The sequence below is a fragment of the Roseivivax jejudonensis genome (assembly GCF_900172265.1).
GTDB classification, from domain to species: domain Bacteria; phylum Pseudomonadota; class Alphaproteobacteria; order Rhodobacterales; family Rhodobacteraceae; genus Roseivivax; species Roseivivax jejudonensis.
Genome location: NZ_FWFK01000004.1, coordinates 495,630 through 550,586 on the forward strand (window position 1 = coordinate 495,630; position 54,957 = coordinate 550,586).

Consider the following 54,957-nt stretch of genomic DNA (forward strand, 5'->3'; position numbering starts at 1 on the left):
GGTCGGCATCGCGCGCCACATCGACGTTGATGCCGGAATTGCCCTGGTAACCCGGACGACGCGGCGCTGCAAAGGCGATACGGCTCGGCGCCTTGGAGAACCCGAGATCGAGGAGCTTGGCGACCTGCGCGTTGCGCGAGGCCGTGGAGTTGCCGCCGAACACGGTCGCGATCACGCGCTCGCCGCCGCGCTCTGCCGAGGCGACGAGGTTGAAGCCGGCCGCGCGGGTGTAGCCGGTCTTGATGCCGTCCGCCCCGGAGTAGCTCTGCAGCATTCGGCGGTTGGTGTGCGATACCGTCCGAACGCCCGCATCTGCGGTGATGCGGCTGAAGAGGTTGTAGTACTCCGGATAGTCGTAGAGCACGTGCCGCCCGAGGATCGTCATGTCGCGCGCGGTCGACAGGTGACCGCTCTCGGTGAGGCCGTGCGCGTTCTTGAAGGTCGTGCGGGTCATGCCCATCGCCTTCGCCGTGCGGTTCATCCGCCGGGCAAAGGCCGCTTCGGACCCCGAAATCGCCTCGCCGATCGCGGTCGCCGCGTCGTTGGCCGACTTAACCGCCGCGGCGCGGACGAGGTAGCGCAGCTTGATTTTCTGGCCCGACCGAAGCCCGAGCTTCGACGGCGGCTCCGACGCCGCGTTCCGCGAGATCGTCACGAGCGTGTCCATCGACAGCTCGCCATGCTCCACCGCCTCGAAGGCGATGTAGAGCGTCATCATCTTGGTCAGAGACGCGGGATGAAGCCGCGTGTCCGCATTTTCGCTGTAGTAGACCGTGCCCGACCGCGCATCCATCACCATGCCCGCATACGGCGCCGCCATGGCGCTGAGGGGGATCACGACGAAGAACCAGAATGCGGTGAGAACGAATAGACCGGTATGGCCCGGCCGCCTGCGCCGTCCCGTCACTGTTTCCGCCTTTGTCTGCCTCGAGGCTTCCGATGTTTCGGTAAGCCGTTGCTCGTTGCCGCACACCCATCGGGTGCTTCTTGTTGTTGAGGAACGTTAGCACGAGAAGGACGGGCCGCAAAGCGCTCAATTAAATCAATTTTTCGGAATGCGGCCGAACAGCCTCACCAGATATGGGTGCTGGTCTGCCTTCCTCCCACTAGGAGCGCGATTGTGGCGAGATTGTGTCCTCATGACAGCCCGTCGCGCCGCGTTCGTCGGTGTCGCTCGGGCGCCTCTTTCAAACGGGTCAGACGGCGCGGATCAATCGGACCGGCGGCCTCCGGTGAGATCGCGCGCCCGCGAGAGCGAGTCGCATGGGGCACGCGGATCGCGCCCGAAGGCCGGACAACGTGCCTCGGAATGTCCTCGCAGAGTGCGCGCAGACGCGCCTTGCGTCGCTGAACGCAGCGTCCCGGTGCTGTGCCGGTGCATCTGCCATCGATCTGGCGCGCCTCCGCCCTTTTCTCGCTGGCAGGCTCGATTATATACTGCGCTCAGACCCGCCACGCACAACGGATCTCTTCCGGCCACATGACCCAGTTCCGCACCAGCGCGATTGAGCCCCGCGATCCCGCCCTCGCGCCTGTTGGCATGAGCGGATCGGACGACGGCCCCGGTCGCGGGAGCGACAGCGATGCCGGCGTCGTCGTCGACACGAAACCGAAGACCAAGCGCCCGCCGCTCTACAAGGTTCTGCTACTGAACGATGACTACACGCCGATGGAGTTCGTCGTTCATGTGCTCGAACGCTTCTTCGGCATGAGCCACGCGCAGGCCTTCGAGATCATGCTGACCGTTCACAAGAAAGGCGTCGCCGTCGTCGGCGTGTTCAGCCACGAGATCGCGGAGACGAAGGTCGGTCAGGTGATGGATTTTGCCCGCCGGCATCAGCACCCCCTGCAATGCACGATGGAGAAGGAGTGACGCGCCGCGCGTCACCCTGCCAGCGGCACCCGGACCACGTCCGATGACGGCCTCCCGCCTGTCCCACGCGATCGAAACCGGGGCGCTCGCGCTCCCGGACGAGGGACGCGTCGCGGTGTTCGGACCGCCGGGCGATATTGACCTGTCTGCCCTCCCGCGCGAGCGTTGGCACCTGATCCAGCCGTTCGCTCCCGATCACGCCGCGCTGGCCGCCCGCGGATTCGAGTGCGCGACTGTCCCCGCGACGGGCTATGCGGCGTCGCTCGTCGTGCTGCCCCGCGCCCGGGACCGCGGCGAGGCGTGGATCGCCGCAGCCGAGGAGGCGACACAGGGCCCCGTGATCGTCGAGGGCGCCAAGACCGACGGGATCGACGCCCTCATCAAGGCCGCGCGAAAGCGCGTCGCGATCGAGGGCCAGGTCGCCAAGGCGCATGGCAAGCTTTTCTGGTTCACCGCCGGCGACGCCTTTGCCGATTGGCGCCGGATCCCCACGGCGAACGCCGAGGGCTTCCTGACCGCGCCGGGCACCTTCTCCGCCGACGGTGTGGATCCGGCCTCTGCCGCGTTGGCGGAGATGTTGCCGGGCCGGCTCGGCCCGGTCGTCGCCGATCTGGGCGCGGGATGGGGCTATCTCGCGACCGAGATCCTCGGCCGTGCCGGAGTCGAACGCGTCCACCTCCTCGAGGCCGATCGCGACGCGCTCGATTGCGCTGAGGCGAATGTCGACGACCCGCGCGCCGCGTTTCACTGGGCCGACGCGCGCGGCTGGGCCGCGCCCGAACCGATCGACACGGTCGTGAGCAACCCGCCCTTCCATATCGGACGCGCCCCGGACCCGGCGCTCGGGCGGGCCTTCATCGCGGCGGCCGCCCGAATGCTCACGCCGCAGGGCGCGCTGTGGCTGGTCGCCAATCGCCACCTGCCTTACGAGACCGCGCTTGAAGACGCCTTTCGCGATGTGGCAGAGGCCGGCGGCGATCGGCGTTTCAAGATTCTCCATGCCGCGCGGCCCCGGTCGTCGCATTCGACGCGCGCGCGCGCCTGACAGGACACCCCATGAGTTTCTCCATCGACGGCAAGACTGCCATCGTGACCGGCGCCGCCAACGGCGTGGGCCTCTCCATCGGCCGGCATTTCGCCAGCAAGGGCGCGAACGTGATGTTCGCGGACATGGACGAGGACCGGCTGATCAAGGAAGTGGGCCGCCCCGAAGATGACGAGGCGCGCGTGCGCACCTTTGCCGGCGACCTGCGCGAACGTCTCACGCAGGCGAACCTGCTGTCGGCGACGCTCGATGCCTTCGACAGGGTCGACATCCTCGTCAACGCCAGCCGGCAGATGATGCCGTCCGAACCGCTCGACATCGACGACGATTCTGTGGGCGCGCTGCTCGACCAGAACCTGATGACCTCGCTGCGTCTGAGCCAGGTCGTGGCAAAACGAATGATCAAGCAGGCCGAGGGACAGGAGATCTCGCAGGCCGGCGCGATCGTGAACCTGTCGTCGATTGCGGCCCGCCGCACGCACCCGTCGCTCCTGGGCTATTCGGTGTCGTGCGCGGCGCTCGACCAGATGACGCGCTCGCTCGCCGTCGCGCTGGCGCCGCATCGCATTCGGGTAAACGCGCTCGCCTTCGGGTCGGTAATGTCCTCGAGCCTCAAGGACACGCTCAAGGAACACCGCGAGTATCGCGGCGACATCGAGGAGCACACGCCGCTCGGTCGCATCGCCTCTCCGGACGAACTGGTAGAGGCGGCGCAATTTCTCAGTTCGGATTCGGCCCGGTTCATCACCGGGCAGATCATGACGATCGATGGCGGCCGCACGCTTCTCGATCCGGTCGCCGCGCCGGCCCACTGATCGCCCGCTTGCGGGCGTTCGCGCCCCCGGCCTAGGAAGGGCGCGGGACAGGAGAGATGCCGATGACCGAAGAGATGACCGAGCAGAAGGCACGCGCGGCCGAATGGTTCCGGACGCTGCGCGACCGGATCGTGGTGGCGTTCGAAGCGGTCGAGGACAGCCACGCGACCGGCCCCGGCGCGGCAGCCGCGCCCGGCCGGTTCGAGGTGACCGAAACGTCGCGCCGGGCCGACGACGGATCCGATGCCGGTGGTGGCCTGATGAGCGTGATGCGCGGCGGCCGCGTGTTCGAGAAGGTCGGCGTCAACGTCTCCGAGGTCTACGGCACGCTAGGCGCGCGCGCGCAGGCGGCCATGGCCGCGCGCAAGGGCATTCCGGGCATGGCCGAGGATCCGCGGTTCTGGGCGTCGGGCATCAGTCTCGTCGCGCACATGCAGAACCCCCACGTGCCAGCGGTGCACATGAACACGCGCATGTTCTGGACGCCGCATGCATGGTGGTTCGGGGGCGGATCGGACCTCAACCCCTGCCTCGAATACGACGAGGACACGGCCCACTTCCACGCCACGCAGAAGGCGCATCTCGACCCTCACGGGGCAGAGCACTATCCGCGCCTGAAAGACTGGGCCGACGAGTATTTCTTCATTCCGCATCGCGGACGGGCGCGCGGCGTCGGCGGCATCTTCATGGATGACCACAACACCGGCGACTGGAACGCGGATTTCGCGCTGACCCGCGATATCGGCGAAGCTTTCCTGCCGGCCTACCTGCCAATCGTCGAGAAGCGGCGCCTGACCGACTGGACGGAGGAGGACCGCGAGGCGCAGCTCGTGCACCGAGGACTCTACGCGGAATACAACCTCGTCTACGACCGCGGCACGAAGTTCGGGCTCGAGACCGGCCACGACGCGAACGCGGTGCTGATGTCGCTGCCGCCGCTGGCCAAGTGGATCTGATCCGGCGCTAGAGCCCGAAGCTGCCCCAGGGAATGAACCGGACCGGGTCGCCCGACCGCACATCGAGCGCGCCGTCTGGCAGCTCCACGAGGCCCTCGGCCCAGGACAATCCCGAGATGCGACCGGATCCTTCGGAGTGGAACACCTCGGCGTGGCCATCGCGCATGCGCGCACGCAGGTATTCGCGGCGCCCCGGTTTCTTGCGCTTCTCGAATCCGGCGGGCACCTCGAAGCCCTGCGGCGCATGCCACGCCTCGCCCGCGAGCAGGCCGAGCGCCGGACGCGCAAAGACGAGAGTGCAGACCAGCGCCGCGACCGGGTTCCCGGGCAAGCCGAACACGGGCACGCCGTTCCACAGGCCAAGGGCGAGCGGGCGCCCCGGTTTCAGCGCGATCCGCCACGAGGCCATCGCCCCGGCCTCCTGCAACAGCGCCGAGACATGATCTTCGTCCCCGGCCGACGCGCCGCCCGAGGTCAGCAGCGCATCGGCCTCCGCGCCGGCCCGGTCGAACCGCGCGCGAAGCATCGCACGATCGTCCGGGCAGCGCCCGAGGTCGAGCACGTCGAAACCCCACCGCTCGAGTATCGCCGCGAGCATCGGGCGGTTGGCGTCGTGAATCTGCCCCGCCGCGATGCGCGCGCCGGGCTCGACGATCTCGTCGCCAGTAGACAGGATCGCCACACGGAGCGTGCGCCGGACCGCCAACGTGCCATGCCCGACCGCCGCCGCGAGCGCGAGATCCGGTGGCGTGAGCCGCCGTCCGGCGCGCAGCGCCACGTCGCCCTCGCCCACGTCCTCGCCGGCGCGGCGGGTATTCGCCCCGGGACGCACCGGCCCGCGAAAGGCAATGACCCCGGCATCGGCGCGCGTGTCCTCATCCAGCACGACGGTGTCGACCCCCGGGGGCAGCGCCGCGCCGGTCAGCACCCGGATCCCGTGGCCTTCCGGCACGGCCCCGCCATGCGGGCGTCCCGCCGCGGCGCGGCCCGTGACCAGCGGCAGTCGGTTCTCGGCGCCCTGTCCCGCCGCGGCCGCAAAGCCATATCCGTCGACCGCGGTATTGGGTTCGGGCGGGTTCGGTCGCATCGCCACGACATCGCGCCCGAGGATGCGGCCCGCGGCACCCGCCAGCGCGACCTCTTCGACCGGCACGACGACGGCCAGCCGGTCCCGCAGCAGGCCGAGCGCCTCGTCGACCGGCGTCCAGTCGACGCCCGCGGGCAGCGCGAAGCAATCGTCGCGCAGGGGCGGTGGCGCAAGATTGGGGATCGCGGCGGCCGCGGCTCGCAGCGCATCCTCGTGCCCGCGCCCGAGGATCCAGCCCTCTTCGGGGTCGCCCTCGGCCAGCATCGCGGCCAGACGGTCGGGCGGCAGTCGCGCCAGCGCTTCGGCCAGAACCCGCACCTGCACGCTGTCGCGGACCTCGTCCGGGTCCTGCCGGGCGGCGACGGCATCGGCGATGAGCGACGGAAAAACCTCGGCGAGCACGATGCCGGTGTCGCCGGCCTCGAACGGCGCGACGGAGAGATCCGCGCCGAACCGCTCGCGCAACCGGTGAAGCACCGGCAGGCCGAGCAGCGCCTGCGAGCCGACCGACCCTGTCGTGTAGAGCTTCCAGCAGGGCTGCGCGCGCGGCAGATCCGCTTCGGTGCGGCGCCGTTCGGGGAGGCCGTGATCCCGTCGTTCCGTGCCGCGCGCGGGCAGGTCCGCCGACGCTTCGCCGGGAGGGCAGCCCCAGAACGGCCCAACGCCCGGAAAGCGCCGGTTGAGCCGCCGCGCCACGTCCCAGCGATTGTTGGCGTTGTCCGGTCCGTCCGTCACCTCGGCTGCCAGGGCAGCCCACAGCGCCAGCGGATCCGGGCGACCGGTGACCGCCGCGGCGAAACCGGCCGGATAGCCGAACGGAAAATCGAAGCCCGCCAGAACCCGCCGCCCCGCCGCTCGCTCGGCCGCGACCGTTTCGGCCAGCCAAGCCTCCGCCGCGGCGCGGGTGCGCAGATACGTCGTGTCGGCTGCGGCGCCGTCGCGGACGGTGCCGATCCAGATCGCGTCCGCCGTGGGCCGCGCCGGCGACGGCGCCGACCGGGCGGACCAGTCGACCACGATCACGGTGTCGAACCCGCTCACAGCCCGACCTCGCGCAGCACGAAGTCCGCCAGCGCCGCGGTGTCATCGAGGTCAAAGAGCGGGCGATCGAGCGACAGCGTCGCGGCGCTGTCGCTGGCGACAGCGCGAATCGTGGCATCCTCGGGCGCGATGAGTGGCTGGCCGGTTTCCGCGCGGTGCGCCTCGATCTTCGGGTGACGGTCGCGCTTGTAGCCCTCGACCAGCACCAGATCGACCGGTGCGAGCTGCGCCAGGAGATCGTCGAGCGTCGGTTCCGGAGCGCCCCGCAGCTCGGTCATGAGCGCGGTGCGGTTGCGCGACGCGAGCAGAACCTGCCGCGCGCCGGCGTCGCGGTGCCGGTAGCTGTCGCGCCCCTTCTGATCGACGTCGAAGCTGTGATGCGCGTGCTTGACGGTGCTCACAGAATGGCCGCGCGCGGTAATCTCGGCGACGAGACGCTCCATCAGTCCGGTCTTGCCCGAATTCTTCCAGCCGGTCACGCCGTAGAGCCTCACAGCATCGCCTCCGCGCGCAACAGGTCCTCGGGCGTGTTGACGTTGAAGAAGGGCTCGCCCGGCCCGTCGAACAGCGCGGTCCGACCGTTTTTGGCGTCGGTCCAGACCACCACCTTGCGCGTGCCAGACGCCAGCGCGGCGCGCAGGTCGTCGCGCAGGGCAACCGGCCAGAGGCCGAACGTCGGATGGCGCACCTCACCGCGCTCGGGGTCCGGCGTCGCGGCCAGCGCCAACGGATGCTCCATTCCCGCCGCCGCGGCGGTCAGCCGGGCCACGAGATCGCGCGGGAAGAACGGCGTGTCGGCCGCGACCGTGATGACGGTCGCGTCGCCACGCGCCGCCGCCCAATCGAGCGCGGCGAGGACCCCGGCCAGCGGTCCCGGCCAGTCCGAAACGCTGTCGGGCAGGACCGGCAACGCGTACGTCACGAAGCGCGACGGGTCGCCGTTCGCGTTCAGCGCCAGCCCCGACACCTGCGGACCGAGGCGTTCGATCACTTGCGCGAGGATGGTGTCGCCGCCGAGCGGCAGCAGCCCCTTGTCACCGCCCCCCATGCGCGTCGCGCGACCGCCGGCGAGGATGACACCCGGCGGGCGCTTCATGGCTTTCTCCGATCGTGCTTGTAGGCCGAGGGCATCAGTGCCGCCATCGGGCGGACGGCGAAGTCCTCGTCGCTCGGCACCGCGACCTCGGCCGAGGGCGCATAATCCAGCATCAGTTCCCGGCACGGTCCGCACGGCGGGATCACCTGCCCGCGCCGGTTCACCGCGGCGACGAAGGTGACCCGGTCATCGGGGTTGGCGGCCAGCGCCATGCCGATCGCCACCGGTTCGGCGCAGACGCTGGCGCGCGGCAAGGTGCTGTCGAGGTTCATGCCGACAAAACGCGCGCCGGATGCGGTGAGCACCACGCAGGCGACGGTATGCCATTCGCCGCGCTGGTTCTCGGCGATGAAGCGCCGCGCCTCGGCGACCGCCGCCGCGTACGTGGGATCGAGGCGGAGCGGCGCGGTCATGCGCGAGCCCCGACCTGCGTGGCCGGTTCGCATCCGAACCGGACAGCGACGGCAATGAACGCGCTCACGCCTTCGCCCCCTTGCGACGGCTCTTGCGGTCTTCCTCGGGCACCGCGGCGGGATCGGCGTCGCGCACGAGGCGCTCTTCGCCCGCCAGGCAGACGAAGCGTTGCCCGCGCAGCCGGCCGATCAGGGTCAGCCCGACCTCTCGCGCGATCTCGACGCCCCAGGCCGTGAACCCCGAGCGCGAGGCCAGCGCGGGGATGCCCATGAGCGCGCACTTGATGACCATCTCGGAGGTGAGCCGTCCGGTCGTGTAGAGGATCTTGTCCTCTGCCGGCACTCCCTCAAGTGCCATCCAGCCGGCAATCTTGTCGACGGCGTTGTGGCGTCCGACATCCTCCATGTAGACGAGCGGCTGGTCGGCCTTGCACAGGACCGTGCCGTGAATCGCCCCGGCCTCGAGGTAGAGCGACGGGGTCGTGTTGATCCGAGACGCCAGCGCGTAGAGCCACGAGGTCCGAAGCTCTGCCGCCGGCAGCGTGACGCCCTCCAGCCCCTCCATCATGTCGCCGAACACGGTGCCGACGGCGCAGCCGGAGGTGCGGGTCTTCTTCTTGACCTTCTCCTCGTAGGTGGTGGCCGAGGCGGTCCGGACCACGACCGTCTCCAGCTCTTCGTCGTAGGACAGGCCGGTGATCTCCTCGCCGTCGCGCAGCATGCCCTGATTGCGCAGGAAGCCGACGGCCAGATATCCCGGGTAATCGCCGATGGTCATCGCCGTCACGATCTCCTGCCCGTTGAGGAAGATCGTCAGCGGACGCTCCTCGACCACGCGGGTCTCGACCGTGGCCCCGCTCTGATCGGTGCCGGTGACGGCCCGCGTCAGGCGCGGCAGCGCTGGATCGGGGGCGATGAGGTAGGGGGCGGGTTCTGGCCGGCCGGTCAATTGCATCTCCATTGCGCGCGGACTACGGAGGATAGCGCAGCATGCGAGGGGTAGCCATGGCGACGCGCCGGGTAAAGTCACCTTACGGGCGAGGCGTGGTCGACGGCCTCCCCTTCATCTTCGTTGTCGCCCCGTTCGCGCTCCTGTTCGGTGTGGTCGCGACCGAGGCCGGGCTGTCAATCTTCGAGGCGCTGGCGTTCTCGGTCGCCGTCATCGCAGGGGCCGCCCAGTTCACGGCGCTCGCGCTCATGACCGAGCATGCACCGGTGATCGTCGTACTCGCCTCGGCGCTCGCGGTGAATCTCCGCATGGCGATGTATTCGGCGGCGATGACGCCGCATCTCGGCCATCTGCCGGTGTGGAAGCGGTCGCTGGTGGCGTATTTCCTCGTCGACCAGACCTACGCGCTCGGCACGCTCGAGTTCGAGGCGCGGCCGAGCCAGAGCGCCGCCGACAAGTTCGCCTATTTCCTCGGAACGCTGACCCCGATCTGCATTCCGTGGTACATCTTCACCTTCGTCGGCGCTTGGGCGGGCGCGGCGATCCCGACGAATCTCGGCCTCGACTTCGCCGTGCCGGTGGCGTTCCTGGCGATGATCGGGCCGATGCTCCGGACGCCCGCGCACATGTCGGCAGCGTTCACCGGTGCGGCCGTATCTCTCGCGATGGCCTGGCTGCCCTACAACCTCGGCCTCATCGCCGGCGGGATCGCAGGCATGGTCGTCGGCGCGCAGGTCGAACTGGTGACGGAGCGGCGCGCCGCGCGGCGCGGGGAGGCCGGGGCATGATCGAGACGGCAACGCTCTGGACGGTCATCGTCCTCCTCGGCATCGGCAGCTTCGCGCTGCGCTTCGTCTTCCTCGGTTTCGTTGGGGACCGCCCGTTGCCGCCGTGGCTCCTGCGCCATCTGCGCTATACCGCGGCGGCGATCCTGCCGGCGCTGGTGGCGCCGCTGGTCATTTGGCCACGTGCAACCGACGGGGAGACCGATCCGGTCCGTCTGGCGACGGCGATCACCACGCTCGCGGTCGCTTACGGCACGCGCAACGTGCTCGCCGCGATGGGATCGGGCGCGGCGGTGCTGATCGCCGGGATCTTCTTCTTCAACTGAGGCATTGCGGCGGCTCAGCTGCCGCCGCTGGATCCGTCCTCGAAATACGCGTCGACGGCCACGCTCTTGTCGTCGCTGTCGGTCTCGTAGCGGGTGCGGGTGCTGACGCCCGGCAGAGCGCCGAACTGCTTGGACAGGCGGCTTGGAAAGAAGGTTGGCCGGATCGTCTCGAACCCCGGCAGCCCCGCCATCACGCTGGCCACGGCATTGGTGCAGAAGCCTTGCCCCACGGTGCCGCGGTCTATCGCCCTGCGCAGCATCGCCTCGGCCACCTCAGACGGGATTTCGCGACGCTGCACGATGACGTGGTAAGTCTCGCGCGCGTGCGCGGCCTCGTAGAGCTCCGCCAGGTCCGGGGTCATGCCGTAGATCACGTCGCCCCGCTCGATCATCTGCGGATGCGACACCGACCCTGCCGGATCGAACACGACGCGCTGCGACGCGTTGATCATGATGGAACTGTGCGCCCCACTGCCGGAGCGGTTGGATACCATCGTAAAGAGCGTGACCGCGGGCGGTCCGTCATGCACGTAGGCCGCACGCGCGACCGCCTCGGGCGGCGCGTCAGGGGCACCGCCCGGCGGCGCGCAGCCGGCCAGCGCGGACGCCGCGATGAAGGTCAGCGCGGCGGCGCCGCGCGCGAAGCAACGCATGACCCGGCCGCGATCAGGAGGCGAAGAGCGCGAGGAAGATGACGATCGCCAAGATCACGACCACCGAGCGCACGGTGAACGTCACGAAGCCGTCGAACGTCTTTTTCTGGGTCTCGATATCCATTTCGCCGTGCTTGTGCTCAGCCATCTCCGAAGTCCTTCCCGAAACTGTCCGCGGCGGATTAGCGGATTTGCCGGGCGCTGTCACGCGTCAGACGGGCGCCGATTGCCGCACGTCGTTCACGTTGCGCGGAAACGCCACGCGCCGTCATCGTCGAGCGTCCGGACCGCGCGCCCGGTATGCCAAAGGTGCAGGCAGTGCGCCACCGCCTCGACCAGCGCGAGACCGTATTCGCCGCCCCCGATGCGCCGCTTGAACAGCGGCGCGAAGCACTCGCCGGCTGTCTTGGGCTCTGCCAGGTGCGCCTCCAGCCGGGCCAGCGCGCCATGGTGATTGTCGACCAGCTGCCGCATCCGCATTGGCAGCCCGGTGAAGGGCAGCTTGTGCCCGCCGAGGACGAGGTGGCGGGCCTCGGCCAGCGCGCCGAGTCGCTCGCACGCCTCCAGCCAGTCGGCCACCGGATCGGCCTCCGGCTCGGTCGCGTAGACGCCGATATTTGAACTGATGGAGGGCAGCATCTGGTCGCCCGCCAACACGAGGTCGTCATCGCGGCTCCAGAACGTCGCGTGCTCGGGGGCGTGACCGTTGCCGATATGGACATCCCAGTCGCGGCCACCGATCCGCATCGTGTCGCCTTGCCGGATCCGGGTGAATCCAAGCGGCATCGGATGCACGATGTCGGCGAAGTTGAAGGGCCGCTCGTTCGCACGCTCCGCCAGTATGTCCGCGTCCATCCCGCAGCGGAGCCAGAAGGTCAGCGTCTCTTCGGGCGGGCGGTCCTGTTCGTCGAGGGTCAGCATCCGCGCAAAGAGCCAGGCCGTCCGCGTGGTCACGAGCTCCGCGCCGCGCTCCTGGAACCAGCCGGCATTGCCAACGTGATCCGGATGGTGGTGCGTGACGACGACCCGCGTCACCGGCCGGCCGGCCAACGGGCCGGCCAGCAGCCTTTCCCAGATCGCTGTGCCTCGTTTCGAGTGGAATCCGGTGTCGATCAGCGTCCAGCCGTCACCATCATCGAGCGCGTAGACGTTCACGTGGTCGAGCTTCATCGGCAGCGGCAGCCGCATCCAGAGCACGCCGTCGGCGATCTCGGCCGCCGCGCCCTCCTCTGGCGGCTCGCTCCACGGATACCGGATGCCGTCGCCCGCGCCGTCCATCATCGCTCACCGCCTCCGATCGTGGTCGCCCCCGTCGTGCAACGGCCGGGGGCGGACCGCAAGCCGGTCACGCGGCGAGGTCGTCGGGCGTCAGCGCGTAGAGATCCTCGGCCCCGGCACGCGCGTGGGCCAGCAGCCCCTCGTGCTCGGGCAGGATCCGGGCGATGTAGAACCGGGCCAGGCGCTCGCGTGCGCCACCCGGTTCGGCCATGGCAGCGCGCAGGTGGTAATACCCGCCGAGCACCCTGGCGAATCCGCGCAGGAATGGCGCCGAGCCCGCAAAGCGGGCATTCAGATCGCCCTGTGCCACCAGCCACTCGACCGTTTCGCGCAGCGTTTCGGCCGCGTCCCAGACCGGCGCTGCAAGATCCGGCATCGACTCGCGCGCCGTTTCTGCAAATGCCTCGATCTCGTCGAGCAGCGCGAAGGCGGCCTCGCCCCCGTCGGCCATCTTGCGCGCGACGAGGTCCATCGCCTGGATGCCGTTGGTGCCCTCGTAGATCGCGGTGACCCGCACGTCGCGCAGATACTGCGCCGCGCCGGTCTCTTCGACGAAGCCCATGCCGCCGTGCACCTGGATCCCAAGATCGGCGACGGCGATGCCGGTGTCGGTGCCGAACGCCTTGGCGATCGGGGTCAGGAGCGCTGCGCGCGCCTGCCACTCGGCCGTGCCGGAGGCGGTGCTCCGGTCGATCGCCACCGCACAGGCAAGCGTGATGGCCCGCGCCGCGAACGTCTCGGCTTTCATCGTGGCCAGCATCCGGCGCACGTCGGCATGATCGACGATGGACCCGGTGCCGTTCTCGACCAGCGATTTGCCCTGCTTGCGGTCCATCGCGTAGGCCAGCGCATGCTGGTAGGCACCCTCTGCGACGCCTACGCCCTGCACGCCGACGCCGAGACGCGCATTGTTCATCATGGTGAACATGGCCTTCATGCCGCCATGCTCCGGCCCGACGAGCCATCCCTTGGCCTCGTCGAACTCGAGCACCGCCGTGGGCGAGCCGTGCAGGCCCATCTTGTGCTCGAGGCTCACGGTGCGGACGCCGTTCGCGGGGCCGACGCCGCCATCTTCGGTCGGCACGTATTTCGGCACCATGAACAGGCTTATGCCCTTCGTGCCGGGCGCCGCGTCGGGCAGCCGCGCGAGCACGAGGTGGCACACGTTCTCGGCGAGGTCGTGGTCACCCCACGAGATGTAGATCTTCTGTCCCGAGATCCGGTAGGTTCCGTCTTCGTCCGCTTCGGCTTTCGAACGCAGCGCGCCCACGTCCGAGCCGGCCTGCGGCTCGGTCAGGTTCATCGTCCCGGTCCACTCGCCCGAGATCAGCTTGGGCAGGTAAAGCGCCCGCATCTCGTCGGAGGCGTGATGCTCCAGCGCCTCGATCTGTCCTTGGGTCAGCAACGGGCAGAGCTGCAGCGCGAGGTTCGCCGACGACAGCATGTCGTTCACCGCGGTCGTCATCGCGACCGGCAGGCCCATGCCGCCGTGCTCGGGGTCGGCGGACACCGCCACCCAGCCGCCTTCGGCGATCGCGCCGTAGGCGGTGTCGAAGCCCGGCGAGGTGCGCACGACCCCGTTCTCGAGACGCGCCGGCGATGTGTCGCCGTTGCGCAGCGTCGGCGCGACGACCTCTTCGCAGACGCGGCCGGCCTCGACCAGCACCGCCTCCACGGTTTCGGGCGTCGCCTCGGCGAAACGCTCCTCGGCCGCGACAGAAGCCAGATCGACGACGTGGTCGAAGATGAAACGGAACTCGTTGACAGGGGCGCGATAGGGCATCGTCTCCTCCTTTGGCTCTGAGGCAGGGTCGAGGCACGAGGCACGCACGGCGCCGCGTCGCCCGACATTCAAAAAATGGCAGGCACGCGCAAAGGCATCAACGAAAACGCGGCGTCACAGCCTCCTGCGACCCGGCGGCACAAGGCCGCGGGCGCTCAGGGACGCGGGCCCTCGCGCGCGAACCGCTCGACCAGGTCCTGCATCTCCGCCATCTCCGGAAAGCGGGCGAAGCTGGCGACCGCATCCACGTGAGCGAACGGCAGCTTTTCGTCGGTCTGGGTCTCGACGAACGGCGCGGCCCAGGCCGGATCGTCGAGCATGGTGGCCCGCAGGTTCACCATCCCCGGCAGCATCTCGATGCGCGTGAACATCCAGCTCATGCAGTCCGGGCAGAAGAAATGCGCGATCCCCTCGCCACGCGTGCCGCCGCGCACGGGATCCGCGCCCTGGTGGTCGAATCCGTCGTCGGGCACCGCGACCGAAAGCGAGAACGCACCACCGGTCATCGCCTGGCAGCCCCGGCAATGGCAGGCCATCGTGACCAGCGGCGGCTTCGATACCGTGACCGCGACCGCGCCGCAGCGACAGCGTCCGGTCAGCGGGAGCTTCCAATCGGTGGCCGGATCGGTCATGCCAAGGCTCTCCTGTGTCGGGCAAACCGCGTTGCCGGTGACCTAGCACGAAACCGCGCCGGAGCGCAGCCCATGAGCCAGACCGAAGAGCTCTCCACATCGCCCGAGGACATCGACCGTGCGGCCGCCCACTTGCGCGCCGGGCGGCTCGTCGCGTTTCCGACCGAAACGGTCTACGGCCTAGGCGCCGATGCGCGGGACGACCGGGCAGTTGCGGGCATCTTCGAGGCGAAGGCACGCCCCGCCTTCAACCCGCTGATCGTGCATGTGGCCGACCGGGCTGCCGCCGCGGCGCTGGTCGAATGGTCCGACGCGGCCGAGGCGCTCGCCGGCGCATTCTGGCCGGGGCCGCTGACGCTTGTGCTTCCGCTCCGCCGCGATGCGGGCATCTCGAAGCTCGCCACGGCGGGCCTCGACACGCTGGCGGTGCGGATGCCGGCGCACCCGGTGGCGCGCACATTGCTGGCGGCCTTCGGCGGGCCGGTTGCCGCGCCGTCGGCGAACCGATCCGGCCGGATCAGCCCGACGCGGGCGGCGCACGTGATGCGGGATCTCGAGGGACGGATCGCGGCGGTCGTGGCCGGCGGGCCGTCGGAGGTCGGGCTCGAGTCCACGATTCTCGGGCTGTCCGGGCCGCCGACCCTGCTGCGCCCCGGCGGCATCTCGGCCGGCGAGATCTCCGCCGCTCTCGGGCAGCCGGTCGCGGAGCGGGCCGCGAACGCGGCGATCTCGGCGCCCGGCCAGACCGCGTCGCACTACGCCCCGGTGGCGCGCGTTCGGCTCGATGCGACGGAGTGGCGGAAAGACGAGGCCCGGCTCGGGTTCGGGCGCGTCGCATGCGATCTGAACCTGTCGGCCTCGGGCGATCTGCGCGAGGCCGCGGCCAACCTCTTTGCCCACCTGCACGCGCTCGACGAGAGCGGTGCACCGGCGATCGCGGTGTCACCGGTGCCGCGGCGTGGGCTCGGTCTCGCGATCAACGACCGGTTGGCGCGGGCGGCGGCGCCGCGCGGCCCCGATACCTGATCTGCGCGCGCGAAGGGGTGCATTCCGCCGCGCAGGCAATTAGATCTGGGCCAACCGCAACGCACACGGAGGACGTGCCATGTCCCTGCGCATCAACGATGTCATTCCCGACCTGACCGTCGAAACCGATCAGGGCAGCTTCTCGCTGCACGAGTATATCGGTGACAGCTGGGCGATCCTGTTCTCGCACCCCAAGGACTTCACGCCGGTCTGCACGACCGAATTCGGCGCGGTGGCGCAGCTGGCCGACGAATGGGCCAAGCGCAATACCAAGCCCATCGGCGTGTCCGTCGACAGCGCCGAGGACCACAAGAAGTGGAAGTCGGACATCGAGGTGGTGAGCCAGGGCGCGAAGGCCGGGTTCCCGATCATCGCGGATGCCGGCCTCGAGGTGTCCAAGGCGTTCGACATGCTGCCGGCCGAGGCCTACCTGCCCGACGGCCGCACGCCGGACGACACGGCGACCGTCCGCGCGGTCTACATCATCGGGCCGGACAAGAAGCTGAAGCTGACGATGACCTACCCGATGAACGTGGGCCGCAACTTCGCGGAGGTGCTGCGCGCGCTGGATGGCCTGCAGACGGCCGCCCAGCACGGCGTCGCGACGCCCGCCAACTGGAACGTCGGCGACGACGTGGTGATCCCGGCCAGCGTGTCGGCCGAGGACGCGACGACCCGCTTCGGCCAGTACCAGACGGTCCTGCCCTACCTGCGGATGACCAAGCTGCCCGGCTGACGCCCGTTTGCCGGATCGATTCGACGGCGCGGGGGCTGCCTCCGCGCCGTTTTTCGTGCCCTGCCCTTGAATGACGGGGCGCGCCGGGCTCTGATCGCCGCTCGAAAGGAGCGGCGATGACTTCACCCTTTGTCTTCGGCGGCGTCGAGATCGCGCCGGGCACACGCCGGACCGTCGATCTGCCCGTGTCCGTGCTGTCCGACCACACGCCGGTTACGCTCTCGGCGCACGTGGTGCATGGCCGCCGGCCCGGACCGACCATGTTCGTGTCCGCCGCGGTTCACGGTGACGAGGTCATCGGGGTCGAGATCGTGCGTCGGCTGCTGCGGACAGGGCCGGTGGCGCGGATGTCGGGAACGCTGATCGCCGTCCCGATCGTCAACGCCTTCGGCTTCCTGAACCAGTCGCGGTACCTGCCCGACCGCCGCGACCTCAATCGTTGCTTTCCGGGCTCGAGCCAGGGGTCGCTCGCGGGGCGCCTCGCGGCGCTGTTCCTGACCGAGGTCGTGTCGCGCTGCGACGTCGGGGTCGACCTGCACTCCGCCGCCGTCGGCCGCACCAACCTGCCGCAGATCCGGCTGACCCCGGGCAATCCGCACTTGCGGAAACTGGGCGCCGCGTTCGCGGCACCTGTCACGCTCAACTCGAAAGTCCGCGAGGGGTCGCTGCGCGAAGCCGCCGAAGCGGCAGGCGTGGACGTGCTGCTCTACGAGGCCGGCGAAGGCCTGCGCTTCGACGAGATGGCGGCACGCGCGGGCGTCGCCGGGATCCTGCGAGTGATGGCCGAGCTCGGCATGATCGGGAGGCGCGGCGTGCCGCGGTCGCGAACGACACCGGTCTTCTGCGAGGGCTCGTCGTGGCTGCGCGCGCCGTCGGGCGGGCTCCTGCGGACACTCAAGGCCCGCGGCGACTTCGTCGAGGAGGGCGCCGTGCTCGGGATCGTGTCGGACCCGTTCGGCGACATCGAGGCGGAGGTGGCGGCACAATCGGCGGGCATCGTGATCGGCCGCACGAACCTGCCGGTCGTCAACGAGGGCGACGCGCTGTTCCATATCGCCACGCCCGAGCGCCCCGCGGCGGCCGAGGCGGCGGCGCAGGGCTTCGTCGCCGACCTGCTCGAGGCGCCGGCGCTCTTCGACGAGGACGAGATCATCTGAGCACGGGGCCGCGCGACGCGCCGGTTCCGGGTTGCAGGCCCGGGCGCGGGAGCGGCATAGGGGCGGCGAGCACCCAAGCCGGAGGACCCCATGCGCTTCACCCTCGCGACCTGGAACATCAATTCCGTGCGGCTGCGCGCGAACCTCGTGACCGAGCTGATGCGGCAGGAGGGACCGGACATCGTGTGCCTGCAGGAATGCAAGAGCCCGGTCGCCAAGATCCCGTGGGAGATCTTCGAGAATGCCGGCTACACCCACGCGGTGGCGCGGGGCGAGAAGGGCTACAACGGCGTCGCGATCCTGTCGAAGCTGCCGCTCGAGGATGCCGGCGAGCTGGATTTCGCCAAGCTCAAGCAGGCCCGGCACGTGGCCGCGCGGCTCGAGAACGGCACGGTGATCCACAACTTCTACGTCCCCGCCGGCGGCGACGTGCCGGACCGGGAAACCAACGTCAAGTTCGCGCAGAAGCTGGACTATGTCGCTGACATGAAAGCGCATTTCGCCGAGAACCGCCCCGAGCGCTCGATCCTCGTGGGCGATCTCAACATCGCCCCGCGCGAGGACGACGTGTGGTCGCACAAGCAGCTTCTGAAAGTCGTCAGCCACACGCCGGTCGAGACCGAGGCGCTCGAGGCCGCGCGGGATGCCGGCGGCTGGGTCGACGTGACGCGCAAGGACATTCCGGACGGGCAGCTGTATTCGTGGTGGTCCTACCGCTCGCCCGACTGGGACGCGGCGGACAAGGGCCGGCGGCTCGATCACGTCTGGGCGTCGCCGGACATCGCCGGCGCGGCGGGCGAGAGCCGGATCCTGCGGCATGTCCGCGGCTGGGAGAAGCCGTCCGACCACGCGCCCGTCTTCGCCACGTTCGACATCTGATCTCTGTCAGAAACGTACGATCCGCGGGGGCGGTCCGGACACCGATTGGACGCTTCGCGGCCGGTTTCGTACGAAACCGGCGGTTCCGGCGCGGGTCCGCGCCGCTCCCTCCCCTTGCAACGCGCGGCCGGCTGCGCCATCTAGCGCGACAAGCGACGACGTGCCGCAACCATCCGCAGAAGGACGCAGGACGATGATCGAACTCGGCGGAGCACAGAACCAGCCGCAGGGCGGCCAGGACCTCATCAAGGATGTCGCCGAGCGCGACTTCATGGCCGAGGTCGTCGAGGCCTCGAAGGAGGTGCCGGTCATCGTCGATTTCTGGGCGCCGTGGTGCGGGCCGTGCAAGACGCTCGGGCCGATGCTCGAAGACGCGGTGAAGGCCGCGAACGGCGCGGTGAAGATGGCGAAGGTCAACGTCGACGAGGCGCAGCAGGTCGCCGCGCAGCTGCGCATCCAGTCGATCCCGACGGTCTACGCGTTCTACCAGGGTCAGCCGGTCGACGGCTTCCAGGGCGCGGTGCCGCAATCGGAGATCAAGGCGTTCATCGACCGGCTGGTGCAGCAATCCGGCGGGGAGGCCGGGGGCAACGGGCTCGACGACGCGCTCGACGCGGCCGAGGAGATGATCGAGACCGGGCAGCACAACGACGCGCTGCAGGTCTACCAGGCGATCCTCGGCGAAGACGAGAAGAACGCGCGCGCCTATGGCGGTCTGGTCAAGACGCTGGTGGCGATGGGATCGGTCGACCAGGCGGAGGCGGTGCTGAACGGCGCACCCGCCGAGATCGCCACCGCGCCCGAGCTGGAGGCCGCGCACGCGCAGATCGCGCTGGCCCGGCAGGCCGAGAACGCCGGCCCGGTGGCCGAGCTCGAGGCCAAGGTGGAAGCCAACCCCGACGACCACCAGGCGCGCTACGATCTCGCGCTGGCGCTGCAGGCCGCCGGCGAGACCGAGGCGGCGGTGAACCACCTTCTGGAGCTGTTCCGGCGCGACCGAGATTGGAACGACGAGGCCGCGAAGACCCAGCTCTTCACCATCTTCGACGCGCTTAAACCGAACGATCCCATCGTGTTGAACGGACGGCGAAAACTCACCTCGATGATATTTGCCTGAGGGGGGGGGCGGGCTAGCTCGATCGACATGAGCAATTTGCCCGATCTTCCCGAGGTCATTGCGATCTTTCCGCTTCCCGGCGCGCTGATGCTGCCGCGCGCGCGGCTGCCTCTGCACCTGTTCGAACCGCGCTACCTCGCGATGCTCGATGACTGCCTGAAGACGGAGTCCCGGCTGATCGGGATGGTCCAGCCGCAGCCGACGCCGGATGGCGACAAGAGCGCGCTGCACCGCATCGGGTGCGCCGGCCGGGTGACACAGTTCTCCGAGACGGAGGACGGCCGCTACATGATCACCCTGACCGGGATCTCGCGCTTTCGCGTGGTCAAGGAGGTCGAGGGCTTCACGCCCTATCGCCGGTGCGCCGTCGACTGGACCGGGTTCGAGGCCGACCGCGGAGAGCCCGAATGCGATCCGGCCTTCGGACGCGACGGGTTCCTGCGCCTTCTGGACCGCTACTTCTCGGCGCGGAGCCTGTCGGCCGACTGGGACACCCTGAAGGAGGCCGACGACGAGTTGCTGATCAACTCCTTGTCGATGCTTCTGGATTTCGAGCCCGAGGACAAGCAGGCGCTGCTGGAGGCGCCGTCGCTGTCGACGCGGCGCGAGACGCTGATCACGCTGATCGAATACGCCATGCGCGGCGGAGGCTCCGGCGAGGGGACGTTGCAATGAGTGATCCGGCCCTGTTCGACCGGCGGATGCTCGAGGCGCTGGTGTGCCCGGTGTCGCACACGACGCTCGAATACGACGCGGAGCGGCACGAACTGATCAGCCGCCGCGCGAACCTCGCCTTTCCGATCCGCGAGGGCATTCCGGTGATGCTGAAAGAGGAAGCGCGCACGCTCGACTGAGCGGCCGCCGGACCTGCGGAGACCTCCCGACATGGCGCAGACCCGTGATCTGACGGACGGACCGGTGTGGCGTGCGCTCTGGCGCGTGTCGGCGCCGATGGCGATCGGCATCATCGGCGTGCTGTCGGTCGGGATCGCCGACAGCTATTTCCTCGCCCGCGCGGGCGAGACCGAGCTGACCGCCATCGGATTCATCTACCCGGTGATCGTCGCGATCACGTCGCTGTCCATCGGGCTTGGCGCCGGGGTCAGCGCGGTCGTCAGCCAGCGGCTGGGCGAGACCGCGGACGACCGCGAAAGCGCGGAGCTCGCGCTTCATGCCGTGGTGCTTGCCGGCGCGCTCGCGATCAGCGTGGCGGCCGTGCTGGCGCTTCTGGCCGGGCCGCTCTTCGGCGCGCTGGGCGCCGAGGGCCCGGTGCGGGACGCGGTGCTGGCCTACATGCCGTGGTGGTGCGCGGGCTTTCCGTTTCTCGTGGCGGCGCAGGCGCTCAACTCTGTCTTTCGCGCGGGCGGGCATTCGGAGTTCGCCGCGATCGCGATGGTCGGGCAGTCGCTGATCAACATCGCGCTCGATCCGCTGCTGATCTTCGGCTTGGGCCCGATCCCGGCGATGGGCATCGAGGGCGCGGGGATCGCGACGGCGACCGCGCGGGCGCTGGCCTTCGTCGCGGTGCTGGGCTTCGGGCTCTGGACCGCGCGGATCGACGTGTCGGCGCAGGCGTTCCGCGATTTCCCCGCCTCGGTGCGGCGGATCGTGCGGGTGGGTCTGCCTGCGGCGTTCTCGAACGCGATCAACCCGGCGGGCATGGCGCTGGTGACGGCGGCGGTGGCCACGGTGGGCGAGGCCGCGGTCGGCGGGTTCGGGGCCGCGACGCGGGTGCAGTCGCTGCTCTTCGTGCCGATGCTGGCGCTGTCGGCCGGGATCGGGCCGGTCGTCGGCCAGGCCTGGGGCGCGGGGCTGCGCGAGCGCGCGCAGGAGACGGTGCGCCTGACCTTTCTTCTGTGCCTCGGCTACGGCGCGGTGCTGGCCGTGGTGCTGTGGCTGACGGCGGAGCCGATCGCGCGGGTGATGACCGACGGGCTCGACGCCGTGCCGTTCGCGACCGATTACCTGCGCTGGGTGTCCGTCAGCTTTTTCGGCTACGGGATCCTCGTAACCGCGAACGCGGCGATGAACGCGCGGGAAAAGCCGTTTCACTCGCTGGCGCTGAGCCTCGGGCGGATCGCGCTGGTCTACGTGCCGCTGGCGTGGCTGGGCGTGCGGCTGTTCGACTATCCCGGCATCCTCGGGGCCGCGGCGGCGGCGAACGTGGCGGCGGCCGCCGCGGCGTGCCTGCTGTGCGCGCGGGTGGGGCTGTTCCGGCTGCCCGCGGCGCCGACACCGGCCACGCCGGCGAATTGACAGACGCCGCAGGCTTCGCTACCTCGCCGGCCTTCCGACACGCAGCGCAAGGGGGCATCGGCACATGGGCCGCGCACGCAAGGGACGCGACATCTCGGGCTGGCTGGTGGTGGACAAGCCGGCGGGCATGACCTCGACCGCCGTGGTCAACAAGGTCCGCTGGGCGCTGTCGGCCAAGAAGGCGGGACATGCCGGCACCCTGGATCCGGATGCGACCGGCGTTCTCGCGGTGGCCCTCGGCGAGGCGACGAAGACCGTGCCGTTCATCACCGATGCGCTGAAATCCTACCGGTTCACCGTGCGGCTGGGCGCGGCGACGAACACCGACGACGCGGAGGGCGAGATCGTCGCCACGTCGGAGGCGCGGCCGGACGACGCGCAGATCAAGGAGGCGCTGCACGGCTTCGTGGGCGAGATCATGCAGGTGCCGCCGCAATTCTCGGCCGTGAAGATCGACGGCGAGCGCGCCTACAAGCGGGCGCGCGACGGCGAGACGATGGAGATCGCGGCCCGTCCGCTGTGGGTCGAGGAACTGACGCTGGTGGACCGGCCGGACGCCGACCACGTCGAGCTGGAGATGGTCTGCGGCAAGGGCGGATACGTCCGCAGCATCGCGCGGGACCTCGGCGCGGCGCTGGGGTGCCTGGGGCACGTGGCGCGCCTGCGCCGCGTGTGGTCGGGGCCGTTCGACGCCGCGGACGGGATCGGGATCGAGGAGATCGACGCGCTGGCCAAGCGCCCGGAGCTCGACGCCCGGCTTCTGCCGGTGGAGACGGGGCTGGCGGATCTGCCCGAGGCGCGCGCGACCGAGGAAGGCGCGGCGCGGCTGCGCAACGGCAATCCGGGCATGGTGATCGCGCAGGATCTCGACTACGGCGCAGCGTGCTGGGCGAGCCACGCGGGCCGTGCGGTGGCAGTGGGCCGGTTCAAGGCCGGCGAGCTCTGGCCCGACCGCGTGTTCCGCCACGGCGCCGCCTGAGTGAGAGGCACGCCGCGGCGGCGGTCAGGGTGTCGTCACTCCGCCGCGATGGCGAAGCCTTCGTCGCGTTCGGCGTGATCGATCGTCTCGAAGATCATCGCCGCGTACATCTGCAACCGCAGCACGTCACCATCGCTCGGCGTTTCGCCGACGAGAATGCGACGGCTGATGGCCCGGAACTCATCAAACTCACGCTTGCGCAGTCGCCACTCGGCCAGCGGCCAGCGCGACGGCGTCGGCAGCGCCTGCAGCCGCTTGATGGCGGTGCGTACGGCGTTGCGGCGGATCGTGGTCTTCGGGACGGACGCGACCAGCGCGGCGTCCTTCTTCAGGTTGCGGTCAACGAACATGAACTAACCCCCAGTTTCTGTCGCTGCACAGGGCCTGTCTCGAACGCACCGCGTGCGGGACAAAACCCTGAATGACACCAACTGTCGGTTGCATTTCTGGCTAAAATGCGGCGCGTTCCCCATATTGGCGAAAAAGCGCTCACTTTAAGTCGCGCGTCGCGTGTCTTCAGGGCGTGGACGTGGCCGACACCGACAAGTACGTGTCGCGGATGTTGGGGTCGGCCTCGAGCGCGTCAAAGCTGCCGTCGAAGCGGACGGTGCCGTGATCGAGGACGAGCGCACGATCCGATACCGCGCGGGCGAAAGCGAGATTCTGTTCGGACAGAACGACCGTCAGGCCCTCGTCGCGGAGCCGCGCGATGGCGCGGGCCATCTGCGACACGATCACCGGCGCGAGGCCCTCGGACGGCTCGTCGAGCAGGACAAGTGCCGGATTTCCCATGAGAGTTCGCGCCACGGACAGCATCTGCTGCTCACCGCCGGAGAGCGACCGGCCCGGCGCGTCGCGGCGTTCGGCAAGGTTCGGAAAGAGATCGAAGAGCGCGTCCTCGGTCCAGCCGGGACCGTTCGGGCCGGCCGGGCGGCGCCCCACCTCGAGGTTTTCGCGCACCGTCAACTGCGTGAAAACACGCCGGTCCTCGGGCACGTAGCCGATCCCGGTACGGGCCACGCGGTAGGGCGGCCAGCCGGTCACATCCGTATCGCGGAAGGTAACGCGGCCGCGATGTGGCGGCAGAAGTTGCATGATCGCCTTGAGCGTCGAACTCTTGCCTGCCCCGTTGCGCCCCAGAATTGCCACGATCTGACCCGCCTCGGCGGTCATGGACACGCCGTGGAGCACCTGCGCTCGCCCATAGGATGAATCGATGTCGCGGACGTCCAAGAGGCTCATGGCGTCTCCTCCCGCTGCGCCGCGGCGGGTGCGGCGTCCTCGAGGGCGCTGCCGAGATACACCTCCTGAACGGATCGGTCGGCCTGGATCGCGGCCGGTGGCCCCTCCGCGATCAGGCGGCCGCGATCGAGGACGAGGATCCGCTCGGCATGGGCGAAAACCGCGTCCATGTCGTGTTCGGTGAAGAGGATGGCGGTGCCCCGGTCGCGGGCGATATCGCTGACGAGGGTCATGAGCGCCGCGCGCTCGGCCGGTGCCATGCCGGCGGTCGGCTCGTCCATCAGCAAGAGCCGGGGGTCGTGCGCCAGCGCCATCGCGAGATCGAGCCGCTTGAGATCGCCGTAGGCGAGGACGGCGGCGGGGCGTGCGGCCTGTTCGGCCATGCCCACGGTCGCCAAGAGCTCCATCGCCCGGTCGCGGTAGAGCCCGCGCGCCCGGGGCACGAGCGCGAAGCTGCGCCGGTGATGCGACATCAGCGCGACCTGCACGTTCTCGACCACGCGCATGGAGGGATAGGTGGCGGTGATCTGGAAGGTCCGGCCAACGCCCGCGCGCCAGATCCGGCGCGTGGGCCAGCGGGTGATGTCCTGCCCGTCGAGCAGGATCTGCCCCCCGGTGGGGCGCAGTTCGCCCATCAACATGGAGAAGCAGGTGGACTTGCCCGCGCCGTTGGGACCGATCAGGGCGACGATCTCTCCGCGGGCGACGGCGAAGCTGACGTCGTCGACGGCGCGCAGCGCGCCGAAATGGCGCGACAGGCCGCGGATGTCGAGCAGCGCGGTCATTCGTCGGGCTCTCCGCCCGGGCGCCGGCGCGCGGAGAGGCGGCGCAGGCCGCCCACGAGTCCGTCGGGGAACACCAGGACGACGGCGAGGATCGTCAGGCCGAGTGCGAGGCGCCAGTAGTCGAAGCGGGTCAGCAGATCCTCGAGCCCGGTGAACACCGCGCCGCCGACCCAGCCGCCCGAGAGCGTCTTTACCCCGCCGAGGAAGACGACGATCAGCGCCTCGAAGCTGCGCGCGATCTCGAGCTCGTCGGGAAAGATCGAGCCTTTCGAGTAGACGAAGAGCCCGCCCGCGAGCCCTGCCATCGCGCCGGCGAAGGTGAAGGCGGCAAGCTGCAGGCGGCGCGTGTCGAGCCCGGTGGCCGCCGCGCGGCGGGGCGCGTCGCGCGCCGCGCGCAGGCTGTAGCCGAACGGCGCGTGCGCGGCATGACGGAGCACGAGGATGCCGCCCACCGACACCGCGAAGGTGAGCCAGTAGAAGACATCGGGCGTGGCCCAGGCGGCGGGCCAGACGCCGACGATGCCGTCGTCGCCGCCGGTCACCGCGCCCCACTGGTAGACGAGCGACCACAGAAGCTGGCCGAAGGCGAGCGTGAGCATCGCGAAGTAGACGCCGCTGGCGCGCAGGGACACCGCGCCGATCCCGAGCGCGAGCAGCCCCGCACCGAGCGGCGCCATCAGGATCGACAAGGCCATCGGCGTGTCGGCGTAGCGCACGAGGAGCGCGGCGACGTAGGCGCCGCCGCCGAAGAAGGCGGCGTGCCCGAACGACACGAGCCCGCCCTGCCCCAGCAGGAAATGCAGCGAGGCGGCGAAGAGGCAGAAGATGAGGATGTCGGTGGCCAGCACGCGCGCGAACGGCCCGGCGTAGAGCGGCAGCGCCGCGAGTGCCGCGAGCGCGGCGACGGTCAGGGCCACGCGCAGACCCCCGGCGGGGGCGATCGGCGCCTCGGGGCGGCCGACCTGCCCGATCTCGCCGGCGACCTCCTCGCGCCCGAGGAGGCCGAAGGGCCGCCAGAGAAGGACCGCGACCATCACCACGTAGGTGAGCACCAGCGTCGATTGCGGCAGGTAGGTCACGCCGAACACGTTCAGCACGGAGATCAGCACGCTGGCGATGAGCGCGCCCGGCAGCGAGCCCATGCCGCCGATGACCACGACGACGAAGACCTGCGCGAGGATGGTGAAATCCATCAGCAGGTCGGCCCCGCCCTTGGGCAGCTGGAGCGCGCCGCCGAGCCCGGCGAGCGCGCAGCCGAGGCCGAAGATCCCGGTGAAGAGCCAGCGCTGGTTGACGCCGAGCGCGCCCACCATCTCCCTGTCCTGGGTGGCGGCGCGGACGAGGATGCCGAGCCGCGTCCTGGCGATCAGCAGCCACAGCAGGAGCGCGACGCCGGGCGTGATGGCGATGAGCGCGAGATCGTATTGCGGCACCGGCTCGCCCATGATGCGCACGACCGAGCCGAGCCCCGGCGCGCGCGGACCGAGAAGGTCGGTCGGCCCCCAGATCATCAGCGCGAGATCCTGCACCACCAGCACGACGCCGAAGGTGGCGACGAGCTGGAACAGTTCGGGCGCGGCGTAGACCGGGCGCAGCACGATCATCTCGACCAGCGCGCCGATCGCGCCGACGACGAGACCCGCAAGCAGGATCGCGCCCCAGAACCCGACGGCGCCCGGCAGCACCTGCATCAGCGAATAGCCGACATAGGCGCCGAGCATGTAGAACGAGCCGTGCGCGAAGTTCACGATCCGGGTCACGCCGAAGATCAGCGACAGGCCGGACGCGACCATGAAGAGCGCGCCGGCATTGGCGAGCCCGGTGAGAAGCTGCGCGAGGATCAGGCCCATGCGGGTCTCCGGTGGGTCGGCGCGGCCGGCCGTCGCGTGGCGGGGCCGCGGCCGGTCACTCCGACGGGCGCAGCTCGCGCACCGTGTCGTCGTCGGGCAGGAAGTCCGCGCCGTCCTTGTACTCCCAGTCGACCATCACGCCCTCGCCGTCGCGCAGGGCGGTGGTGCCGACCCACGCGCCGAGCGTCGCCTGGTTGTCGATCTCGCGGTAGGTGATGGTGCCGGCGGGGATCTCGACCTCGAGTCCTTCGAAGGCCTGGCGGATGGCGTCGGAGTCGGTCGAGCCGGCCTTCTCGATCGCCGCGGCGATGGACAGCGCGGTGGCATAGCCGACGTGGCTGCCGTTCTTGGGCGTCTCGTTCCAGCGCGCCTCGAACGCCTCGACGAAGGCGGCGTTGGGGCCGTCCTCGAAATCGTACCAGGGATAGCCGGTGACGATCCACCCCTCGGGCGCCTCGGCGCCGAGCGGTTCGAGATACTCGGGTTCGCCCGACAGGAGGCCGTAGACGGTGCGATCCTCGAACAGCCCGCGGGTGGTGCCCTCGCGCACGAACTTGGCGAGGTCGGGGCCGAAAGTGACGTTATAGATCGCGTCGGGCTTGGCGCGTTCGAGCGCCTGCACCTCGGCGCCGGCGTCGATGCCGAAGAGCGCGGGCCATTGCTCGGCCACGAACTCGACCTCGGGCTTGAGCTCGGTCAGCACCTCCTTGAACGCGGCGACGGCATCCTTGCCGTAGGCGTAGTTGGGGGCGATCGTGGCATAGGTCACGGCGTCGTCCTGCGCCGCCTGCTCGGCCAGCATCGCGGCCTGCATGTAGGTCGAGGGCCGCAGCCGGAAGGTCCAGGGGTTGCCCTGGCTCCAGGTGACGGCATCGGCCAGCGGTTCGGCGGCGAGGTAGACGAATTCGCGGTTCGCGGCGAGCGACGAGATGGCGAGGCCGACATTCGACAGGATCGAGCCGGTGATCATCGCGGTGTCCTCGCGGGTCATCAGCTCCTGCGCGATGCGGATCGCCTCGCCCGGTTCGCCCTGGTCGTCGCGGAAGACGAATTCGAGCGGACGGCCGAGCACGCCGCCGTCGGCGTTGATCTCCTCGACGGCCATCTCGATGCCCTTGCGGTAAGGCTCGGCGAAGGCCGGCAGGCGCTTGTAGTGGTTGATCTCGCCGATGCGGATCGGCGCGCCGTCCTGCGCGGCGGCGGGCACTGCGATGGCGGCGAGCGTCGTGGCGACGAGACCGGCCAGAAGGCTGTTGCGGTGCATGGACTTCGTTCTCCCTGCTGTCGGGGCGGACCTTATAGGGCGGCGCTGCGCTTGCACAGTCGCGACCGGGCCGCGGCGTGCGCCCGTGCCGCGCGGCGCGGTCACTCGGCGGCGATGCCGTCGGTGAACTGGAGCCGCGCGAGGCGGGCATAGAGACCGCCCTCGGCCACCAGCGCGTCGTGCCGGCCGGTCGCGACGATGCGGCCGTCCTGCATCACCACGATGCGGTCGGCCTTCTTTACCGTGGCGAGGCGGTGGGCGACGATGATGGTGGTGCGGCTCTCGGCAAGCTCGTCGACCGCCGCCTGCACCGCGCGTTCGCTTTCGGCGTCGAGGGCGGAGGTCGCCTCGTCGAGGAGCAGCAGCGGCGCGTCGCGCAGGATCGCGCGGGCGATGGCGACGCGCTGTTTCTGGCCGCCGGACAGCATCACGCCGCGTTCGCCGAGCCACGTGCCGTAGCCGTCGGGCAGGTCGACGATGAAGTCGTGCGCCGCCGCCGCGCGGGCCGCGGCCTCGATCTCGGCGTCGGTGGCGCCGGGGCGGCCGAAGCGGATGTTGTCGCGGGCCGACGCGGCGAAGATCACCGGGTCCTGCGGCACCAGCGCGATGTGGTTGCGGAACGCGGCCCGCTCCATCGCGTCGAGCGGCACGCCGTCGAGCAGCACCCGCCCCGAATCCGGCTCGTAGAAGCGCTGAAGCAACTGGATGATCGTCGTCTTGCCGGCGCCCGAGGGCCCGACGAGCGCGATCGTCTCGCCCGGCGCGACCTCGAGGTCGACCTCGTCGAGCGCGGGGCGGTCGGGCCGCGCGGGATAGGCGAAGCTGACGCGATCGAAGGTCACCGCGCCGCGGGCGGGGCTGGCGGGCGGCACCGGGTCGGCCGGGTCGCGGATCGGATCCTCGGAATCGAGGATCTCGACCAGCCGTTCGGTCGCGCCGGCGGCGCGCTGAAGCTCGCCGAAGATCTCGGACAGGGCGGCGACGGCGCCGGCGACCATCACCGCGTAGATCAGGAACTGCACCAGCGAGCCGACGCTCATGGTGCCGGCGCGGACATCCGACGCGCCGACCCAGAGCACGCCGACGATGCCGGTGAACACGAGGAAGATGACGATGGCGGTCAGGAACGCGCGGGTGCGGATGCGCCGGCGGGCGGCATCGAAGCTCTTCTCGGTCACGTCGGCGAAGCCGGCCTTGGACACGGCCTCGTGGGTGTAGCTCTGCACGGTCTGGACCGCGAGCAGCGCCTCGGACGCGTTGCCCGAGGAGGCCGCGATCCAGTCCTGGCTTTCGCGCGAGAGGCTGCGCAGGCGGCGGCCGAGCACGAGGATCGGCACGAGCACTGCCGGGACCAGCAGCAGCACCAGCATCGTCAGCTTGGGCGAGGTGAAGAGCATCAGGATCATGCCGCCCACGAACAGAAGCGCGTTGCGCAGCGCGATCGAGACCGACGAGCCCACGACCGACAGGATCAGCGTGGTGTCGGTGGTGATCCGGCTGAGCACCTCGCCGGTCATGATGCGTTCGTAGAACACCGGCGAGAGGTCGATGACGCGGTCGAAGATCGCCTTGCGAATGTCGGCGACGACCCGTTCGCCCAGCCGCGTGACGAGCGCGTAGCGCAGCGCCGTGCCGATCGCGAGAAGGCCCGCGATGCCCAGCGCGGCGAGGAAATACTGATCGAGCAGGCCGGCATCGGGCCCTTCGAAATTGTCGACGACGCGCCGGACGGCCAGCGGCAGCAGGAGCGAGATGATCGCGGTGGCGACGAGCGCGGCGAGCGCGGCGGCGAGGAGCCCGCGATAGGGCGACAGGAACGGCCACAGACGGCGCAACGCCCCGAGCCGGCGCGACTTGGCACGCTCCTGCTGTCCGGTGGCCGGCGCGGTGTCTCTGGCCATGCGTCGTCTCTCCCCTTTTCCTCGGCGCTCACGGTTCTGACATGCTGAGCCGGACGGTCAAGCGCCGCGATGACGCGCCGCGCGGCGGTCGGGCGCCGCGATGACGCGCCGCGCGGCGGTCGGGCGCCGCGATGACGCACCGCGCGGCGGTGTCGCGGCGTGGAGCTGGAGACGCGCCGTCAGGTCGCCGGGGCGAAAGCGGGCGCTGCGCGAAGGGGGAAAGCTGGAGCGGGTAGCGGGAATCGAACCCGCACCAAGAGCTTGGAAGGCTCGTGTGATACCATTTCACCATACCCGCTCGCTGTAGCCCGCAAGTAGTCAAACGCGGGAGAGTCGTCAAGCGGACGGGAGACCGGCGGCCCGCCTCGCCGGGGCGCCGGTCGGCCCTACGTCCCCGGGCATGACACGATTTCTGGAAGGCGCATATCGGTGGTTCAACACGGCGGTGTCCGCCGTTCTGCTGATCGGCATCCTGGCGGTCGTGGGGGTCGCGGCAGCGAGCTTTCTGCGGCTGACGGCCGAGACGATCCAGGGCACGCCGACGAATGTCAGCTATCCCGAGCTTCAGTCGCTGTTCGACCGGCTTCTCGGCGCGATCATCGCGCTCGAACTGGCGCATTCGCTGCACCTGATGGTGACCGGGCAGCGCGGCTTCGCGCAGGTGCGGATCGTGCTCATCATCGGGATCCTGGCGGTGGTGCGGAAGCTGATCGTGATCGAGCTGGACGCGGTGTCGGGGTTCCTGCTGCTCGGTCTCGCTGCGGCGATCGCCGCGCTCGGGACGGTGTTCGGCGTGCTGTCGTGGCTGGAGCGGAAGTCGCCCGACGCGGCGCAGCGCAGCGACGCCGGGCGCAGCGCGGAGTGACCCGGCTTCGGGGCCGCCCGGGGACGGCTTTCGGGGGCGGCTTCGGCGCGATGCCGGCGGGCGGGCCCGGTTGCGCCCGGACCGCCGTTTGAGGGCGCTGCGCCTCATTTTGGCCGCAAAACCACGCTACCTCTCACGCCGATCATGGGTGGGGACCTGTGTCAGAATGCGAGGTGCGTGACATGCGTCGCACGATTCTTGCCGCCACGAGCATCGTGGCGGGACTTGCCGCAACCGCGGTGTCTGCCGCCGAGCACGAGGTGGTGATCCTCGGCGACGGTTTCTTCCCCGAAATCGTGCATGCCGATCCGGGCGACACGATCCGTTTTGTCAACGGCGTGGATCTGGTGACCGCGGCGACGGCGACCGACGAGAGCTGGTCGACCGGCCTCATCTTCCTGAACCAGGAAAAGGTCGTGACCGTGACCGAGGGCATGACCAAGACCTTCGACGACCGCATGCCGGTGGGCTTCGTCCAGCCCGCGGACGAAAGCGACATCGGCGAGGACGACCTCGCGGCGTCGGAGGAGGAGGTCGAGGACTGGGACGAGACGACCGCCGAGCTGTCGGGCACGATCGAGTGGGAAACCGCGGCGCCGATCCTTCTCGACGAGAACGGCCAGCCGATGACCGACGCCTATGTCGTCGATGCCGGCGATGACGGCGACGTGGGCACGGCGACGCAATAAGACCTGCGAAGGCGCGGCGACGGGTCAGCCGGGCGCGCGTTCGGTGAAGTCCAGCGATCCTTCGGGCGCGGCGCGCATCAGGCGGGCCGCGCCCTTTCCGTCCTCTCCGAGCCAGAGCGGCCAGTCGGCCTGGTCGACGATGACCGGCATCCGCGTGTGGATGTCCGCCATTCGGCCCTCGGCCTCGGTGGTGACGATGGCGCAGCTGCGGTAGGCGGTGCCGTCCCTTTCCCAGTCCTGCCAGATCCCGGCCATGACGAGCGGTTCGCCGTCCGTGCGGGTGATGAGGTAGGGCTGCTTTCGGCCATCCTCGAAGCGCTGCCATTCGTAGAAGCCCGATGACGGGATCAGGCAGCGGCGTTCGCGCGCGGCGGCGCGGAAGGCGGGCTTTTCGGCCACCGTTTCGGCCCGCGCGTTGATGAGCAGCGGGCCGTCCTTGGGGTCCTTGTACCAGTGCGGCAGGAAGCCCCAGCGCATCCCGTCGAGCCGGCGGGTGCCGCCGTCGTCACGCCGGACCGCCGCGATGGTCGTTGTGGGGCGGACGTCCATGTTCTCGGCCCCCGGCACGTCGTTGCCGGGCACGGCGTCGAACAGGCGGGCCATCGCGTCGGGCGGCAGGGTCACGGCGAAACGTCCGCACATGGTCGGGACTCCTCAGGATCGGCGCAGAAGCGACGAGTAGAGAACGAGGCCCCACGGCCCGAGGGTTCCCTCGATGCGGGCCCAGAGCGCGCCGGCGGCGATCGGGTCGAGCCCGGCGGCGGCGGTGATCTCGGCCACGCTGCGCCGCCCGTCGATGCGTGACAGGAGCGGCGCGGCGGCCTTGGGCAGGGCGAGGTCGTGGCGCTCGTCTCCGAGGCGCAGGGGCAGCGCGCGGCCGGCGGCGACGGCGCGCGCGGCCGCGTCCGCCGCGACCCCGCGCAGGTGCGGGACGAGATCGCCCTCGCGATGCGAGGGCACGTGCGGCGCGGCATCGTCCGGCAGCGCATAGGCGATGTGGGTCTTGATCGTGCCGCGCAGCTTTTCCGCCAGCGCCATGCGCACGTTCGCGGGCAGCTCGGCGCCCGTCTCCGACAGCGCCGACAGGTCGTAGAGGCCGGGCATCGCGAAGCGTGCAAGGCGCCAGCCGGTCGCCGCGAAGGTGTCGATAAGCTCGGTCACGCTGTAGGGCCGGTCCCGCCCGTGAAGCAGCAGATCGTAGAAGCCCGCGTCGGACGCCTCGTGATCGACGAGATGCGGGTTGCGCCGGAAGGGGTGGCCCTCGGGCACGCGGGCAAAGATCTCGCGCGCGGCGGCGAGCCGCGTCTCGGGCGGCATCTCGGCCAGGAGCGTGCCGAACGCCTCCTGCAGCGGGTAGACGCCGGACCGGCCGTAGGGCGCGTAGACCATGAGGCCGAGACCGCCGCCGGGGGCGAGCGCGGCGCGCAGCGCGCGGAAGCCGTCCTCGGGCGCGTCGAGATGGTGCAGCACGCCGCAGCAATCGATGTAGTCGAACGGGCCGAATTCGGGCGCATCGAGGAGCGAGCCGGTGCGGAAGGTGACGGTGTCGAGGCCGCGCGCGGCGGCGCGGGCCTCGGCGATGGACCGGGCGCGTGGCGACAGGTCGAGATAGGTGATCTCGGCCGCGCGGCCGGCGCTCTTCATCACCTGGGCCAACTGGATCAGGCCATCGCCGGTGCCGCCGCCGGCCACCAGCGCGCGCAGCGGCCGCGTCCAGTCGCGGCGCCCGCCCCAGAGCGCGTCGTCCATCTCGAGCGGGTGCGAGGGCGCGCCGGTGATGAGCCGCCGTGCCTCGTCCGCGGGATCCCGCTCGGGATAGGGGTAGGCGTCGTAGTGTTCGGTGAGGGTGACCATGGGGCGCTCGCTTCGGGACCGGTCCCGTCTTAGCGGCTGCTGCGCGCGGGCGCGAGGGCTGCACGAAAAAGGCCCCGGACGCGTGTCCGGGGCCTTTCGATTCGGGATGGTGCCGGGCTCAGCCCTGGGTGGCGTTGGTCACGTCGACGGTGACGCCGGGGCCCATGGAGGAGGACAGCACGACCTTCTTCATGTAGGTGCCCTTGGCGCCGGCCGGCTTGGCCCTGGACACCGCATCGACGAAGGCGCGGACGTTTTCGGCAAGCTTGGCCTCGTCGAACGAGATCTTGCCGATGCCCGCGTGAACGACGCCGGCCTTCTCGGCCTTGAACTGCACCTGGCCGCCCTTGGCGTCCTTGACCGCCTGCGCGACGTCCATCGTCACCGTGCCGACCTTGGGGTTCGGCATCAGGTTGCGCGGGCCGAGGATCTTGCCCAGGCGACCGACGATCGGCATCATGTCCGGCGTCGCGATGCAGCGCTCGAACTCGATCTGGCCGTTCTGGATCGTTTCCATCAGGTCCTCGGCGCCGACGATGTCGGCCCCTGCCTCCGTCGCCTCTTCGGCCTTCGCCCCGCGGGCAAAGACGGCGACGCGGATCGTCTTGCCGGTGCCGTTCGGCAGGCCGACCACGCCGCGGACCATCTGGTCGGCGTGGCGCGGATCGACGCCGAGATTCATCGCGATCTCGAGCGTCTGGTCGAACTTGGTGTTGGCGTTGGCCTTGATGAGGCTCACCGCCTCCTCGACCGTGACCTCTTCCTTGCCGGCGAAGGCTTCGCGCGCGGCGCGCAGTCGTTTTCCGATCTTGCCCATGTCACTTCACCTCGATGCCCATGGACTTCGCGGAGCCCAGAATGATCTTCATCGCGTCCTCGACGTCGTTCGCCGACAGGTCGCGCATCTTCGCCTCGGCGATCTCGCGCACCTGCTTGCGGGTCACGGTCGCGACGGTTTCACGGCCGGGCTTCTCGGCGCCGCGGGGACGGTTGCGCTTGCCCACGGGCTTCAGGCCCGCCGCCTTCTTGAGGTAGTAGGACGCCGGCGGCGTCTTGATCTCCATCGTGAAGGACTTGTCCTGATAGTACGTGATCAGGGTCGGGCACGGTGCGCCGGGCTCCATCTCCTGCGTCTTGGCGTTGAACGCCTTGCAGAATTCCATGATGTTGATGCCGCGCTGACCGAGCGCGGGGCCGACGGGCGGCGAGGGGTTCGCCTTGCCTGCAGGGATCTGCAGCTTCATCTTGCCAGCGAGCTTCTTGGCCATCTGGCGTCTCCTTTCTTCAACGGCCGCGGGACGCGTCCCGGCAGCGTTCATGTTGCGTGGTCAGGTCCGGACGGCGCGCCGCCCTCGCCTCCCACGAAGAGTGCCGCGACGATGGGGCGATCGACGAATGCCGCAGGGAAGCGGCGGCCGAGGATCACCGCAGGGATGCGGCAGATCGCGCGCATACACCCGAGCGCCCGCTGACGCAAGCCCGCCCTGCCCCACGCTTGCCCGGTGCCCGCCCGGTGCCGCGGCAGGCACGGCGCAATTCGACGGCGCAGCCGCGCAAAGCGGAACTCCACCTTTGCATTCGCGCCGAAGTTGCGGGATTGAACGGCGGGGTGCGAGTGCGACGCGAGGTAGCGACATGATCGAAGAGCCCCGAATCGACATCCAGAACGGGCGGCGCGTCGCCATCGTGCATTACTGGCTCGTCGGCATGCGCGGCGGCGAGCGCGTGATCGAGGCGCTGTGCCGGATGTTTCCCGGGGCCGACCTGTTCACGCATGTCGCCGACCGGGCGGCGCTGTCGGACGCGCTCAACCGCCACCGGATCGTCGAGACCCGGATCGGGCGGCTGCCGATGGCGCGCCGGTTCTACCAGAAGTACCTGCCGCTGATGCCGCGCGCGCTCGAGGAGCTGGACCTGTCGGGCTACGACCTCGTGATCTCGTCGGAATCGGGCCCGGCCAAGGGCGTGATCGCCCCGCCCGGCGCGCCGCACCTGTGCTATTGCCATTCGCCGATGCGCTACCTGTGGGACCAGTACCACGTCTATCGCGGCGGCGCGGGGCGCCTGACGCGGGCGCTGATGCCGCGGCTGGCGCACGATCTGAGGCAATGGGACGTGACGAGCGCGGCGCGGGTCGACGGATTTGCCGCCAATTCGAGCTTCGTCGCCGAGCGGATCCGCAAGTACTGGCGCCGCGACGCCGACATCGTGCACCCGCCCGTCGCGGTCGACGATTTCGCGCCGGTCGCGCGCGGCGAGCTGGGCGATTTCTATCTCTGGGCCAGCGAGCTCGCCCCGTACAAGCGGCCCGACCTCGCGGTGGAGGCGTTCCGGCGGCTGGGCAAGCCGCTCGTCGTGATCGGCGGGCCCGACGCCACCGTGCGCGAGCTGCGCCGGGCGGCCGGGCCGCAGACGACGTTCCTCGGCAAGGTGCCGTTCGCGGAGCTGCGCGCGCGCATGGCGCGGTGCCGGGCACTGATATTTCCGGCCGAGGAGGATTTCGGCATCGTGCCCGTGGAGATCATGGCCTCCGGCCGCCCGGTGATCGCGTATGGCCGGGGCGGCGCGCTCGACACCGTGGTGGACGGCGAGACCGGGCTGTTCTTTCCCGAGCAGAGCGTCGAGGCGCTGATCGACGCGGTCGAGCGGTTCGAGCGCTCGGAGCTGTCCAGCGCGGGGCCCGACGCCTGCGTCGCCCGCGCGCGCGGCTTTGCCGAGCCGGCGTTCCGCGCGGGGATCGCGCGGGCGCTGGCCGGGATCGGAGCGTGACCCCGGCAGACATTGCAGGAGCGCGGGCGCTCAGTGGTTCGTGACGCCCGTTCGCGTCTTCGGCGATTGGCAGCGGCGGGCATGCGCGGTAGGCTTGTCACGGGTGTGCAGGACCAGCAGGGGATGGTCATGACCGAGCTTCATCGCGCGGCGTCTCGGGACGTGGGCGCGCAGGATGCGGGCGAGAACGACGCGCGCGGGCCGCGAAAGCGCCGGCCGCTGGCGCTGGCCGCGGCGGTTCTGGCCGCGCCGCTGGCGCTGGCGTTCTGCGCCTATCTCGGGTGGACGGGCATGTCGCTGGTGCTGCTGCCGCTGGTCTACATCGCGGCGGGCGCGGGCCTGACCCTCGTCATCGCCGGCGTGCTTTGGGCGTTTTCCGCCGCCTGATCCGCGCCCGCAGCCTCATTTTCAGACATTGTTAACGACCTGCCGGTAGATCTTCGCTGATCGCACGCAGCGCGGGATTTCTGCGTTGCGGCACAACCCAACGACGTGCAGACTTCCTGTGCGATCACCTCTGGGGAAGTACGCCAGTGCAGATGTCCGACGGGGGCCTTCCGTTTCAGAACGCCTGGCCCGTAGCCAGCACGGAGGATGACCGGATCGAGCTTCGGTCGCTCTTCCTGCTGATCTGGCGTCGGAAATCCGCGATCCTGGCCGTGTCGCTGGCCGGCATGATCGTGGCCTTCGCGCTGGTGAGCCAGGTGACCCCGCGCTACAGCGCGGCGGCGCGGGTGATGCTCGACCCCCGGACGGTGCAGGTCCTCGACTCCGACGACGTGGTGTCGAACCTCACGCTGAGCACCGCGGTGCTCGACACCGAATCCGCGATGCTGCGGTCCACCTCCCTGCTGGAGCGGGTGATCGCCGGGATGGAGCCCGCGGCACTGACGCGCTTCGACCCGGCGAACCAATCGCCCGGCCTGATCGACGAGGCGAAGGACGCCGTGGCCGGCGCGCTGTCGGCGCTGATGGCGGCGGTCGGGCTGGACCGCGCGGCGGCCGGGGCGCCGGCCCGCCCGCAGCTCGACCCCGAGACCGAGCGGCTGCGCCGCCTGACGGGCGAGCTCAAGCGCAACTTGCGGGTCTGGCGCGAGGGCGAATCCTACATGATCACGGTCGCCGTCACGACGCAGGACCCGGCGCTGTCGGCGGCCTTCGCCAACGGCATAACCGAGGCCTACATCGCCGGCCAGATCGAGCAGCGCGGCGCGACGGTGCGTGGCGCCACCGATTTCCTGACCGGCCGGGTCGCGGAGATGCGCGGCGCGCTGGAAGAGGCCGAGGCGGCGATCGAGACCTTCCGCAGCGGGCAACTCGCCGAGAGCGGCGTGTCGCTGGAAACGCTGGAGCAGCAGCTTCTCGACCTCAACAGCCAGCTCGCGCTCGCGCGGGCCGACCTCGCCTCGGCGCAGTCGCGCTACGACCGGATCGCGTCGGTCATCTCGACCGACGGGATCGAGGTCGCGGCCGAGCTTCTGTCGTCACCGCTGGTGATCTCGCTGCGCGAGGACCTGCTGGAGCTGCGTCGCGAGGATGCCGATCTCGCCACGGCGCTCGGGCCCGAACATCCCGACCGGCAGCGCCTGCGCGCCTCGATCGGGCTGGTGTCGGACGACCTCGCGGCGGAGGTGCGCAAGATCGTGGCGACGCTGCGCAACGATGCCGAAGTGGCCGAGATCCGGGTGCAGTCGCTGCGCGACAGCCTCGGCGAGATCGAGACACGGCTGATCGAGATGTCGCGCGACACGCTCGCCCTGCGCCAGCTGGAGCGCGAGGCCGAGGCGGTGCGCACCAACTACGCCGCCGTGCTCGACCGCCTGAACGAGACCCGGTCGGTCGAGGAACTGCAGCGCGCCGATGCCCGGATCGTGGAGCGGGCCTATCCGCCGATCCAGCCGTCGGAGCCGCGGCTGATGCTGTTCACCGCGCTCGGCGGCAGCGTCGGTTTCATGGCCGGGCTGGTGCTCGTGTTCGTGCTGGCGATGAGCACCGTCGGCTTCCGCGGCAGCGGCCAGATCGAGCAGGCCACCGGGCTGCCCGTTGTGGCGTCCCTGCCGCGGCGGCGCTGGCGCACGGTCAAGGGCATGCTGCGCGCGCTGCACGCCGATCCCTACCAGGCCTTCGCCGAGCGGCTGCGCGCGCTTCGCACGACGCTGAAGCTTCATGCCGAGGGCCGCGCGATCCGCACGATCGCCGTGACCTCCGCCGTGCCGACCGAGGGCAAGACGACCACGGCGGCGGCGCTGGCCTGCATCGAGGCGATGGCCGGGCGCCGCTGCATCGTGCTCGACCTCGACACGCGGCGGTCGGTCCTCGCGCGCGAGTTCCGCTACGCGCCGCCGGGCGGGGACCTCGCCGACGTGCTGGCGGGGCACGCCCCGCTGCAGGACGCGATCAGCCCCGTGCCGGGCGAGAACTTCGATCTGCTGACCGTGCGCGCGCCGGCGCCGCAGCTTCTGGAGCAGGTGGGGCTCGCGCGGCTGAAGTCGGTGCTCGCGGTGCTGCGCGACAGCTACGACACGGTCATCATCGACACCCCGCCGGTGTTCCTCGTGGCCGACGCTCTGGCGATCGCGACGGTGGCCGACACGGTGCTGATGGCCGTCAAGGAAAGCAGCACGCGCCGCCGCGCGGTGACCGAGAGCGCGCAGCAGCTCGTCGAGGTCGGCGCGCGGTCGGTCGCGCTGGTGATGACGATGGTCGATCCGCAGGAGCAGAAGGACACCTATGGCATCTCGACGGACGTGTCGTATGCGCCGCGCTAGCCGCGCCGCGCTGGTGGCGGGCGCCGCGCTGATCGCCGGGGCGGCCGCCGCGCAGGAGGACGGCGCGACGCGCTACCGGCTCGTGGCCGGCGACACGCTCGCGGTCGATTACGTGGGTGCGGACGACACGATCGCCGCGCCCGTCGACATGGACGGCGACGTGCGCCTGCCGGACGTGGGCGGCGTGCCGGTGGCGGGGCTCACGCTCGACGAGGCCGAGCGCAGGATCGTCGCGGCGATCACCGAGGCGGGGCTGTTCGTCGATCCGCGCGCGAGCCTGAGCGTGGAGAGCTACGCGCCCATCGTGGTGAGCGGCGATGTCGGCGCGCCGGGCCGCCACGAGTTCATCCCGGGGATGACCGTGGCCACGGCGCTCGGCCTGTCGGGCGGCGCCGAGGCCGGCGGCGTCGGGCGCTACGAGATCGAGCGCGCGCGCGCCGAGGCGGCCGCCGGCCTGCGTGCCGCGAACCTCGAGATCGCGGCGCAGGTGGTGGAGATCGCCCGGCTGTCGGCGATGCGCGACGACGTCGGGACGGTGACGCTGGCATCGGACGCGCGGGCCCGGATCCCGGCGCCGGACCGCGTGGACCTGCGCCGCCTGCTGTCTGGGGCGGACGCGCTTCTCGGCAACGACCGGGCCCGGCGGGCGGAACTCCTGGACTTCTGGGAGGACGAGATCCGCACGATCGAGGCGCAGCAGGCGCTGTTCGACGAGCGCATCCTCGTGCAGCGCGACACCGCCGCGCGCGTGGCGGACGAGCTGGAGACCGCGCGGCAGCTGCAGGCGCGCGGGCTGCAGACGGCGGCGCGGATGAGCGCGGCGGAACAGCGCGACGCCGACGCGCAGAGCCGCGTCCTCGAACTCGAAAGCGCGCGGATCGCGGCGGCGCGGGCGATCTCGAGCGCGCAGCGCGAACGCAGCCAGTTCCTGCGCAGCTGGCACGACACCGCGCTCAGCGGTCTCAACGCGGCGCGCGTCGCGCTCGATGCCGCGGAGCTGCAATACGCGCGCTACCTCGAGCTGCAGGCGCTTCTGTCGGATGGCGGGATCGGCGCGCTCCTGACCTCCGACATCGTGGAGGTGCGGTTCGAGATCCGGTCCTCGCGCGACGGGCGGCCGGCGCCCGACGCGGTGGATGCCGACACGCGGGTGCTGCCCGGCGATACGCTCCTCGTCGACGTGGAGCTCGCGACCGTGTCGGGCGGCTGAGGCCGGCGCGTCAGCGTCCCGTCGCGTTGAGGACCGCGCCGATCGTGCGCCACAGGATCGCGATGTCCATCAGCAAGGTGCGTGACGAGGAATACTCCACGTCGAGCCGGACACGCGCGTCGTAGTCGACGTCGTTGCGGCCGGAGACCTGCCAGAGCCCGGTGATGCCCGGCCGGCCGCTCAGGTAGCACCATTCGTAGCCGCGGTAGCGCGCCATCTCGACGGCGGTCACCGGCCGCGGCCCGACAAAGCTCATCTCTCCGCGCAGGACGTTCACGATCTGCGGCAGCTCGTCGAGGCTGGTCTCGCGCAGGATCCGGCCGAGCCGGGTGATGCGCGGATCCGCGGCAAGCTTGAAGCTGGCCGCCCATTCGCGGGCGGCCGCCGGGTCCGCGGCGAGATGCGCAGCGAGCACGGCCTCGGCGTCGGGCACCATCGTGCGGATCTTCCAGCAGCGGAACGCGCGCCCGTGCCGTCCGATCCGGGCGTGGCCGAAGAAGCCGGGCCCGCCGCCGGCGCGGGTCGCGAGGTAGAGCACGAGGATGATCGGCGCGAGCATCGGCAGGAGCAGGAGCGCGACGGACAGGTCGAACCCGCGCTTGGCCGCGCGCCCGAGCAGATCGTCCTGGGCAAAGCGGTCGACCCGCCCCGGAATCCGGTCTTCTGTGTGTCGCATGGGAAGGCTCCGGGAGTCGGCCGCGGCGCGCACGCGCGTCGTTTCAGGTTGTGGCGTAGTCCGACTATGCAACCAAAACACGACGTATCGACGGCTTTCGGCCGTCGCGCCCGGAAATGCGCGGAAACTGACCAATCCGGCGGCAGCGCCGGCGCGGGTGCCGCCCTGAGAGGCAGCGTCGGAGCGGCGCGCAACGGCGTCCGCGCGCGCCGCGCTGGCGAGGCGTTAACCAAGGGCGCCTAGGGTCGCCCCGAGTGTTCACCTGACGTCCGGCCACACGGGAGACCCCCATGAGCGATCGTTTCCAGTCCTACGTTTCGGGCCTCGAAAGCCCGGCGACCGATCTCCTCGAGATCTTTCCCAGCGACGACAGCGACCTGCCGCACGCCGTGCGCGCGCTGAGCGTCGCGCAGTCCGGCAGCGTCCGGGTCGAGACCGTGGGCGGCAGCGTCGCGTCGGTCTTCGTCGCGGCGGGGGCGGTCATGCCGGTCCGGGTGCGGCGCGTGTTCGCCACCGGGACCGATGCGCTCGGCATCACCGGGCTGATCTGATGCGGCTGTCCGTCTCTGCCGGCCCCGCCGCCCCGGCCCCGCCGGCCGGGGCGGCCGCCACGGGGCCCGACCTGATCGCCCCGCCCACCGTCTCGGGCAGCGCGGCGCAGGGCGCGGAGCTGCTGGCCGATCCCGGGACGTGGAGCGGGAGCGGCCAGATCGGCTTTGCCCTTCGCTGGATGCGCGACGGCCGCCCGATCCCGGGCGCCACGGGTCCGCGCCACGTGGTCGGGCCCGCGGATGCGGGCACGCATGTCGCGTGCCTTGTCACCGCGACCGACGACACCGGCGCGCGCAGCGCGGTCAGCGCCGGTGTCACGATTCCGGCGGCGCTCGCGCCCGCGGCGCCCGCGCTCCTGCTGATGGTAGCGGGGCAGTCGAACGCGCGCACCGCCGGCGTGTCGGCGGCGACGCCGCCCGACGCCTATACCGACGGCACGCTCGGCGACACGTGGATCCTGGTGCAAGGCACGGGCATCGCCGACGCGGCCTTCGCGCCCTACGACGTGACCGCCAACGCCGACCCCGACAACAGCGGGACGGCCTGGGGATCGGAGGCGGCGTTCGTTCACCGGATGCGCGAGGCCGGCGACGACCGGCCGGTCTACATCGTGAAGGAGGCGACGAACGGGCACAGCCTCGATTTTCACTGGGATCCGGCGCGCACCGGCGCCGACTTCGCCCGGCTGGAGGACAAGGTGGCGCGGGCGCGGACGCTCGCGCCCGGCGGTCTGGCCGAGGTGCTGTTGTGGTGCCAGGGTGAGCAGGACGCCAACGATGAGGCGACGGCGGCCGCCTACGCGGCGAACCTGACCGCGTGGTTCGCGGCGCTCCGCGCGCGGGTCACGACCGGGCTTGTCGTGGTGGAGCGGATACGGCCGCTCGGCTACGCGCCGGGCAACGTGGTCGACGACAGCGCAGGCTACCTGCGCGCGGCCGGGATCCGCGAGGCGCAGGTCGCTGTGCCGCTGGCCGACGGCACCGCGACCAGCGTGGACCTCGATTTCCTGCCGGCGACGTTTCCGTTCATCCATCCCGGTGCGGCGTGGACCGAGGGAAAGGGCGCGCGCGGTCACGCGGCCTGGACCGGCACCTACGACGCGACCTACGGCGCGATCACCGACACCGCGCCGGCGCCCTACACGTTTGCCGACCAGACCGACGTGCCGGTGGGCGCGGTCGCCGTGTCGGACGCCGTGGAGATCACCGGGCTGGGCCGGCGTGCGCCGGTCGAGATCACCGGCGGCGAGTGGCGCAGCCTCAACGCGCTCGACGGCGACAGCGTGGTCACCGACTGGACCGCCGGGCCGGGCCATATCGACACGTTCCGCAAGCTGCAGCTGCGCGCGACCGCTTCGGCGACGGCAGACACCGCGATCACCGTGGCGGTGAGCGTCGGCGGCGTGGGCGAAAGCTGGTCGGTGCGAACCGCCGCGACCGCGCAGAGCTACCGCGCGGAAACCGAGGCGTTCACCGCCGCGGCCGTGGCGCAGGGCGGGCAGAGCATCGTCGGTGCGCAGAAGGATGCGCTCGACGCCTTCTACGACAGCGCGGCGGCGGCGAGCTGGTGGCCCAAGGTGGCGCGGCTCTATTGCCGGCTGGCCGACGAGACGTCCTCGCTGCTGAACCTCGTCGACCAGACCCGCATGGCCGACAATGGCGGGTCGAGCGCGTTCAACACGCCGATGACCTGGAGCGCGGCGACGGGCTGGACCGCGGCGGATGGCTCGCGCAGCGGCATCTCGCTGGACTTCGACCCCTCGGTGGGGTTCACGCACGACGATCACGGGATCGCCGTCTTCTTCGCCACGCTGAGCGACACTGCGGCGGCGTCGATCGACGACGGGGGTGTCGACGAATACTACCTCAGGGTGCTGTCCTCGGGATCCGCGCGCCTGCGCTGCGCCTCGGGCGGGAACGTGAACATCGCCGGGGTGTCGCCGGCGGCCGGAATGTGGGCGATGATGCGGACCGATGCCGCCACCATCGCGCTGCACGGGCCGGACGGGACGATCCGCGACGTGGCGTCGAACGCGATCTCGGGGCCGACGGCGTCCTACCTCGCGCTCGGCAGCGTGGAGGCGCAGGTGTCCGATGCAGGGCACCTCGGCGCGGCGGTGTTCTACCGCGCGCTGACCGGGGCCGAGGCGCAGGATTTCGCCGCGACGGTCGCCGCGCTGCACGCGGCGTTCGCGCTGTGAGCGCGGCGCTTGACCGGGCCCGCGCCTGCGGTCAATCAGGATCAAGGGCGCACCCCTCGGGCGAGGCGATGGACACCAGCGGATCCGACAGCGGCACAGCGACGATCCTGTGCATGAACGTCAAGTACTCGCCCAATCTCGGCGACGGGCTTCTTTCGGAATGCCTCGAGGCGGCGCTGATCGCGCGCGGGGCCGCACCGGGAACGACGTCGGCCGACCTCGCGGGGCGGCAGGCCTACGGCGAGGGCATGGCCGGGCGTGGTGCGGCGATGCGCGTGCTCGACGCGCTGCCGGGACCGGTGCGGCACCGCGCGGTGCGCGTGCCACTGGCGCTCAAGGCGCGGTCGAGCTGGGCGCCGCGATACCGCGCGGCTCTGGCGAGCGCGGACGCGGCGGTGATCGGCGGCGGCAACCTGTTGTCGGATCACGACCTGAACTTTCCGACGAAACTGGCGCTGGCGCTCGACGCCGCGCGCGCGGCTTGCGTGCCTGTCGCGCTCTATGCCTGCGGGATGGGCGCAGCGTGGAGCGCCGAGGGCGACCGGCGGCTGCGCCGCGCGCTCGCCGCCGGCGGGGTGCGGGCGGTGTTCCTGCGCGACGCGGCCTCCTGCGCGCGGTGGGACGCGCGGTTTGCCGACGTGACCGGCCTTCGGGCCGAGCGGGTGCGCGACCCGGGGCTCCTGGCCTGCGACACCTACGACGTGCCGGCGCGCGGCGCGCGCGACGTGCCGCATGTGGGCCTCGGCCTGATGAGCGACATCGCGATCCGCTATCACGCCGACACCCGCATCGGCGCCGCGGCGCTGCTGGACTGGTATGTCGGTGTGACGCGGGCGCTGGTGGCGCGCGGGGCGCGGGTGACGGCCTTTACCAACGGCGCGCCGGAGGACCGGGCCACGGCGGCGACGCTGCGCGCGCCGCTGACGGAGGCCGGGGCGATGGTCGCGCAGCCCGAGACGCCGGCGGCGCTGGCTGCGCTTCTGGCCGGGTGCGACGCACTGGCGGCGTTCCGCATGCACGCGGTGATCGGGGCGTATTCCTTCGGCGTGCCGGCGCTGGCGCTCGCGTGGGACGACAAGCTCGATGCGTTCATGGAGTCGGTCGAGCGCGCGGACTGGATGGCGGACGCGGCGACGCTGCCGCCGGAGGCGGTGGCCGACCGGCTGATCCGCGCGGCGGCGGAGGGCGTGCCGGCGGCCACCCATCGCGCCGTGATCGATGCCGCGCGTTCGGATGTCGGGCGGCTCTACGCCGCGATCGGTGCGCCCTTGCGGCGCAGCGCGGCGTCGTAGAGGGCCAGCATGTCGTCGATCCAGCCCTCGGGCGAGGCGCAGAGCCCGGCGGTTCCGGCGGCGCCGCGCCGGCTCATCGACGCGATCTCGGCGGGTTCCATCGCGTCGAACCCGGCGAGGAGATCGGCAAAGCCGTCCGCGTCGCGCGGGTCGCAGGCATAGCCGAGGCCACGTTCGGCGATCTCGGCGGCCAGGAGCGCGCTGCGCGACAGGATCACCGGAAGGCCGGAGAGCGACGCCTCGGCCGCGACGAGGCCGAAGGGTTCGGGGTATCGCGAGGGCATCACCAGCGCGCGCGCCTGCCGCGCCTCGGCCGCGATCGCCGGGCGGCTCAGCCAGCCGGTGAAGCGCACCTGCGGATGGGCGGCGGCGAGCCGGTCGCGGAGGGGGCCGTCGCCGACCACGGTCAGCGGCACGCCCGCGCGGGCGGCGGCGCGGATCAGGTCCTCGATGCCCTTTTCCGCCTCCACGCGCCCGATGAAGAGCAGGCCGCGGTTGTCCTCGGCGCGCACCCTTTCGGGCACGAGCGCGGTGGCCGGGTTGCGCAGCGTCCGCAGGTGCGCGGCGGGGTAGCCCGAGCGTTCGAGATACGGGGCCATGCCGGGATGGATCATCAGGATTCCGCCCCACGCCGCGTCCTTCGGCAACGTCCGTGCGAGGATCATCTGCCGCGTCACGCGCCAGCCCTTCTGGGCGTAGTTGCGCTTGTCGCACTGGGTGCCGAGGCAGGACATCGACAGCGGGACGCGGTCGCAGGGCCGCATGGCGCGATAGTCCATGAAGCCGCCGTTGGGACAGCCGAGAAAGAAGTCGTGCGCGTGGATGAAGACGCGCGGGGCCACCGGTGCCAGCGGCGCGAAGACCGCGGCGGTCAACGTCTTGGACCACGAGTGGACGTGGTAGACCGTGTCGGGCGTGTCGTGCCGCGCGATCGTCCGGGCCACGGTGTCGGCCACCTGCCGGTTGTAGAGCCCGCGCGTCGCGGCGACGCGGCGCGGCGCCTTCATCAGCGGGGCCGCCCCGACATGGCGGTGCGCGACGCCGGCGGCGGCAAGCTCGGGGTTGGGCAGGTCGTCGGCGGCGAGGAAGACCGTCTCGATCCCGCGCGCCGCGAGGTTCTTGGCCTGAAGCAGCGCGAGGCCCGTGGCGCCGCCGCGCGCGACACTGGCATCGTTGAGAATGACGACCCTGGGCATGGCGCGCTCTCCGCCTCAAGTTGTGCTGCACCGCGGAGTTTGCCGCGCGCAGGTGGAATTGCAAGCGCGACCGCGCGTTAGGGCGCCCGCAATGTGATGCGAAAGCGCGTCACGTCGCCGGTGGCGTCCGCGTTCGGGCCGACGCTGAGCTCGAGCACGTCGCCGGGGGCGAGCGAAAGCCCGCGGCGCGCCACCTTGATTGGATGCGTGCCGGACTGCGCCGCAAGCGCGGCACCGTTGAGTGTGACCGACACCGAGATGCCGTCGGTGGTGCCGGCGCCGGGCGCGAAGGACGCGTCGAGGTCGATGACCTGCGCCGTCGGCGCGACGTAGCGATGCACGATATGCACCGGACGGCCGGCCCAGACACCGGGGCGCAGCGTGTCGGCGGCGAGCCGGATCCGGCCCAGCGCGGGCGCGCCCAGATGCGGCGTCCATGGCGCGGCCGGAGCCTGCTGCCCGGGCATGAGGCGCAGGGGATGGTCGCGGTCGCCGTGCCGGGCGAGCCGGTCGAACGGGTCGCCGGGCCGGGCGCCGGTGGCCTCCGGGTAGGTGAACTGATCGAAGCTGTCGGCGATCACGCCGTCGGGGCCGAGGGCCGGCGGCGCGGCGTCGTCCGGCCCGATGACGATGACCGGGCGGTCGGGGGACAGCAGCAGCGGCGGCGGCAGGTCGCGCCCTTCGGCATCGACGGCGCGCGCGCCGGGGGGCAGCGTCACGCCGCGCCGCGCGCCCCACAGCACATGCGTGCCGCCGGCGAACCGGCAGCCGTAGCCGAAGGGATCGGGCGCGGCGTCGACGACCGCGCGCCGCTCCATCCGTGCGGCGATCAGGCGCCACGCCCGCCCGGCCGGGGTGATCCGGCCGTCCGGCGTGAAGAGCGGCACGTAGCCGTCGCCGCGGTCGTTCAGCGGATACCACACCGCGCGCGACACGCCGGCCAGCGCCATCTGGCAATACATCCTGACCGCATAGGATGCCGACCCGGCGCGATCGGTGGTCCCGAACTCGGTGATCTCGATCGGCATCTCCGCGATGGCGGGCCGGCGGCGCAGCACCGCGATCTGGCGCGCGAGCTGCTCGGGCGCGGTCGAATAGGGATGGAGCGCGAGCGTGTCCATGTGGTCGGCGGCCCCGGCGGCGAGCAGCGCGTCGAGATAGGCGCCGGGCAGCGAGTGGAGCGCACCGCCGGAGATGCGGATCCCGGGCCGCGCGGCGCGCGCGGCCCCGGACGCCGCGCGCAGGAGCGGGACATAGGCGCGAGCCCGCGCCTCGGGCGTCATGTCCTTCAGCGGACCGCGCACGAAGTTGGTGCCGTTGAACTCGTTGCCGATCTCGAGCGAGTCGACATTCGGAAAGCGTCGCACCAGGGCGCCGGCGAAGGCGCCGAAGGCCGCGACCGCCGCGTCGGAGTGCGGGGTGTCGCCGCCATCGTAGAGCGGATTGCCCCAGTTCAGGACGATCGACAGGCGACTGTCGCCCAGCGCGTCGGGAAAGCGCTGGCGCGGGCCGTCGAACACGTAGGTGCCGGGCGCGCGTTCGGCCCGGGCCCAGACCATGCCGTCGCGCAGGTCGCGCACGCCGAGGGCGCGCGCGCCGTCGAGCGTGCCGGGCCGGCGCCCCTGCGAGAGGTTCGAGGCCGCGGCGAGCGCGGGGCCGACGGGCTCTGCCTGCGGGGCGGAGGGCGGCAGGAGCGCGAGGACCGCGAGCGGCAGGAGACCCGGGAGCACCCAGCGGCGCATCGCCCTACCCCTCCACCGGCCGGGGCCGCACCGCGCCCGCGGCCAGCGGCCGCGCAGACGGTGGCGCGGGTGGCGCGCCCTCGGCCCCGGGCAGGCCGGCTGCGGCGAGTTCCTCGCCCACGCGGGCGATCACGCCGGAGGCGGTGGGCAGGTATTCGAACCGGCCCTGCCGCCCCGCGGTGACGATGCCCGCGGCCTGCAGGCGGTCGAGCACCTCGGCGACCCGCGCTGCGTGACCGGGCGCGTAGAGCGGGTAGGCCGACGGGGTCAGCGCGTGCCCCTCGAGCCGGAGACCGTCGGCCAGCGCGAGGGTGCCGAGATGGGTGGCCAGATCCGCGAACGCGTCCTCCGGATCGGCGCGGGCGCCGGGCGGAAGCGTCACCTCCACGCTGAAATGCGCGCGGGGCGCGCCGGTGTCGGGATAGAGGCGCGAGTGGATCGTCGCCCGCTTCCACCGGCCATCCTCGTGGAAGTTGAAGAGCACGTTGCCGATGTCGGGCGACAGCCACCGCGCCGAGACGAAGAGCGTCATCAGGTCGATCGAGGCGAGGCCCGAGGGCGTGCCGAAAACCGCGCGGTGGGTGGTGTCGAGCGGGATCGTGGCGGCCACCGCGCCGACGCGCCGCGTGCCGGCGGCGGTGCCGACCGAAAAGCCTTCGCCGTCGGCCGCGATGCGCGTGACCGGTTCGTTCAGCGCGACCTCCACACCGCTTGCCTCCAGCGCCACGCGGATGGGGGCGAAGAGCGCGTCCATGCCCGCGCGCGGCCGTACGCGCAGGGGTGGGGCCACGGGGGCGGGATCGCCGCGGGAGAGCGCGCCGATCGCCCGGCGCAGGAGCGCCGCGGGGCGCGTCGCACGCTCCACGAGGCCCATGCGGCGCTGGAAGAACGCCTCGTCGATCTGGGTCGCCGGGACGTGGTGGAAGCGCTCCACGTAGGCGCGGAGCCCGGAGCGCGCGTAGAGCGTCGGCCCGAGGCGCGCGCGGCAGATGCCGTCGAGCGTGCCGTCGCGCGGGTGACGGAGACGGCCGGTCAGAAGCTCCGCCGCGACGCGCAGGCGCAGGCCGAGGGGCCAGCCCATCAGTTCGCGCCCGGCGATCATGTAGGGCTCGACCCGGCCGGAGGGCACGATGCGGCGGCCGACGCGGCGCACCTCGGGGCAGCTCTCCGCAAGGCCCGGCGCGAGGGCGAAGAGGCGGGCCGCGGGTTCGTAGAAGATGCTGCCGGTGTCGAAGCTGTAGGGCCCGATATCGACGGAGCGGTGCGCGCCGCCGAGCCGCTGCGATGCCTCGATCAGCGTGACCCGGCGACCGGCCTCGGCGAGGCGCCGCGCGGCGCAGAGCCCGGCGATGCCGCCGCCGAGGACGGCGACGGCCCGGGACGGTGCGCGCCTCAGCGCAGGCGTTCGGATCGTGTCCAGCGTGCCGGCTCCTTCCGCGCCGTCGGGATCGCGGCGCCACGCGCCCGTTGTCGCGCCGCGATGGTTAAGGAGTGGTGAATGCCGCCCCCGGTCACGGCCGGGCTCCGGTGTCGAGAAGCGGCGCGAGCACCGACCACAGCCTGTCGCCGGCGGCGCGCCAGCCGAGCCCGGCGGCCCGCGCCGCGCCGCGCCGGCGCAGGTCGGCGGCGAGCGCCTCGTCTTCGGCGACGCGGACGAGGGCGTCGCGCCAGGCCCCGGTGTCCTCGGGATCGATGAGGAGCGCGCCGTCGCCGCAGATCTCGGGCATCGCCCCGGCGGATGCGGCGACGACCGGCGTGCCGCAGTGCATCGCCTCGACCGGCGGCAGGCCGAAGCCCTCGGTTCGCGAGGGAAAGGCGAAGAGCCGCGCGCCGGCATAGAGCGCGCGCAACGCGCCGTCGCTGACGAAGCCGGTGAAGATCGCGCCGGGCGGCGGGGTCATCCCGGCCCGCCGGTAGGCGTCCGCCGCCGGGCCGCCGGCCACGACGAGGCGCAGCCCCGGCACCGGCGCGTCGCGCAGCGCGTCGAAGACCCGGCCGACATTCTTGTAGCCCTTGGTCGAGCCGATCACGAGGAGGTAGCCGCCCGCCGACAGGCCCAGCCGCGGCAGGATGTCGGGATCGGGCGCGACCCGCAGGATATGGTCGGTGCCGTTGCGCACCACGTCGATGCGGCCCGGCGGCGCGACGCCGTGGTCCGCCAGAGAGCGGCGCGCGAAGTCCGACACGGTCAGGACGCGCCGGGCGCGGCGGCCGATCAGCGGCAGGAGCGCGCGATACGCGGCGGCCTGCCGCCCGGTGAAATCCTCGGGAAAGAGGAACGTCTGCGCATCGTGGATCATCACCACCGAATTGCCGTGCAGCACCGGCCCGAGGTTGCAGAAGTTCACCAGAAGCGCGCCGCGCGCGATGCGCGGCAGGCTCAGCATCTCCCACCCCTGCCCGGTGCCGAAGGCGCCGGGCGCGACGCGCGCGCGCAGGTGCGGAAAGGCCGGATCGTGGGGCACGGCGCGCGGCGCCACGATCTCGGCCCCGTGGGCGGCGCCCGCGCGGGCGATAAGCGCGTCGGCGTAATGCGCGGCGGTGCGGTGCACGCCGTTGAGCCCGGCACCGAGGAACTTGCCGTTGATCACGAGCCGCGCCGCGTTGGCGGGCGCCTCTGGTCGCCCGTCCCGCGGGGCGGATCGGGACACGCTCGGGGTGGTGAGGGTCGAGGACATGGGCCGCCTCTCCGGCTGGGTCGCGCGCGGTCGCTCAAGTCATAGGCGCTCGCGCTTAACGAGAGAAGCGGCGATGCAAACACGCTAGGATTAATCAAACGTTAAGCTTAATCTGCGATCACGCGCAGCGTCGTCCGGGCCCGGGACGGCACCCGCCACGAGCGAACGGAACCGACGTGCAAGTCCTTCCCAGCACAGCGATCGTCCTTGCCGTTCTCGTGCTTCTGCTGGCGCGCGGGCCCTATCGGGGGCTGGCGATCCTGTTCGCGATCACGCCGTTCGGCATGATGGCGGCGTTCAACCTCCCGGCGCTCGGCGGGCTGTCGATTCTCGCCACCGACATGGTCGTGATGACCTTTGTCGCGCTGACGCTGCTGCGGCGTGACGTCGGGCGCGACATCGCCACGACGCTGACCCGCGGATCGCTGGCGCTGCCGCTCCTGGCGCTGCTGCTCTATGCCGCTCTGGCGACGCTCTACTTTCCGCGCGTCTTTGCCGGTGCGACGGAGGTCTTCAGCCTCAGCCGGGACGCGAATGCGCATGGGATCGTGCGGGTTCCGCTTCGGCCCGACACCGGCAACCTCGCGCAGCTCTTGCGCATGTCGCTCGTGATGGCGGCGTTCCTGTGCGTCGCGATCCTGGTGCAGCGGCGGCCCGACCCGCGGGCGCTGTTGACGGCGATGAAGATCGCGACCGGGGTGCATGTGGGCCTCGGCGTGATCGACATCCTGACCAACGCCGCGGGCCTCACCGCGCTGCTGGAGCCCATCCGGACGGCGAACTACGCGCTCACGCTCGGGCACAGGATGGCGGGCCTGACCCGGATGATCGGCGGCTTCCCCGAGGCCTCGGCCTTCGGCTACTACTCGGTCGGTTTCCTCGGGTTCTGGCTGAGCTACTGGCTGTCGGAGCGCGGCGACACCACCGCCCGCACCGGAGGCTGGTCCACCGGCATATGGCTCGCGCTGTCGGCCTTCGTGGTGGTGCGGAGCACGTCGTCCTCGGCCTATGTGGGCGCGGCGGGATTTCTGCTCGTCTTCGCGCTGATCCAGATGCGCGGCGGCACGATCCGGCTCAACCGCGCGACGGGGTGGATCGTGCTGCTGATCCTCGCATCGCTGCCGCTCGTGGTGATCGGCGGCTATGCCGCCTACGCGCTGGTGCCGGGGATCGGCGAGTTCATCGACCGGTCGCTCCTGGAGAAGATGGCGACGAAATCGGGCGTGGAGCGCATGAGCTGGAACGCGCAGGCGCTGGTGAACTTCCTGGACACCAACATGCTGGGCACCGGGCTCGGTGCGGTGCGCGGCTCGAACTGGCTTATCAGCACGCTGGCCACGCTCGGGCTGCCGGGGACGCTGCTTTACCTGCTGTTTCTCTGGCGCCTGTTCACGGCACCGACGGGCGGGCTCTCGCCCGCGACGGCGCGGCTGGTGACAGCGTTCAAGATGGGGTGCCTCGCGTTCCTGATGCGCGCGCTCGTGGTGCACGGCTCGGCGAACCTGCTCGACCTGTTCTTCATCTCCGCGGGTGCGGTGCAGGGCCTCGTGCTGGCCGCGGCGCGCGCGCCGGTGGTGCGGCCGGGCCTGCCGCCCGGGCCCCGCGGGGCGGCCGACACGCGCGCGATGCTGCGGAGCCGGGGGGCATGAGCGACGCCCCGAAGCAGGGCGCGGGAAACCTCAGCGGCCGCACCGCCGCGAGTTCCGGCTGGGTCGGGCTCGCGCGGATCCTCGTGCGGCTGTCGGATTTCCTGCTGCTGCTCGTTCTGGCGCGGCTGCTGACGCCCGCCGATTTCGGGCTGGTGACGCTCGCCACCGCGATCATCGGCATCCTCGACGTGCTGACCGACATCCCGCTGACCTCGGCGCTGATCCGCGCCGAACGGATCGAGCGGCGTTTCATCGACACGGCGTTCACGCTCGGGCTCCTGCGCGGGGCGCTCCTGCTGGCGCTGATCGGGGCGCTGACGCCGGCGATCGCGGCGCTCTACGGCGACGACAGGCTCTTGGCGGTGGTGCCGGTCCTCGCGCTCGGGGCGGCGCTGCGGGTGATGCAGAGCCCGGGAATGGCGCATCTCTACAAGGCGCTGCGGTTCCGAGAGAGCTTCGTCATGGAGATCGGCGGCAAGATCGCGTCGTTCGGGGTGGCCGTCGCCGTGGCGCTGGCCACGCGCAGCTACTGGGCGCTCGTGCTCGCACCGGTGGTGACGCAGGCGGTCAGCGTCGGGCTCTCCTACGTGATCGCGCCGTGCCGGCCGCGCCTGTCGCTGGCGGAGTTCGGATTCTTCTGGCGGTTCATGGGCTGGCTGATCCCGGCGCAGTTCGCCGCGGGCGTCGCCGGCCAGTTCGACCGGCTGTTCCTCGGCGCGGTGGTGCCGAAGGCGACGCTCGGCTTCTTCGGGGTGGCCAACAGCCTCGCCGCGCTGGTCGAGCAGTCGCTGCGCAAGGCGGTGACGCAGCCGCTGATCTCGGGATTCGTGATGGTCGAAGGACAGGCCGACCGGCTGCGGCGCGGCTATCGCATGGCCGACAGCGCCATCGTGCTGAGCGCGCTGCCGCTCTACCTCATCGCCTTCGTCTTCGCGGAGCAGATCGTGGCGGTCGCGCTCGGGGCCGGCTGGGCGCCGGCGGCGCCCTACCTGCAGGGGCTCGCGCTCGCCTTCCTGCCGGCGCTTATGCGCCTGCCGTTCCGGCCGCTGGCGATGGCGGCGGGGCGCACCGACCTCGTCTTCGCGGTGGAGGCGACGGCGCTGGCCTCGCGCATCGTGGCGCTGCCGGCGGGATTCGCGCTGGCCGGAGTGCCGGGGCTCATCGGCGGGATCGGCGTCGCCGGCGTGGTGACCGCCGGTGCCGCGATGGAGGTGGTGCGCCGGATCTGCGGCATGTCCTGGGCGGCGCAGATGCAGGGCACGGTGCGGGCCGCCGGCCCGGCGATCGTGGCGCTGTTCGTTGCATGGCACCTCGAGCGCGCGATCGCGCCCCTGACCGGCGTGCCGCCGATGCTGGGCCTCGGCGGAGCGACGCTCGCGTTTCTTGCGACGTTCTACGCCGGCGTCGTGCTGACATGGCTCGCGCTCGGGCGGCCGGCGGGGGTGGAGGCCAAGGCCGTCGGCGCGATCGGCCGCCGCATCCTGCGCAATTCCTGACCGGAAACTCACCCCTAAGGCGAATACTCGCCGCCTGACACACTTTCACCTGCGGCGTTTACGAAAAATTATCGAAGATGCTCCGCAATGCCCGCGACAGGTCGAGGAGCGTTCCGGTCCGTGCCAGCCCATCCGCATCACGCGCAAGAGCGATCCGCGCCGACGCTCGTGCATCTGCAATACCTGCGCGGCCTCGCGGCGCTGATGGTGGTGGTCCATCACGTGGTGAAGGCGCGCGAGGGGTTCTTTTCGCCGCTCGCCGGGTCGGATTTCGGGCGCGCGGGCGTGCTGATCTTCTTCGTGCTGAGCGGTTTCATCATCGCGCACGTCTCGTCGGCGGACCGGCCGGCGGCGTTCGCGCTGCGCCGGGTGGTGCGGGTGGTGCCGCTCTACTGGGTGCTCACGCTCGTGTTCTTCGCGATCCAGGTGCGCCACGATCCGTCGCTGGCGGTGCTGGCCGAGCGTGCGCCGGAGCTGCTGGCCTCGCTGTTCTTCGTGCCGCACATGCACGAGACGGCGGACCGGATCTGGCCGATCCTCGTGCCCGGCTGGACGCTGAACTACGAGATGTTCTTTTTCGCGCTGTTCCTGGCCGGGCTGGTCGTCGGCCGGCCGCGCCGGGTCGTTCCGGCGCTGATCGCCGCGCTGGTGATCGCCGGGCTCGCGCTGCCGGGCAGCGATCCGCGCTGGGTGACGTGGACGAGCCCGCTGCTGCTATTGTTCGTCGTCGGCATCGCGCTGGCCGAGGCGTGGCGGCGCTGGGACCTGTCACGCGCGTGGCCGGCGCTGCCGCTGGGCGCGGTCGTGCTGGCGGCCGGCGCGGTCGGCGTGGCGCCGGGGGCAGCGGCGCAGCCGACGCTCGCGGTCGGCGCGGCGCTTGTCACGCTCGGCACGCTCGGATGCCAGGCGCGATGGCCGGAGCGGCGGGTCCCGCTTCTCGGGCCACTCGGCGATGCGAGCTATTCGCTCTACCTGTCGCACACGATCGCGCTCATCGTCCTGCTGAAGATCCTCGGCGCGCTGCCGCTGGGCGGCTGGAGCCAGTTCGCGGTGGTGACGACGCTGGCGGTCGGCGCGTGCTGGGTCATCGGCCTGCTGTGCTATCGCTGGATCGAGCGGCCGATGTTGCACTCGCACCGCCGGATCGTGGCGCGGATCCTGCGCCCTGCCCCGCCCTCGGCCGCCGGCCTCGCGGCCCCGCCGGCGGGCGGCTCGGGGCGCTGAGCGCCGCGGGCGGCGCCGTGATGTGACCAAATCGCATCGAATTTGCCCCAAAGCACGCCCTCGGCGCCCTCGGGATGCCCCGTTTCGGCCGCATTGGGCCAGCATACAGGGCCCAGCGACCCGCAGCCGGAGGGCAGTCCGTGACGAGCCTCGACCTCTATCGCCCCGCCGAT

At 71.1% G+C, this 54,957-nt stretch carries 54 protein-coding genes, 1 tRNA gene and 1 pseudogene (2 of these 56 running past the window's edge); 28 read left to right on the top strand and 28 right to left on the bottom strand.

The window, feature by feature from the left end; genetic code table 11:
* Positions 1-907: the 5' portion of a D-alanyl-D-alanine carboxypeptidase family protein gene (locus tag ROJ8625_RS13245; RefSeq protein ID WP_370738473.1), read on the bottom strand. The gene continues 677 nt to the left of window position 1, outside the view; 907 of the gene's 1,584 nt are visible here — the first part of the coding sequence; its start codon is at positions 905-907; the stop codon falls past the left edge of the window.
* Positions 908-1,540: 633 nt separating this feature from the next.
* Between ROJ8625_RS13245 and clpS the strand changes: the two genes are divergently transcribed.
* From clpS to hemF, 4 genes are all read left to right on the top strand, one after another.
* Positions 1,541-1,873, top strand: a complete 333-nt coding sequence (gene clpS / locus ROJ8625_RS13250; protein ID WP_085792454.1) for an ATP-dependent Clp protease adapter ClpS — start codon at positions 1,541-1,543, stop codon at positions 1,871-1,873.
* Positions 1,874-1,916: 43 nt separating this feature from the next.
* A complete protein-coding gene (locus ROJ8625_RS13255; RefSeq protein ID WP_085792354.1) occupies positions 1,917-2,918 on the top strand; it encodes a class I SAM-dependent methyltransferase in 1,002 nt (333 codons plus the stop codon).
* An 11-nt stretch (positions 2,919-2,929) separates the two neighbouring features.
* Positions 2,930-3,733 (top strand): SDR family NAD(P)-dependent oxidoreductase, encoded by an 804-nt coding sequence (locus tag ROJ8625_RS13260; RefSeq protein WP_085792355.1) that lies wholly within the window; start codon positions 2,930-2,932, stop codon positions 3,731-3,733.
* Between the two features lie 62 nt (positions 3,734-3,795).
* On the top strand, positions 3,796-4,689 hold the full coding sequence (hemF, locus tag ROJ8625_RS13265; protein ID WP_085792455.1) for an oxygen-dependent coproporphyrinogen oxidase: 894 nt from the start codon (positions 3,796-3,798) through the stop codon (positions 4,687-4,689).
* 7 nt (positions 4,690-4,696) lie between these two features.
* On the opposite strand, the gene ROJ8625_RS13270 is transcribed toward hemF, so the two are convergent.
* The 5 genes from ROJ8625_RS13270 to ROJ8625_RS13290 all read right to left on the bottom strand — a co-directional run bounded on the left by ROJ8625_RS13270 (position 4,697) and on the right by ROJ8625_RS13290 (position 9,281).
* Positions 4,697-6,817: a molybdopterin-binding protein gene (locus tag ROJ8625_RS13270; protein WP_085792356.1), complete on the bottom strand. Its 2,121-nt coding sequence runs from the start codon at positions 6,815-6,817 to the stop codon at positions 4,697-4,699.
* Positions 6,814-7,311: a molybdopterin-guanine dinucleotide biosynthesis protein B gene (gene mobB, locus ROJ8625_RS13275; RefSeq protein ID WP_085792357.1), complete on the bottom strand. Its 498-nt coding sequence runs from the start codon at positions 7,309-7,311 to the stop codon at positions 6,814-6,816. The genes ROJ8625_RS13270 and mobB overlap by 4 nt, the downstream gene beginning before the upstream one ends.
* A complete protein-coding gene (mobA, locus tag ROJ8625_RS13280; protein WP_085792358.1) occupies positions 7,308-7,913 on the bottom strand; it encodes a molybdenum cofactor guanylyltransferase MobA in 606 nt (201 codons plus the stop codon). Before mobA ends, mobB begins: the two co-directional genes overlap by 4 nt.
* Positions 7,910-8,326, bottom strand: coding sequence for a cytidine/deoxycytidylate deaminase family protein (locus tag ROJ8625_RS13285; RefSeq protein ID WP_085792359.1), 417 nt, complete (start codon positions 8,324-8,326; stop codon positions 7,910-7,912). The genes mobA and ROJ8625_RS13285 overlap by 4 nt, the downstream gene beginning before the upstream one ends.
* A gap of 64 nt (positions 8,327-8,390) precedes the next feature.
* Positions 8,391-9,281: a formate dehydrogenase accessory sulfurtransferase FdhD gene (locus tag ROJ8625_RS13290; RefSeq protein WP_085792360.1), complete on the bottom strand. Its 891-nt coding sequence runs from the start codon at positions 9,279-9,281 to the stop codon at positions 8,391-8,393.
* 50 nt (positions 9,282-9,331) lie between these two features.
* Here ROJ8625_RS13290 and ROJ8625_RS13295 point away from each other — a divergent pair, with 50 nt between their 5' ends.
* Both ROJ8625_RS13295 and ROJ8625_RS13300 read left to right on the top strand, forming a co-directional pair.
* Positions 9,332-10,063 (top strand): AzlC family ABC transporter permease, encoded by a 732-nt coding sequence (locus ROJ8625_RS13295; protein WP_085792361.1) that lies wholly within the window; start codon positions 9,332-9,334, stop codon positions 10,061-10,063.
* Positions 10,060-10,386 (top strand): AzlD domain-containing protein, encoded by a 327-nt coding sequence (locus ROJ8625_RS13300; protein WP_085792362.1) that lies wholly within the window; start codon positions 10,060-10,062, stop codon positions 10,384-10,386. The genes ROJ8625_RS13295 and ROJ8625_RS13300 overlap by 4 nt, the downstream gene beginning before the upstream one ends.
* 14 nt (positions 10,387-10,400) lie before the next feature.
* On the opposite strand, the gene ROJ8625_RS13305 is transcribed toward ROJ8625_RS13300, so the two are convergent.
* The 5 genes from ROJ8625_RS13305 to ROJ8625_RS13325 form a co-directional block, all read right to left on the bottom strand.
* On the bottom strand, positions 10,401-11,039 hold the full coding sequence (locus ROJ8625_RS13305) for a hypothetical protein (RefSeq protein WP_085792363.1): 639 nt from the start codon (positions 11,037-11,039) through the stop codon (positions 10,401-10,403).
* Between the two features lie 13 nt (positions 11,040-11,052).
* The gene (locus ROJ8625_RS13310) at positions 11,053-11,187 is read right to left on the bottom strand and encodes an aa3-type cytochrome c oxidase subunit IV (RefSeq protein ID WP_085792364.1); all 135 of its coding nucleotides are present in this window, start codon (positions 11,185-11,187) and stop codon (positions 11,053-11,055) included.
* A 92-nt stretch (positions 11,188-11,279) separates the two neighbouring features.
* A complete protein-coding gene (locus ROJ8625_RS13315; protein ID WP_143535127.1) occupies positions 11,280-12,317 on the bottom strand; it encodes an MBL fold metallo-hydrolase in 1,038 nt (345 codons plus the stop codon).
* Between the two features lie 67 nt (positions 12,318-12,384).
* A complete protein-coding gene (locus ROJ8625_RS13320; RefSeq protein WP_085792366.1) occupies positions 12,385-14,100 on the bottom strand; it encodes an acyl-CoA dehydrogenase in 1,716 nt (571 codons plus the stop codon).
* A 155-nt stretch (positions 14,101-14,255) separates the two neighbouring features.
* On the bottom strand, positions 14,256-14,732 hold the full coding sequence (locus ROJ8625_RS13325; protein ID WP_085792367.1) for a GFA family protein: 477 nt from the start codon (positions 14,730-14,732) through the stop codon (positions 14,256-14,258).
* A gap of 72 nt (positions 14,733-14,804) precedes the next feature.
* On the opposite strand from ROJ8625_RS13325, the gene ROJ8625_RS13330 reads away from it, so the two are divergent.
* From ROJ8625_RS13330 to truB, 9 genes are all read left to right on the top strand, one after another.
* Positions 14,805-15,758 carry an L-threonylcarbamoyladenylate synthase gene (locus ROJ8625_RS13330; protein ID WP_085792368.1) on the top strand — a complete coding sequence of 318 codons (954 nt, stop codon included), beginning with the start codon at positions 14,805-14,807 and terminating at the stop codon, positions 15,756-15,758.
* 79 nt (positions 15,759-15,837) lie between these two features.
* Positions 15,838-16,494, top strand: coding sequence for a peroxiredoxin (locus ROJ8625_RS13335; protein WP_085792369.1), 657 nt, complete (start codon positions 15,838-15,840; stop codon positions 16,492-16,494).
* Between the two features lie 116 nt (positions 16,495-16,610).
* Entirely contained in the window at positions 16,611-17,651 is a 1,041-nt protein-coding gene (locus tag ROJ8625_RS13340; RefSeq protein ID WP_085792370.1) for a succinylglutamate desuccinylase/aspartoacylase family protein, read from the top strand.
* A 90-nt stretch (positions 17,652-17,741) separates the two neighbouring features.
* Positions 17,742-18,530 (top strand): exodeoxyribonuclease III, encoded by a 789-nt coding sequence (locus tag ROJ8625_RS13345; protein ID WP_085792371.1) that lies wholly within the window; start codon positions 17,742-17,744, stop codon positions 18,528-18,530.
* Positions 18,531-18,723: 193 nt separating this feature from the next.
* Positions 18,724-19,647 carry a thioredoxin gene (gene trxA / locus ROJ8625_RS13350; RefSeq protein ID WP_085792372.1) on the top strand — a complete coding sequence of 308 codons (924 nt, stop codon included), beginning with the start codon at positions 18,724-18,726 and terminating at the stop codon, positions 19,645-19,647.
* A 27-nt stretch (positions 19,648-19,674) separates the two neighbouring features.
* On the top strand, positions 19,675-20,322 hold the full coding sequence (locus tag ROJ8625_RS13355; protein ID WP_085792373.1) for an LON peptidase substrate-binding domain-containing protein: 648 nt from the start codon (positions 19,675-19,677) through the stop codon (positions 20,320-20,322).
* Positions 20,319-20,501: a Trm112 family protein gene (locus tag ROJ8625_RS13360; protein ID WP_085792374.1), complete on the top strand. Its 183-nt coding sequence runs from the start codon at positions 20,319-20,321 to the stop codon at positions 20,499-20,501. The genes ROJ8625_RS13355 and ROJ8625_RS13360 overlap by 4 nt, the downstream gene beginning before the upstream one ends.
* 31 nt (positions 20,502-20,532) lie before the next feature.
* Positions 20,533-21,903, top strand: coding sequence for an MATE family efflux transporter (locus ROJ8625_RS13365; protein WP_085792375.1), 1,371 nt, complete (start codon positions 20,533-20,535; stop codon positions 21,901-21,903).
* Positions 21,904-21,967: 64 nt separating this feature from the next.
* Positions 21,968-22,882: a tRNA pseudouridine(55) synthase TruB gene (gene truB, locus ROJ8625_RS13370; protein ID WP_085792376.1), complete on the top strand. Its 915-nt coding sequence runs from the start codon at positions 21,968-21,970 to the stop codon at positions 22,880-22,882.
* A gap of 35 nt (positions 22,883-22,917) precedes the next feature.
* On the opposite strand, the gene ROJ8625_RS13375 is transcribed toward truB, so the two are convergent.
* The 7 genes from ROJ8625_RS13375 to ROJ8625_RS13405 form a co-directional block, all read right to left on the bottom strand.
* Positions 22,918-23,232, bottom strand: coding sequence for a hypothetical protein (locus ROJ8625_RS13375; RefSeq protein WP_085792377.1), 315 nt, complete (start codon positions 23,230-23,232; stop codon positions 22,918-22,920).
* 166 nt (positions 23,233-23,398) lie between these two features.
* Positions 23,399-24,124, bottom strand: a complete 726-nt coding sequence (locus ROJ8625_RS13380; RefSeq protein WP_085792378.1) for an ABC transporter ATP-binding protein — start codon at positions 24,122-24,124, stop codon at positions 23,399-23,401.
* A complete protein-coding gene (locus ROJ8625_RS13385; RefSeq protein ID WP_085792379.1) occupies positions 24,121-24,909 on the bottom strand; it encodes an ABC transporter ATP-binding protein in 789 nt (262 codons plus the stop codon). Before ROJ8625_RS13385 ends, ROJ8625_RS13380 begins: the two co-directional genes overlap by 4 nt.
* Entirely contained in the window at positions 24,906-26,759 is a 1,854-nt protein-coding gene (locus tag ROJ8625_RS13390) for an ABC transporter permease (protein ID WP_085792380.1), read from the bottom strand. The genes ROJ8625_RS13385 and ROJ8625_RS13390 overlap by 4 nt, the downstream gene beginning before the upstream one ends.
* 55 nt (positions 26,760-26,814) lie before the next feature.
* On the bottom strand, positions 26,815-28,023 hold the full coding sequence (locus ROJ8625_RS13395; protein ID WP_085792381.1) for an ABC transporter substrate-binding protein: 1,209 nt from the start codon (positions 28,021-28,023) through the stop codon (positions 26,815-26,817).
* 101 nt (positions 28,024-28,124) lie between these two features.
* Positions 28,125-29,924, bottom strand: a complete 1,800-nt coding sequence (locus tag ROJ8625_RS13400; protein WP_085792382.1) for an ABC transporter transmembrane domain-containing protein — start codon at positions 29,922-29,924, stop codon at positions 28,125-28,127.
* A gap of 224 nt (positions 29,925-30,148) precedes the next feature.
* Positions 30,149-30,222, bottom strand: a tRNA-Gly gene (locus ROJ8625_RS13405).
* 102 nt (positions 30,223-30,324) lie between these two features.
* On the opposite strand from ROJ8625_RS13405, the gene ROJ8625_RS13410 reads away from it, so the two are divergent.
* Together ROJ8625_RS13410 and ROJ8625_RS13415 are read left to right on the top strand one after the other, a co-directional pair.
* Positions 30,325-30,789, top strand: a complete 465-nt coding sequence (locus ROJ8625_RS13410) for a phosphate-starvation-inducible PsiE family protein (protein WP_085792383.1) — start codon at positions 30,325-30,327, stop codon at positions 30,787-30,789.
* A gap of 182 nt (positions 30,790-30,971) precedes the next feature.
* Positions 30,972-31,478 carry a cupredoxin domain-containing protein gene (locus ROJ8625_RS13415; RefSeq protein WP_085792384.1) on the top strand — a complete coding sequence of 169 codons (507 nt, stop codon included), beginning with the start codon at positions 30,972-30,974 and terminating at the stop codon, positions 31,476-31,478.
* Between the two features lie 24 nt (positions 31,479-31,502).
* Here ROJ8625_RS13415 and ROJ8625_RS13420 read toward each other — a convergent pair whose 3' ends face one another.
* The 4 genes from ROJ8625_RS13420 to rplK all read right to left on the bottom strand — a co-directional run bounded on the left by ROJ8625_RS13420 (position 31,503) and on the right by rplK (position 34,600).
* Positions 31,503-32,120, bottom strand: a complete 618-nt coding sequence (locus tag ROJ8625_RS13420; RefSeq protein ID WP_085792385.1) for an SOS response-associated peptidase — start codon at positions 32,118-32,120, stop codon at positions 31,503-31,505.
* 12 nt (positions 32,121-32,132) lie between these two features.
* The gene (locus tag ROJ8625_RS13425; RefSeq protein WP_085792386.1) at positions 32,133-33,332 is read right to left on the bottom strand and encodes a class I SAM-dependent methyltransferase; all 1,200 of its coding nucleotides are present in this window, start codon (positions 33,330-33,332) and stop codon (positions 32,133-32,135) included.
* 118 nt (positions 33,333-33,450) lie between these two features.
* Positions 33,451-34,149 (bottom strand): 50S ribosomal protein L1, encoded by a 699-nt coding sequence (gene rplA, locus ROJ8625_RS13430; protein ID WP_085792387.1) that lies wholly within the window; start codon positions 34,147-34,149, stop codon positions 33,451-33,453.
* 1 nt (position 34,150) lies between these two features.
* Positions 34,151-34,600, bottom strand: a complete 450-nt coding sequence (rplK, locus tag ROJ8625_RS13435; RefSeq protein ID WP_085792388.1) for a 50S ribosomal protein L11 — start codon at positions 34,598-34,600, stop codon at positions 34,151-34,153.
* A gap of 367 nt (positions 34,601-34,967) precedes the next feature.
* Between rplK and ROJ8625_RS13440 the strand changes: the two genes are divergently transcribed.
* From ROJ8625_RS13440 to ROJ8625_RS13455, 4 genes are all read left to right on the top strand, one after another.
* Positions 34,968-36,101, top strand: a complete 1,134-nt coding sequence (locus ROJ8625_RS13440; protein ID WP_085792389.1) for a glycosyltransferase — start codon at positions 34,968-34,970, stop codon at positions 36,099-36,101.
* Positions 36,102-36,230: 129 nt separating this feature from the next.
* Positions 36,231-36,488, top strand: coding sequence for a hypothetical protein (locus ROJ8625_RS13445; RefSeq protein WP_159456766.1), 258 nt, complete (start codon positions 36,231-36,233; stop codon positions 36,486-36,488).
* Positions 36,489-36,640: 152 nt separating this feature from the next.
* Complete coding sequence (locus tag ROJ8625_RS13450; RefSeq protein WP_143535118.1) at positions 36,641-38,869, top strand: GumC family protein; 2,229 nt, start codon at positions 36,641-36,643, stop codon at positions 38,867-38,869.
* Positions 38,856-40,079: a polysaccharide biosynthesis/export family protein gene (locus ROJ8625_RS13455; RefSeq protein WP_159456767.1), complete on the top strand. Its 1,224-nt coding sequence runs from the start codon at positions 38,856-38,858 to the stop codon at positions 40,077-40,079. Before ROJ8625_RS13450 ends, ROJ8625_RS13455 begins: the two co-directional genes overlap by 14 nt.
* 10 nt (positions 40,080-40,089) lie before the next feature.
* Here ROJ8625_RS13455 and ROJ8625_RS13460 read toward each other — a convergent pair whose 3' ends face one another.
* Positions 40,090-40,755: a sugar transferase gene (locus tag ROJ8625_RS13460; RefSeq protein WP_085792393.1), complete on the bottom strand. Its 666-nt coding sequence runs from the start codon at positions 40,753-40,755 to the stop codon at positions 40,090-40,092.
* Between the two features lie 290 nt (positions 40,756-41,045).
* Here ROJ8625_RS13460 and ROJ8625_RS13465 point away from each other — a divergent pair, with 290 nt between their 5' ends.
* From ROJ8625_RS13465 to ROJ8625_RS13475, 3 genes are all read left to right on the top strand, one after another.
* Positions 41,046-41,306 (top strand): spike base protein, RCAP_Rcc01079 family, encoded by a 261-nt coding sequence (locus ROJ8625_RS13465; protein ID WP_085792394.1) that lies wholly within the window; start codon positions 41,046-41,048, stop codon positions 41,304-41,306.
* On the top strand, positions 41,306-43,507 hold the full coding sequence (locus ROJ8625_RS13470; protein ID WP_085792395.1) for a sialate O-acetylesterase: 2,202 nt from the start codon (positions 41,306-41,308) through the stop codon (positions 43,505-43,507). The genes ROJ8625_RS13465 and ROJ8625_RS13470 overlap by 1 nt, the downstream gene beginning before the upstream one ends.
* Before the next feature lie 68 nt (positions 43,508-43,575).
* A complete protein-coding gene (locus tag ROJ8625_RS13475) occupies positions 43,576-44,799 on the top strand; it encodes a polysaccharide pyruvyl transferase family protein (RefSeq protein WP_085792396.1) in 1,224 nt (407 codons plus the stop codon).
* On the opposite strand, the gene ROJ8625_RS13480 is transcribed toward ROJ8625_RS13475, so the two are convergent.
* The 5 genes and pseudogenes from ROJ8625_RS13480 to ROJ8625_RS13495 all read right to left on the bottom strand — a co-directional run bounded on the left by ROJ8625_RS13480 (position 44,754) and on the right by ROJ8625_RS13495 (position 50,415).
* Positions 44,754-45,995, bottom strand: coding sequence for a glycosyltransferase family 4 protein (locus tag ROJ8625_RS13480; protein WP_085792397.1), 1,242 nt, complete (start codon positions 45,993-45,995; stop codon positions 44,754-44,756). The two genes, ROJ8625_RS13475 and ROJ8625_RS13480, sit on opposite strands and share 46 nt — an antisense overlap.
* A 77-nt stretch (positions 45,996-46,072) precedes the next feature.
* Positions 46,073-47,737, bottom strand: a complete 1,665-nt coding sequence (locus tag ROJ8625_RS13485) for a glycosyl hydrolase (protein WP_085792398.1) — start codon at positions 47,735-47,737, stop codon at positions 46,073-46,075.
* A gap of 4 nt (positions 47,738-47,741) precedes the next feature.
* Positions 47,742-48,890 carry a hypothetical protein gene (locus ROJ8625_RS13490; RefSeq protein WP_200813318.1) on the bottom strand — a complete coding sequence of 383 codons (1,149 nt, stop codon included), beginning with the start codon at positions 48,888-48,890 and terminating at the stop codon, positions 47,742-47,744.
* A gap of 54 nt (positions 48,891-48,944) precedes the next feature.
* Positions 48,945-49,157: pseudogene (locus ROJ8625_RS21340) on the bottom strand (FAD-dependent oxidoreductase); the annotation flags it as partial.
* Between the two features lie 91 nt (positions 49,158-49,248).
* Positions 49,249-50,415, bottom strand: a complete 1,167-nt coding sequence (locus tag ROJ8625_RS13495; RefSeq protein WP_085792399.1) for a glycosyltransferase family 4 protein — start codon at positions 50,413-50,415, stop codon at positions 49,249-49,251.
* 176 nt (positions 50,416-50,591) lie between these two features.
* Between ROJ8625_RS13495 and ROJ8625_RS21050 the strand changes: the two genes are divergently transcribed.
* The 4 genes from ROJ8625_RS21050 to ROJ8625_RS13515 all read left to right on the top strand — a co-directional run.
* Positions 50,592-52,064 carry a hypothetical protein gene (locus ROJ8625_RS21050; protein ID WP_159456768.1) on the top strand — a complete coding sequence of 491 codons (1,473 nt, stop codon included), beginning with the start codon at positions 50,592-50,594 and terminating at the stop codon, positions 52,062-52,064.
* Positions 52,061-53,560, top strand: a complete 1,500-nt coding sequence (locus ROJ8625_RS13505) for an oligosaccharide flippase family protein (protein WP_159456769.1) — start codon at positions 52,061-52,063, stop codon at positions 53,558-53,560. The genes ROJ8625_RS21050 and ROJ8625_RS13505 overlap by 4 nt, the downstream gene beginning before the upstream one ends.
* Before the next feature lie 120 nt (positions 53,561-53,680).
* A complete protein-coding gene (locus ROJ8625_RS13510; protein ID WP_159456770.1) occupies positions 53,681-54,784 on the top strand; it encodes an acyltransferase family protein in 1,104 nt (367 codons plus the stop codon).
* A 140-nt stretch (positions 54,785-54,924) separates the two neighbouring features.
* On the top strand, positions 54,925-54,957 hold the 5' portion of the coding sequence (locus tag ROJ8625_RS13515) for a hypothetical protein (RefSeq protein WP_085792403.1). 219 nt of this gene lie beyond the right edge of the window; 33 of the gene's 252 nt are visible here — the first part of the coding sequence; it begins with the start codon at positions 54,925-54,927; its stop codon lies off the right edge, out of view.

Excerpts from the sequence above, each read along its gene's own strand:
- ROJ8625_RS13315 (WP_143535127.1), bottom strand. The coding sequence starts at position 12,317 with ATGGACGGCGCGGGCGACGGCATCCGGTATCCGTGGAGCGAGCCGCCA.
- ROJ8625_RS13310 (WP_085792364.1), bottom strand. The coding sequence starts at position 11,187 with ATGGCTGAGCACAAGCACGGCGAAATGGATATCGAGACCCAGAAAAAG.
- ROJ8625_RS13305 (WP_085792363.1), bottom strand. The coding sequence starts at position 11,039 with ATGCGTTGCTTCGCGCGCGGCGCCGCCGCGCTGACCTTCATCGCGGCG.
- ROJ8625_RS13455 (WP_159456767.1), top strand. The coding sequence starts at position 38,856 with ATGCGCCGCGCTAGCCGCGCCGCGCTGGTGGCGGGCGCCGCGCTGATC.
- mobA (WP_085792358.1), bottom strand. The coding sequence starts at position 7,913 with ATGAAGCGCCCGCCGGGTGTCATCCTCGCCGGCGGTCGCGCGACGCGC.
- ROJ8625_RS13415 (WP_085792384.1), top strand. The coding sequence starts at position 30,972 with ATGCGTCGCACGATTCTTGCCGCCACGAGCATCGTGGCGGGACTTGCC.
- ROJ8625_RS13375 (WP_085792377.1), bottom strand. The coding sequence starts at position 23,232 with ATGTTCGTTGACCGCAACCTGAAGAAGGACGCCGCGCTGGTCGCGTCC.
- ROJ8625_RS13300 (WP_085792362.1), top strand. The coding sequence starts at position 10,060 with ATGATCGAGACGGCAACGCTCTGGACGGTCATCGTCCTCCTCGGCATC.
- hemF (WP_085792455.1), top strand. The coding sequence starts at position 3,796 with ATGACCGAAGAGATGACCGAGCAGAAGGCACGCGCGGCCGAATGGTTC.
- ROJ8625_RS13445 (WP_159456766.1), top strand. The coding sequence starts at position 36,231 with ATGACCGAGCTTCATCGCGCGGCGTCTCGGGACGTGGGCGCGCAGGAT.
- ROJ8625_RS13495 (WP_085792399.1), bottom strand. The coding sequence starts at position 50,415 with ATGTCCTCGACCCTCACCACCCCGAGCGTGTCCCGATCCGCCCCGCGG.
- ROJ8625_RS13335 (WP_085792369.1), top strand. The coding sequence starts at position 15,838 with ATGTCCCTGCGCATCAACGATGTCATTCCCGACCTGACCGTCGAAACC.
- ROJ8625_RS13480 (WP_085792397.1), bottom strand. The coding sequence starts at position 45,995 with ATGCCCAGGGTCGTCATTCTCAACGATGCCAGTGTCGCGCGCGGCGGC.
- ROJ8625_RS13365 (WP_085792375.1), top strand. The coding sequence starts at position 20,533 with ATGGCGCAGACCCGTGATCTGACGGACGGACCGGTGTGGCGTGCGCTC.
- ROJ8625_RS13400 (WP_085792382.1), bottom strand. The coding sequence starts at position 29,924 with ATGGCCAGAGACACCGCGCCGGCCACCGGACAGCAGGAGCGTGCCAAG.
- ROJ8625_RS13470 (WP_085792395.1), top strand. The coding sequence starts at position 41,306 with ATGCGGCTGTCCGTCTCTGCCGGCCCCGCCGCCCCGGCCCCGCCGGCC.
- clpS (WP_085792454.1), top strand. The coding sequence starts at position 1,541 with ATGAGCGGATCGGACGACGGCCCCGGTCGCGGGAGCGACAGCGATGCC.
- ROJ8625_RS13465 (WP_085792394.1), top strand. The coding sequence starts at position 41,046 with ATGAGCGATCGTTTCCAGTCCTACGTTTCGGGCCTCGAAAGCCCGGCG.
- truB (WP_085792376.1), top strand. The coding sequence starts at position 21,968 with ATGGGCCGCGCACGCAAGGGACGCGACATCTCGGGCTGGCTGGTGGTG.
- ROJ8625_RS13450 (WP_143535118.1), top strand. The coding sequence starts at position 36,641 with ATGTCCGACGGGGGCCTTCCGTTTCAGAACGCCTGGCCCGTAGCCAGC.
- ROJ8625_RS13340 (WP_085792370.1), top strand. The coding sequence starts at position 16,611 with ATGACTTCACCCTTTGTCTTCGGCGGCGTCGAGATCGCGCCGGGCACA.
- ROJ8625_RS13380 (WP_085792378.1), bottom strand. The coding sequence starts at position 24,124 with ATGAGCCTCTTGGACGTCCGCGACATCGATTCATCCTATGGGCGAGCG.
- ROJ8625_RS13325 (WP_085792367.1), bottom strand. The coding sequence starts at position 14,732 with ATGACCGATCCGGCCACCGATTGGAAGCTCCCGCTGACCGGACGCTGT.
- rplK (WP_085792388.1), bottom strand. The coding sequence starts at position 34,600 with ATGGCCAAGAAGCTCGCTGGCAAGATGAAGCTGCAGATCCCTGCAGGC.
- ROJ8625_RS13290 (WP_085792360.1), bottom strand. The coding sequence starts at position 9,281 with ATGCAATTGACCGGCCGGCCAGAACCCGCCCCCTACCTCATCGCCCCC.
- ROJ8625_RS13475 (WP_085792396.1), top strand. The coding sequence starts at position 43,576 with ATGGACACCAGCGGATCCGACAGCGGCACAGCGACGATCCTGTGCATG.
- ROJ8625_RS13485 (WP_085792398.1), bottom strand. The coding sequence starts at position 47,737 with ATGCGCCGCTGGGTGCTCCCGGGTCTCCTGCCGCTCGCGGTCCTCGCG.
- ROJ8625_RS13460 (WP_085792393.1), bottom strand. The coding sequence starts at position 40,755 with ATGCGACACACAGAAGACCGGATTCCGGGGCGGGTCGACCGCTTTGCC.
- ROJ8625_RS13395 (WP_085792381.1), bottom strand. The coding sequence starts at position 28,023 with ATGCACCGCAACAGCCTTCTGGCCGGTCTCGTCGCCACGACGCTCGCC.
- ROJ8625_RS13260 (WP_085792355.1), top strand. The coding sequence starts at position 2,930 with ATGAGTTTCTCCATCGACGGCAAGACTGCCATCGTGACCGGCGCCGCC.
- ROJ8625_RS13505 (WP_159456769.1), top strand. The coding sequence starts at position 52,061 with ATGAGCGACGCCCCGAAGCAGGGCGCGGGAAACCTCAGCGGCCGCACC.
- ROJ8625_RS13255 (WP_085792354.1), top strand. The coding sequence starts at position 1,917 with ATGACGGCCTCCCGCCTGTCCCACGCGATCGAAACCGGGGCGCTCGCG.
- ROJ8625_RS13385 (WP_085792379.1), bottom strand. The coding sequence starts at position 24,909 with ATGACCGCGCTGCTCGACATCCGCGGCCTGTCGCGCCATTTCGGCGCG.
- ROJ8625_RS13320 (WP_085792366.1), bottom strand. The coding sequence starts at position 14,100 with ATGCCCTATCGCGCCCCTGTCAACGAGTTCCGTTTCATCTTCGACCAC.
- ROJ8625_RS13390 (WP_085792380.1), bottom strand. The coding sequence starts at position 26,759 with ATGGGCCTGATCCTCGCGCAGCTTCTCACCGGGCTCGCCAATGCCGGC.
- ROJ8625_RS13425 (WP_085792386.1), bottom strand. The coding sequence starts at position 33,332 with ATGGTCACCCTCACCGAACACTACGACGCCTACCCCTATCCCGAGCGG.
- trxA (WP_085792372.1), top strand. The coding sequence starts at position 18,724 with ATGATCGAACTCGGCGGAGCACAGAACCAGCCGCAGGGCGGCCAGGAC.
- ROJ8625_RS13440 (WP_085792389.1), top strand. The coding sequence starts at position 34,968 with ATGATCGAAGAGCCCCGAATCGACATCCAGAACGGGCGGCGCGTCGCC.
- ROJ8625_RS13360 (WP_085792374.1), top strand. The coding sequence starts at position 20,319 with ATGAGTGATCCGGCCCTGTTCGACCGGCGGATGCTCGAGGCGCTGGTG.
- ROJ8625_RS13420 (WP_085792385.1), bottom strand. The coding sequence starts at position 32,120 with ATGTGCGGACGTTTCGCCGTGACCCTGCCGCCCGACGCGATGGCCCGC.
- ROJ8625_RS13295 (WP_085792361.1), top strand. The coding sequence starts at position 9,332 with ATGGCGACGCGCCGGGTAAAGTCACCTTACGGGCGAGGCGTGGTCGAC.
- ROJ8625_RS13355 (WP_085792373.1), top strand. The coding sequence starts at position 19,675 with ATGAGCAATTTGCCCGATCTTCCCGAGGTCATTGCGATCTTTCCGCTT.
- ROJ8625_RS13410 (WP_085792383.1), top strand. The coding sequence starts at position 30,325 with ATGACACGATTTCTGGAAGGCGCATATCGGTGGTTCAACACGGCGGTG.
- ROJ8625_RS13330 (WP_085792368.1), top strand. The coding sequence starts at position 14,805 with ATGAGCCAGACCGAAGAGCTCTCCACATCGCCCGAGGACATCGACCGT.
- ROJ8625_RS13345 (WP_085792371.1), top strand. The coding sequence starts at position 17,742 with ATGCGCTTCACCCTCGCGACCTGGAACATCAATTCCGTGCGGCTGCGC.
- rplA (WP_085792387.1), bottom strand. The coding sequence starts at position 34,149 with ATGGGCAAGATCGGAAAACGACTGCGCGCCGCGCGCGAAGCCTTCGCC.
- ROJ8625_RS13285 (WP_085792359.1), bottom strand. The coding sequence starts at position 8,326 with ATGACCGCGCCGCTCCGCCTCGATCCCACGTACGCGGCGGCGGTCGCC.